Here is a 57,671-nt window from a genome sequence, read left to right on the forward strand (position 1 = left end):
GCAGGCTTCCAGAAAACAAAGAAACAGCCACTGCCGGGAGCAAAGCTCTTGGGAGAAGCACTGGTTAAACTACAAAATATGGTAGAAGGATGGAGGCTCTTTGAAACGCAACAAAATAATACAAACTTTTCCCTACAAGATTAGCCCTGGAGGGGGGGCAAAGGTGCTGGCGCTAAACAGGGCAGGGCTGCAAAGAGATGTCACTAGTTTGCCTTTTCTCATTATGGTGTCGTTGGTGATCGCCTGGAAAAGCAGCGAAGAAGCGTGTGGTTAAGTAGCGAAGGCGCAGCTTGTAGTGCCCTTCGCTACCTGATCATTATTTCATGGAGAATTTAACGGGTAGGGTATACTGTACCCGCACGGGCTCCCCATCCTGCTTCCCGGGCGTCCAGCTACCACTCGTGAGTTTCACTACCCGCGCAGCCTCCTGGTCTGTCTCTGTGCTCAGGCTCTTTATTGTTTGTACACTTGTAACAGAACCGTCTGTTTCGACCACAAAAGAAACCACCGTTAGCCCCTCGATACCCGCCTTCTGTGCCGCCTCAGGATAGCGGATGTGCTGGCCTAAAAAGCCAAGCAAAGCTGCCTCTCCGCCTTTAAAGGCAGGCATCTCCTCCACGTAGGCATAAGCCTGCGATGTGTTGAGCTCTCTCGTGGCTGTTGTTTCTTCTTCCTGTACTCTAACTAGGGGATCCTCATCCGTAGCGCAGGAGGCAAGCGTAAGGAAACAGGCGAATACAGTCCCGAAGATTGTGTTGGTACTTGTAAGTTTTTGCATAAGCTGTATGTTTAAAGGTTGATGTTCGTTTTGCGAAGACAACAAGAGCCCAGGCATGGCTTTTTAGCCGCACCAAACAGGGGTTTAAGGGTGTTAGCGTATTACTTTATGGCGAACCGGATAGGTAAAGTGTAGCGCACAGGTACGGGCCTGCCACCTTGGGTGCCGGGTTCCCAGTTTCCGTTCATTTGCTCTACCACATGCATGGCTTCCTCGTCGGTGCCCATCCCCAGGCTTTTGATAATCTGGATATTGCCTAAGCTGCCGTCGTCGTCCACGTCAAAGCTGACCACAACTAAGCCTTCAAGCCCGGCTTCCTGCGCCTCTTTCGGGTAACGTATGTTTTTTGCCAGAAACTTTAACATTTCCTGCTCCCCTCCCCTGAAACGAGGCATTTGCTCTACGTAGGCATATGGTTGGTCTGCCTTCCTATCTAAAAGGTCATGTACCAGGCCATCCGGCTTTTTTTCCTGGGCAGGCGCATCTACAGGGGGGGCTTCTCCAGGACCAGGTGTGGTCTTATGCTGCTCTGGTGCTGGAACAGCTTCTTCGGTAGCAGATGGCGCGGGTGCTCCTTTCTGCTGGGATGGGAGTTCCTGGCCGTCTTCCTGTACCTGTGTTGCCTCAGGCAAAGCCTTCCCTTGCCCTGGTGTTGCAAGTTGAGCGGCAACGTCGGCTGTTGCCTTTTGGGAGGTAAGGGAGAAAAGCAGTAGCATAAGTAGTGGTAGCGTCAGGAGAGGCTTTAACCAGTTTGGCTGCTTTCCGTGCTGCTTTAACATGTACAGGCGCTGCAGCACCTGCGGCTTCTGGAAATGGCTGCCTACAGGTAAGCCCATGTTGAAAAGAACTTCTTTCGACAAGAGCGAGCCGTACTCCTGTGGTTGGTGCTGTTCCAGTACCCGTGCATCGGCCTGAAACTCGTGCAAGTTGCGAAGCTCTTTCTTTAGGAGCCAGATAAGCGGGTTAAACCACAGAAGGATAGAAAGCAGCTCATAAAACAGTACATCATAGGTATGCCCCAAAGTGACGTGGGCCAGCTCATGGGCCAGCACCTGTTGCTTTTCGCGGGCATTCAGCTGCTCCTGTTTGCTCAGGAACACCTTGTTAAGGAAGGCAAAGGAAGAATAGTGCTGCGGTAGCTGTACTACCTGCACATCATCTGTGGTTTGTTCGATGCTTGTAGCCTTGGATCTTAGTTCGCGGATGTGCCACAGTTGCCTCAAAAGTTTGAATAGGAGAAAGAGGGCCACCAATAGGTAAAAGCCAACGGCGATGTTTGTTAGTGTCAAAAACTGCAGGACACCGGAGCTTGCGTCCGGCGCTCTGTAAGGCACCACCCTTACCTCCGTTAGCTGTATTGTCTGCAGCGTCTGTGCGATGGAAGTAGCAGGGTGGAGCAGCGAAGGCCATTTTACGAGTGGAAGTGCAAGCGCTACGGGCGGGGCTAGCAGCAAATAAAGTCTGTTAAACCTGAAGTTGGTTTCGTTACGCAGCAGCAGGTAGTAAAACAGGTAAAGCGCTAGCAGCCCAAGCCCGGACTTAAGTATGATGTTAAGTGTTGCTTCCATCTTTCGGATCCTCCTTGTCCGTGTCTATGTCTTGTTTTACCTGCTGCATCAGTTGGTCCAGCTCCTGTACATTCAGGTTGTTGTCCTTGGCAAAGAACGATACCAGCCGCTCGAATGAACCACCGAAGTAACCGCTCATGAAGTTCTTCAGGAAAAAGCTCTTGTACTTATCCTGCTCTACCAGCGGGTAGTACTGGTGCGACTTGCCGAAGGCCTCGTGCCCTACAAAGCCCTTGGTCTCCAGGATGCGCACTATCGTCGAAACCGTGTTGTAAGCCGGTTTTGGCTCCGGTAACTCGTTTAGGATGTCGCGCACAAAAGCTTTTTTTAGCTTCCAGAGCACCTGCATAATCTCCTCTTCGGCTTTTGTTAGTTCTTTCATTCAAGTATGTTTCAGTTTTCCTGAACTAATATACAACTAAATACTTAGTTTAGAACTAAAGGTTTAGTTTATTTTCGGGATTTCTTCTAAAGCTTGTCTAGTGTGGCTGTAGGCATAGGTCAAGCTCTCTCTATTCGTGATGCTCTGAAGCGGAGAAGCCTTCGTGTGCTGCTTTTTAAAAAAAACTGTTTGTTCTTGTTGGTAAGCATGAGCTGATTTGGTGCAAAACAGCAGAAAGCATAAGTTTTCTTCAACAAAGAGATGCGCTTGCATAAGGTAAGTGTCTTGGAGAAGCGGTAAATCGGCATTACGGCCTTAAAAAAGGCGCTGGGAGGGTGCGAAAATAAGGGGTAAAACTCATAACAGATGATACATTGGTACTGAGGACTATTTTTTTTTAGCCCATTGTTATGACATTGATAAAATTATTGCGAAGTTGTGAATTGAATTGTGCGCATAAGCTATTAGCTTTACGGATTGTAAAGTAGTTATACACAAGACAATTTTTGAAAGTCCTTTTCTCTTATTAGGAGGCGTAGCCCGAAAAGGGAGGAGAGCTTTAAACCCAACCCATATTTAGAAATATAACCGGACATGTTTTTCCTGTTAAAGCCTTTGTCAGGTGTGGGAGAAAACCAAAGCATGACAAGAGATAAGAAATACTCGCTTCAATACGCGTGCGCCTTATTGGTACACGCCATCCAGAGGAACTATCTGATGAGAGTCTAAGACCTGCTGTCCGGGACTAGCGAGCCCCGCCTTTTTCATTACCCATCTTTATTATCTTTTTAACTAAACCACTTTAATTACACAATCAATTTTAACATGAGGAAAATTCTATTATTGAGTTTTGCTCTGGTGCTGATCCTGATGCAGCAGGTGTATGCCCAGAACAAAGCGGTTTCTGGTAAGGTAACAGACCAGTCTACGGGCCAGGGGCTACCCGGCGTTTCGGTCGTAGTGAAAGGAACATCCGTAGGGACTGCCACTTCGGCAGATGGTACTTATACAATCAGTGTACCAGCTGAAGGGAGAACATTGGTGTTCCGCTTTATTGGCTATAAGACGATTGAGCAAGCGATTGGCAGCTCTGCTTCTATGAATGTGACCATGGGCATCGACCAGCAGCAGCTTTCTGAAGTCGTGGTGACGGGTTACACCACGCAAACACAGCGCGAGGTGGTTGGTTCTATTTCTACTGTAAAAGCAGATGAGATAAAGCAGACACCGATTGCATCTTTCGACCAGGCCCTGCAGGGTAGAGCGCCCGGTATCTTAGTGCAGGCCAATTCTGGCCAGCCAGGTGCAGCGGCAAACATCGTGATCCGCGGCAAGGGCTCCATTATGGGGAACAACTCTCCGCTGTACATCATGGATGGGGTTGAGATCTCCGCAGCTGATTTCGCTACCATTAACCCGGCGGACTTTGAGAGCATGACGGTTTTAAAAGATGCCTCTGCTACCTCTATCTACGGATCAAGAGGTGCCAACGGGGTGGTGGTGATCACGACCAGAAAAGGCCTTGCGGGTAAAACCCGTATCAATTACGACGTGCAGTATGGTTTTTCAAACGCGCCGGAAAACAAGCTGGAGCTCATGAACACGGAGCAGAAGCTGCAGTATGAGTTGCAAAGAGGCAACCCTTACGACTGGACTGATGAAGACCTGGCACGCCTGAGAAAAGTAGACACGAACTGGGAAGACGTTTTCTTTGAAACCGGTACAACAAAGAACCATACACTAAGCGCTTCCGGTGGTAGCGAAAAAACTACCTACTATCTCTCAGGCTCCATGTTCGACCAGACAGGTACCGTGCCAAACACAGGCTTAGAGCGTTACACGGGTAGAGCGAACGTGGAGTCAAACGCTGGTAATTTCAATTTCGGTCTGAATTCTACTTTCGGTTATTCCGAGTTTACGAACACGAGCGAGGCTAACTCCGGGATTGCTGCTCCGCTTAACGCCATTCGTTGGACAAACCCATACGAAACGCCTTATGACGAAGCCGGTAACTACACGCAAATGGCTTCTGGCCAGCCAAACGCCCTGCAGGAGCTTCTGGAGAATAAAAACCTGAGGCAGCAGTTAAAAGGGGTGGGTAACATTTACGTTGGTTACGAAGCCCCTTTCCTGAAAGGCCTTTCTTTCAGAACAACCTGGGGTGGTGACTTCACCTCCAATGAAACCTCTGTTTATGTGAGTCCTGACACCTATTCCGGCCAGTTCTCTACGGGTGGTTCCGGTAGCTATGGCCGTGGCTATAACCGTGCCTTCCGCTATACAGGGACAACGTCTGCTAGCTATAGCACTGCGTTTGGAGGAGAGCATACGCTGAGCGTGGCCTTGTACAATGAGATCGTGAACAGAAAGTACAGTGGCCTGAGCTTTACAGGTTATGGCCTGGGTGGCGCTTTCCAGAACGAGGCGGGTATCACACCTGGTAACGCGACGAACGGTTACATTCCTGCCGTTGGCGGTGGAGGTACAGAGAACGCCCTGCTGTCCTATTTCACCAACATCAACTACGGTTTCCGTGATAGGTACTACTTAACCATAGGTGCCCGTCGTGACGGTTCTTCCCGTTTCGGTGCCGACAGACGCTTTGCTAACTTCGGTTCTGTGGGCTTGAGCTGGATCGTATCGGATGAGCCGTTCATGGAAGGACTGACAGACGTGTTCAACGATGTGAAGTTCAAGGTTAGCTACGGTTCCGCCGGTAACCAGGCATTGGAAGACGATTTCGCATCGAGAGAACTCTTCGGCAGATCGGTGTACAATGGGGTGAGCGGCCTTGCGCAGCGCCAACTGGCAAACCCGCTTTTACAGTGGGAAAGAAAAACAACCTTCAACACTGGTGTGGAATTCTCTACACTTAACGGAAGACTGGCTGCTACTGTAGAGTATTATAACGCTATTACAAGCGACCTGTTCCTTGACAGACAGCTTTCCAGAACTACTGGTTATCCGGCACTGCTTTCAAACGTGGGTAAGCTGCAGAACAGAGGGGTTGAACTTGCCTTGAATGGTGACATCGTGGCAAGCCCGAACTTTACCTGGAGCGCCAATGTAAGCCTGACCTACAACAAAAACGAGGTAAAAGAGCTGGTAGGGGGCGAAGAGGAAATCGTGGATGGTCTGTACATCAACCGTGTTGGGGAGCCGATGAACTCACTCTATGTGGTGCGTTATGCCGGTGTTAACCCGCAGAACGGTAACCCACAGTACTTAACCAAGGACGGAGAGATCACAGAGACTTACAGCCCTAACGACCGGGTGATTGTAGGAACGGTAGAGACCCCGTTCTTCGGTGGCTTTGGTACATCTCTTAATTTCAAGGGCTTAGAGGTGAGTACTTTCTTCAGCTTTGTGACAGGCAACAAACTGTTCAACAACGACCGTGCGAACGTAGAGAACCCGCAGTACCTCTGGGACAACCTGTCTCTTGCGATGTTAGACGAATGGCAGAAGGAAGGCGACATAACCGATGTACCTCGTCCACGGGCTCCATTCAGAAGCGGCACAACCCGATTTGTGGAGAACGGAGACTTCCTGCGACTGCGAAACATCAACGTGTCATATGCACTGCCACAGGCACTGGTTAATTCTCTCGGAGGCTTGCGCAGCGTTAGAGTGTTCGCTCAGGGCCAGAACTTAGCAACCTGGACGGAGTTCCAGGGCTTTGACCCGGAAGTGACAGACGGATCATTGGTAGGGGCACAATACCCGGCCTTGCGTACCCTTACGTTCGGCTTAAATGTTGGATTCTAATAACAGAGATTACAGAAATGAAGATACAAAGAATAGTTTTGAGCATAGGCCTGTGCTGCGCGCTGGGGCTAACTGCCTGCGAAAAAGTAATTGAGGTGGAGCCAGAGTTTGCAAAGGATGGTTCCGAGATCTTTACCAGCCTAAACGACTATGAGTTTGCCTTAACAGGAGCTTATGCCAGTTTCCGCCAGGTAGGTTACCTCGGCAGCGGTGGCCAAACAACGGGTACCTGGTCGGCTTTGCCAGACATGATGTCGGATAACCTGGTACAGACAAGCGAAGACCTGGGTAACTGGAGCGATCAGACGAACTGGGTTTATACTTCTGACGATAGTGATCTGGCAGTGGCCTGGCTTGCGGCCTACTCTGTGGTGACGCAGGCAAACCTGGTGTTGCGCAACATCGAGCAATTTTCTGAAGCTAGTCCCGAAAGAGTGAACAGGCTGAAGGGACAGGCCCTGGCCATCCGGGCCATGGTGCACTTCGATCTGCTACGCTACTGGGGGGAGAGCCTGGATAGAAACTCAACTGCCCTTGGCGTACCGTATAAAACGATCGTGGACGCAGAGGACATGCCGAAGCGCTTGTCTGTAAAGGAAACGTATGATAATATCTTTAAAGACCTGAAAGAAGCGGAAACGCTTTTGGGGGACGTGGATACAGACATCAACGCTTCCAACAGAGCCTATATCGACCAGACCGTAACCAGAGCTATTCTGGCGCGCGTAAGCCTGTATGCGAAAGATTATGTCGCTGCAAAGGACTATGCGACATTGGTGATAGAGGAGATGCCTTTAGCGGGTAGGGAAGATTTTGCTAACATCTGGACCGATGCCTCCGAAGAGGAAGTGATCTGGTCGGTTGCCTTCAGTGCCGGTGAAGGCACTGCTGCCAGTGGCGTCCACAACGCTCCTTCTAACCGTAACCGCTTTAAGCCTTCTGCGGAGCTGATGGCTACCTACGATGCAGCGAAGGACGTGCGTTACGCTTCTTACTTCGGCACCCGTACCCTTTCGGATACAGAGAGAACAATCGTGAAGAAGTTCCTGAGCCGTGGCACAGCCATGGATAACCTGGTGAACTGGAAAGTGTTCAGAACAGGGGAAATGTACCTGATCCGTGCCGAGGCCAGGGCTTTGTCAGGAGATGCACTGGGTGCCCTGGCAGACCTGAACACCCTGCGTGCTGCCAGAATCGAGGGCTATCTGCCTGTTGTACTGGCAGGCCAGCCACTGCTGGATGCCATTGCACTGGAAAGACGCAAGGAGCTGTTCGCGGAAGGCCACAGGTGGTTTGACCTGAAGAGAACAACGCGCAACCTGCAGCGGGTTGACTGCGGCTCTACTGCCACAAACTGTACGTTGGCTTCTGGTGCCCGTGAGTGGGCATGGCCTGTTCCGCAAGCGGAGATTGACGCAAACGTGAACATCAGCAGCCAGCAAACAGCAGGTTATTAGTCTATACAGATAACAGCAGCGTCGACAGCCGACCTGTTAAAAGCAAAAAGCTCTCATTGCACCAGCAGTGAGGGCTTTTTTTATATCGGTTCCAATCTTTATTCTTGCCATGCAGTCGTGTAGGAAGAAAGGGGCGCCTTACCTACTCTCACTTCCGTCAGGCCTGGTGCTTCTCCAGAACGTTTACGCTTACAAAGCCACTGCCTCCTTTCACTGTTTGCAGCCAGCCCATTCTTTTCAACTCCCGTTTGATGAAGTTGTTTAGTAGGCCGTGGGCCACGAGCACTGTGGTGGTGTTGTGCCTTGCATCGCTGTCGAGTATTTCTGCTCCCCTGCGTGCTCTTTGCCGGGCCTCGCTGAACGACTCCACATCACGGTTGTTCAGCCCAAAGAACCAGAGGACACGCGCCGTTATTAGCCAAAACCTTATCGGGAGCCGCAACAGGGGCAGTGAAAAGATGCGGCGCTCAAACTCCCTGAACACTTTGTGTTCTTTTAGTTGTACGTCGTCTCCGAAGATAGCCCGGGCCGTAAGTCGGGAGCGGATAAGCGTGCTGCAGTATACCTGCTTTACCTCTTTGTAGGGGATGGCCTCATGCTCCAGCACAAACTCCTCTACCTGCGCCGCATCATAGTCAGAGATGTACTGGCGAGCTTCGGCTTCCCCAAAAAGTCCCTTCGTAGAGACCATCGGGCGAGCGTGCCGGATCAGGAAAATCCGCTGTTGCCGTATAGGTAAGGTACTGGTTACTTCCAATTGCTTTGTTTGTCGCTACCCTATGGTATACGCAAGTACCGCCCCCGTCTGGTTTCAAACCGGCCGTTGTGCAGACAAATCTCCGAAATACCTTTGCTTTACCTGTGCCCACTCAGGACGGAGAATGCTATAGTAAATCGTATCGCGCCGGCGTCCATCGTGCAGCTGCGTGTGGCTCCTGAGTACTCCTTCTTCTGTCGCCCCGATCTTCAACATGGCTTTCCGGGAGCGGGTGTTCAACACATCTGTCTTTAGTTCTACGCGCTCAAAGTCCAGCACCTCAAAGGCATATTGCAGCAGCAGGAACTTGCAGTGCCTGTTCAGGCCGCTTCCCCTGTAGGGCTTTGTCAGCCATGTCCACCCGATCTCCAGCCGCCTGTCCGGCAAAGAAACGTTGCCATAACTGGTGCTGCCAGCCAGTTGCCCCGTCGCCCTGTCTTCGATCATAAAGGTATAGCGCGTGCCCTGCGCCCGCCCCTTTTCTACGGCCTGTACCCAGGTCGCCAGTTCTTCCTGGTTGCTGATGCGGGTGGGCATGTAGCGCCAGATATCCTCGTCCTGTGTAATAAGAGCAAGTTGCGCAAGGTCAGTTGATGCATAGGGGCGCAACAGTACGCGTTCATCAGACAGGTTTAGCGCTTGGGTAAAGTCCATATGGCCGTCGTGTTTCTGGTGAGAAAAGGTATAATTCTTTAACTGCTCCAAAAGGTAGTACCCTTTATTTTATAGTGCAATGATATAACCCGGTTTTGAGCTCTCTTGCTCAGGTGAAAAGGCCAGAATAGCCCTTATAACTAAAATTAAAGCGTTTTTATATAGGCCAATTCCAGCATCTACAACCCTATTTGCTTCTGCTACGTTCTACCTACCAACTTAGGATTAGACTATAATTATATAGCAGGTATAAACTTATAAAGTGCAGTTTTTAAAAGGCAGAAAAGCAATTGTTAGTGGTGGAGGTTCCGGAATTGGTCGTGCCGTGGTGGAGAAGTTGGCGGCCGCAGATATGGAAACAGCCCTTGCCGACCTGCACATACCGTCCGGTCTCCCAGCCGGTACGCACCCTTTTACCTGCAACGTTTCGGCTGCAGAAGACATCGACCGCCTTTTTACAGGAGTACAGGAGAAGCTCGGCACACCCGATATACTCGTATGCAGCGCCGGCCGGGGCATACACGAGAAGCTGACAGAAGGGGACCCCGAGAAATGGCGGCAGGTGATCGATACCAACTTGTTGGGAGCGCTGCGCATGATACGTGCTTTTGTGCCGGGCATGCTGGCGAAAGGCCAGGGGGATGTCGTGCTTCTGTCATCGGTTTCAGCAGGGCAGGCCTATGCCTACGGGGGCGTGTATGCTGCAACGAAGTCAGCCCTGGAGGTAGTGGCAGAAACGTTGCGCCAGGAAGTGATGCCCAACGTCAGGGTAACCGTAGTGGCACCCGGCGTAACTGATACACCCTTTTTTAAAAACACGATTTCAGGATTTCATACGGTAGAGGATATCGGGTATGGAGCTATTTCAGCCGAGGCAGTGGCCGATGCCGTGCTTTATGCATTGGACAAGCCGCCAGGCCTATCCATTAACCAGATCGTCCTACGACCGACCAATCAACCATTTTAATAACATACAAGCAAACCGGAAAACTATGGAAAGCAAGATTTTAATAACAGGAGGAGCAGGCTTTATCGGCTCTCATTTGGCCGATGAACTGCTGCGTCACGGCTATAAGGTGAGGGCCCTGGACAACCTGTCGGAGCAGGTGCACGGCAAAGACTGCAAGCGCCCGGACTACCTGCACCCCGATGTGGAGTTGATGGTAGGGGATGTACGGAATCCTGATGACGTAGCGCGCGCGCTGGAAGGGGTAGACTACGTGTTTCACCTGGCCGCCATGGTTGGCGTGGGGCAGAGCATGTATGAGATCAGGGAGTACACGGATGTGAACAACATCGGGACTGCCGTGCTGCTGGAGGCACTGATCAAGAACCCTGTGAAAAAGCTGGTGGTGGCAAGCAGCATGAGTATTTACGGCGAAGGTCTCTATCAGAATCAGAAAGGAGAACTGGAGACGGTGCAGGAGCGTGGCCTGGACCAGTTAAAGGCTGGAGACTGGGAGCTGCGCGACGCAGGGGGGCAAGTTTTACAACCGGTGCCTACCTCAGAGTCCAAGGCACCCACTTTGTCCTCTGTGTATGCGCTGTCTAAATATGACCAGGAGCGGCTTTGCCTGATGGTAGGGCGCGCCTATAACATCCCAACCGTAGCTATGCGCTTCTTTAACGTGTATGGCACCCGCCAGGCGCTGTCTAACCCTTATACAGGCGTACTGGCAATCTTCGCCTCCAGGCTATTGAACAACAACTCTCCTATGATCTTTGAGGACGGGTACCAGCAGCGCGATTTTGTGCATGTGCGCGATGTGGCGCTGGCCTGCCGACTGGCCATGGAGAAGGAAGCCGCTGCAGGAAAAGTCTTTAACGTTGGCAGTGGCAACAATTACACAATACGGGAGATAGCGGAGCGACTGGCTTCGGTAATGGACAAAAAGCGTTTAACTCCCGAGATAACAGGCAAATACAGAGTAGGTGATATCCGGCACTGCTACGCCGACATTTCGCTGGCAAAGGAAGTGCTAGGCTTTTATCCGCAGGTAGCTTTCGACGATGGGCTGGAGGAACTCGCCTCCTGGCTGGAAGGGCAGATCGCCTACGACCGGGTAAACGAAGCGAGCTCCGAGCTGGCAGCCCGCGGACTTACCGTGTAGGCAGGCTCTTTATCTATTGTCTGATACTTAAAGGAACATCGCATTATGAAAATAAAAAACACTATGGAAAAGACACCGCTCCCCACCGTTGGACTAGTGGAGTGGTTCAGACCAGGAGAGTATGAGCAGGTAAAGCAAGTACTGGCCGACCTGAAGGAACTGGGCGTAACCCAGCTCCGAACGGGCGTATCCTGGGCTGACTACTATACACCGGAGGGGAAGGACTGGTATAACTGGCTGATCCCTACGCTAGCAAAAGAAGTAAACATACTTCCCTGCTTTCTTTATACGCCCCCCTCTATCGGCGAACGGCCCCGCACCTCATCCCCCCCTAAAGACAAAAAAGCTTATGCCGACTTCCTGGACGTGTTCATCTCCGACCTGGGAGAGCACTTTGAGTGGGTGGAGCTGTGGAATGAGCCGAATAACCAGGTAGAGTACGACTTTACCATGGACTACGGTTGGTACAAGTTTGCCGAGATGGTGGGCGGTGCGGCTTACTGGTGCCAACAGCGAGGCAAAAAGACACTGCTGGGGGGCATGAGCCCAATTGACCCGAACTGGCTACAAACGATGTTTGACCGCGGGGTGATGCAGTACATTGATGCCGTGGGGATTCACGGTTTCCCATACGTGTTCGATCAGGTGTGGGACGGCTGGGCCGAGAATGTAAAGACTGTGCGCGAAGTGCTGAAGCGAAACGATTGTCAGGCGCAGCTATGGATAACAGAAGCAGGCTTTTCTACCTGGCAGCATGACGAGTTTAAGCAGCTACAGGAGTTTAAGGAAGCGGTTCAGGCAGCAGTAGACAGGGTCTACTGGTACGGCATGAAGGACCTGGATGCGGAACTTCCAACCGTGGCGGGCTTTCACCTCGACGACCGCGAGTATCACTTCGGCCTGAAACGGGCAGACGGTACCACCAAACTGTTGTACAGGCTATGGGCGAAGCACGGTATTGAAAAGCTCAGCAAGCTGGCTTATGTAAAGCGTACTTTAAGCGAAGACGCCGCGCCTTATACCCTGATTACCGGCGGTGCTGGTTTCGTGGGGACTAACCTGGCCAAGCGACTGCTGGAGCAGGGCAAGCGGGTGATGGTGTTCGACAGTCTTTCGCGTGACGGCGTGGAGCAGAACCTGGAGTGGCTGAGCGAGAACTACCCGGAGAACCTGGAAGTGTACATCGGCGATATCCGGGATGTGCAGGCCGTGCGAAACGTCATAAAGCGGGCGGAGGCCGTCTATCACTTTGCCGCACAGGTGGCCGTTACGACTTCCCTTGACCTGCCGATCAACGATTTTGAGATCAATGCCCGGGGCATTATCAATGTGCTGGAGGCGATACGCGAGCAGGACAACCCGCCACCGCTGGTGTTTACCTCAACGAACAAAGTGTATGGGGGGCTCGATGACCTGAAGTTCATCTCCAACGGTTCCCGCTACTATCCGGCGGATAAAGCCATTAAGACTTACGGCATCAGCGAAGAGCGGCCGCTGGACTTCCACAGCCCCTATGGCTGCTCTAAAGGATCAGCAGACCAGTATGTGATTGACTATGCCCGTACCTATAACCTGCCACTGGCAGCCTTCCGCATGAGCTGCATTTATGGACCGCATCAGTACGGAAACGAGGATCAGGGGTGGGTGGCACACTTTGCCATCAGGGCCATTGAGGGAGAACCCGTTAATATCTACGGCGACGGCAAACAGGTGCGGGACATCCTCTTTGTGGAGGACCTGGTGGATGCTTTCCTGCTGGCCAAAGAGCACATGCACGAAATCAAAGGGCAGGCCTTTAACATAGGGGGCGGACCCGAGAACACGGTCAGTCTGCTGGAGCTGTTAAAGACGATTGGCAAATACCGCGGCAAGGACATCCCGCTCAAGTTCGGGGACTGGCGCCCGGGCGACCAGCACTACTATGTGTCGGATACGCGCAAATTCCAGAAAGCCACCGGCTGGTATCCGAAGCACAACGTGCAGGAGGGCGTGGCCAAACTGTACCAGTGGCTGTGCGAGAACCGGGGCTTGGAAGTGCCCATGCTGCTTTCCTCTGAAACGAATAATGAAGAATCTGTTAATAACGTAGCTGTAGCTTAACATGCAAGAAACGCTAACATCTCAAAACAAGGTTGTGGCCGACACCCTGCCTACAACTATGAAAGCCGCTGTGATCACAGCGCCACGGTCTGTTGAAGTGCAGGAAGCTGTCCTGCCAGAGCCGGAGGCAGGGCAGGTGCGCCTGCGCCTGGAGGGCTGCGGCCTGTGTGCCTCTAACATTCCGGTGTGGGAAGGCCGGGACTGGTTCAGCTATCCAGTTGCGGCAGGCAACCCGGGGCACGAAGGCTGGGGCATCGTGGACGCCGTAGGCAAAGGCGTGGAAAACGTACAGCCTGGCGACCGCGTTGCGGCTCTTTCCTACCACTCCTATGCGCAGTACGATGTGGCCGATGCCGATAAAGTCATCAAGCTGCCGGATTCCCTGGCAGGTATGCCTTTTCCGGGGGAGCCACTTGGTTGTGCCATGAACATCTTCCGGCGCAGCGACATAGCGGAAGGACAAACAGTGGCTATCCTGGGCGTGGGCTTCTTAGGCGCTCTGCTCGTGCAGCTGGCCAAAAACGCCGGCGCCAGGGTTATCGCCGTGTCGCAGCGGGACTTCTCGCTGGAGGTAGCCCAAGCGAGTGGGGCCGACGAGGTCATCAAGATGGATGATCACTATAAAATTATAGAAAAAGTTAAAGATTTGACCAACGGAAAGTTCTGTGAGCGCGTAGTAGAGTGCACCGGAAAAGAGTGGCCGCTGAACCTGGCTGGCGAGCTGACCGCCGAGCGGGGTAAGCTCATCATCGCAGGCTTCCATCAGGATGGCATGCGCCAGGTGAACATTCAGCTCTGGAACTGGCGCGGCCTGGACGTGATCAACGCCCACGAGCGCGACCCGCAGGAGTACATCAAAGGTATGAAAGAAGCGGTACAAGCCGTGGAGAAAGGAATCCTGGACCCGGAGCAGCTCTACACGCACACCTATACCTTAGACCAGATAGATAAAGCTTTCGATAACCTGACGAGCCGTCCTGACGGCTTTGTTAAAGCCCTTATTACCTATTAACCATGCAAGAAACGATACTGGACCAAAAGCAGGAAACGACTGCATCTTCTTCATCTTCTCAAGTTGCCAGGCCAAAGCTTGGCTTTCTGGGTGTAGGCTGGATTGGCCGTAACCGGATGGAAGCGATCGCGAAACATAAAGCCGGGGAGGTAGCTTACATTGCTGATACCGCCGTGCAGAACGCAGCGGAGGCCGTGAAAAGCGCGCCGGAAGCCAAGCAGGTCAACTCGCTGGAAGCGATCATTACCGAACCAACGGTAGACGGCGTCGTCATTGCCACGCCCAGTGCTTTCCACGCCGAGCAGAGCCAGTTGGCCCTGGAGGCCGGAAAGTCTGTTTTCTGCCAAAAGCCACTGGGCCGGAACGCCGAAGAGACAAAGCGCGTGGTGGAAGCTGCCCGCAAGAGCAACAAGCTGCTGGGCGTAGACCTCTCGTACCGCTACACCGCGGCCATGGAGCAGGTGTACAAAGTTGTGCAGAGTGGGGAGCTGGGGCATATCTACGCCATAGAGCTGGTGTTCCACAACGCCTATGGCCCGGACAAAGCCTGGTTCTACGAGCCAAAGCTATCGGGTGGCGGCTGCGTGATAGACCTGGGCGTGCACCTGGTGGACCTGGCGCTGTGGTCCATGAACTTCCCTAAGGTGAAGGAGGTGCACAGTCAGTTGTTCGCTAAAGGCAAGCCGATCGACGTCTGCGAAGGGAAGGTAGAGGACTATGCCACGGCAGGCATTGAGTTGGCCGGAAACACACACATGCAGCTTACCTGCTCCTGGAACCTGCCAGCCGGTCAGGAAGCGATCATCAGTGCGACCTTTTATGGCACCGAAGGCGGGGTTGCTCTTAAGAACGTGAATGGGTCATTTTACGATTTTGTAGCAGAGCGTTACTATGGTACCAAAACAGAGCGCCTGTGCTCCCCTCCCGACGAGTGGATGGGCCGTGCCGGCGTAGCCTGGGCTGAGCGGTTGGCCAAGGGGGAAGGCTTTGATGAAGCGGCAGAGGAGTTTGTGAAAGTAGCAGAAGTATTAGATAAAATTTACGGGAGATAAGAAATGGAAGCACATCATCCTTCAAAGATCTTGATGACGGCAGATACCGTGGGTGGTGTCTGGAACTACTCTCTGGAGTTAGTACGGGCGCTGGCCCCTTTTGGGACCCAGGTCGTGCTGGCCACCATGGGAGCACCCCTGCGCGAGGAGCAGCGGGAGCAGATCGAAGACATTAGTAACCTGACCGTGCACGAGAGCGATTACAAGCTGGAGTGGATGGACGACCCTTGGGCGGATTTGGAGAAGGCGGGGGAGTGGTTGCTAAAGTTAAAGGATGAAGTACAGCCGGATGTGGTGCATCTGAATGGCATGGTGCACGGCAACCTCGACTGGGGTATACCCGTGGTGGTGGTGGTCCATTCCTGCGTGATGTCGTGGTGGAGAGCCGTGAAAGGAGAAGACGCACCGAAAGAGTGGGACAGGTACAAGGAACGGGTAACCCGCGGCCTGCAGGCAGCCGACATGGTCGTAGCTCCAACGCAAGCCATGCTGCACCAGGCGCAGGAGTTATACGGGCCGTTTAAGTCAAGCACAGTGGTGTACAATGGCCGGGGCCAGTACAGTTTCCAGTTCGGAAAGAAAGAACCCTTTGTGTTTAGCATGGGCCGCGTGTGGGACGAAGCCAAAAACATCGCTACCCTGGCCCATATAGCTGCTGACTTACCCTGGCCTGTTTACATTGCCGGAGAAGACAAACACCCTGCTACGGGCAAGACCATGGAGCTGGAGAATGTGCACTTCCTGGGTCAGTTGAGCGAGAAAGAAGTATCTGACTGGTTATCCCGTGCCTCCATTTACGCTTTGCCTGCCAAGTACGAGCCCTTTGGGCTCACCATTCTGGAGGCGGCTATGTCAGGCTGTGCCCTGGTAGTTGGCAAGACCGAGAGCCTGGCTGAGGTCTGGGGCAACGCCGCGAAGTACGTGGACCCGAACAGCGCAGACGAGCTGCGCGATACGGTTGCAGACCTGATTGAGGATGAGTTTGCCCGTAACATAATGGCGATGCGGGCCATTAAGCGCTCGCACGGGTATACCTCTGACCCGATGGGGCAGGACTACGACCACGTGTACAGGCAATTAATGAAAGCCTCCATCACGGCTTAGGGCCCAACGCTCAGTCATACACTAATTCAGAACTTAACCATTTAAACTTAGCTAATGAATATTACCCTTTTCTATCACTCTATTCTTTCTGATTGGAACCACGGCAATGCGCACTTCCTACGGGGAATCGTGCGGGAGTTGGAGGAGAGGGGGCACCAGGTAAGCGTGTACGAGCCAAAAGATGGCTGGAGCCTGCAAAACCTGGTAGAGGGCTATGGCAAAGAAAAGCTGGACGAACTGTCTGCTTATTACCCCAACGTCAACACCAACTTTTACACGCTCGACACGCTAGACCTGGACACGGTACTGCAGGATGCGGACCTGGTGCTGGTGCATGAGTGGAACGAGCATGAACTGGTCAAGCGCGTCGGAGAGCACCGGGCGAAGGGCGGTGACTACAAGCTGATCTTCCACGACACGCACCACCGGGCGGTGACAGCGCGCGACAGCATGGCCCAGTACGACCTGACCCACTACGATGGGGTACTAGCCTTTGGGCAGAAGATCCGGGACCTGTACCTGCAGGAGGGGTGGACCGAAAAGGCCTGGACCTGGCACGAGGCAGCGGACACCTCGGTGTTCTACCCGCACGACCGCGAGGAACACGAGGGAGACCTGATCTGGATTGGTAACTGGGGTGATGAGGAGCGCACCGCCGAGTTGCACGAGTTTTTGATTAACCCGGTGAAGGAGCTAGGACTAAAGGCAAAGATTTACGGGGTGCGCTACCCGGATCACGCCCGCAAAGCCCTGGCAGACGCTGGGATTGAATACGGCGGGTGGTTACCCAACTACAAGGCACCGGAAGAGTTTGCCAAGTATAAGGTAACCGTGCATGTGCCGCGCAGACCTTATGTAGAGGCCTTGCCCGGCATCCCAACCATTCGGCCTTTTGAGGCGCTGGCCTGTGGCATTCCCCTAATTTCTTCGCCCTGGGATGATGCGGAGAACCTCTTCACGCCAGGCAAAGACTTTTTGGTCGCCCAAAATGGCGAGGAAATGAAAGAGCACTTACAGATAGTCCTCCAAAGCCCTGAGAAAGCCAAAAGCTTAGCTGCCCACGGCTTACAAACGATCCGCAACCGCCATACCTGTGCCCACCGGGTAGATGAGCTGGAGAAAGTATGCGAGGAGCTGGGGATCGCGACACAAAAGATTTATCTCACCCAAAAAGAACAAGTTCTGCATGAGCAATAGGAAACTGAACATAGCCTTCTTCGGCTCCAGCCTGGTATCTGCTTACTGGAATGGCGCCGCTACGTATTACCGTGGCATCGTACGTGCTTTGAGCGAGCGGGGCCATAACGTTACCTTTTACGAGCCGGATGCTTATGACCGGCAACAGAACCGCGACATGCCCGACCCGGACTGGGCCGAGGTGGTGGTGTATGAGGCTACAGAAGCCGCCGTGTACCAGTGCCTGGAGCAAGCCGCGGAGGCCGACATGGTGGTAAAAGCCAGCGGCGTAGGCGTGTTTGACGAGTTACTGGAGCGCGAAGTGCTGAAGTTGCAGACAGAGGAGCGCCTGGTGGTGTTCTGGGACGTAGATGCCCCTGCTACCCTCGATCGTGTGCACCACGACCCTAAAGACCCTTTCCTGGAGCTCATCCCGCAGTATGACCTCATTTTGACCTACGGAGGAGGCGAGCCTGTTGTGAACGCCTATGAAGCCCTGGGGGCGAAGAAGTGCGTGCCAATTTATAACGCTTTGGATACTGCCACGCACTTCCCTGTGGAGCCAGAGCCCCGTTTTGCCTGCGATCTTGCCTTTTTGGGTAACCGTCTGCCAGACCGGGAGGCACGGGTAGAGGAGTTCTTCCTGAAACCCGCTGCCCTGCAGCCGGAAAGTTCGTTCCTGATCGGAGGCAGTGGCTGGGGAGATAAACAGATGCCAGACAATGTAAAATACGTAGGACACGTATATACAAAAGACCACAATGCCTTTAACTGTACTCCCAAAGCAGTACTCAACATCAGCCGCGAGAGCATGGCCCGTTACGGGTTCTCACCGGCTACGCGGGTGTTTGAGGCGGCCGGGGCAGGTGCCTGCATTATAACGGACTATTGGGAGGGCATTGACTTCTTCTTCGAACCGGGGCAAGAGATTCTCGTAGCAAGAAGTGGCGCTGAAGTAGCCGCTATTCTGGCAGAACTTACCGAAGAAAAGGCAAAGGCCATTGGGGAGGCTGCGTATACAAAAGTACTGTCGGCACATACCTACAGCCATCGGGCAGAACAGCTGGAGACACTATTATATACTAAAATAAAACAAGGGAAGGAGGCATTGGTATGAATATCGTCATTCTGGGATTATCAATTACCTCGAGCTGGGGTAACGGGCATGCGACCACATTTCGGGGACTGGTGCGGGAGTTGAATAAGCAGGGGCATACGGTGCTGTTTCTGGAACGGGACGTACCTTGGTATGCTGGCAACCGGGACCTCCCGAACCCGAAGTATTGCCAGACGGAACTGTACGCATCGCTCACAGACCTGCAACAACGCTTTTCGGAGCAGGTACGGGAGGCTGACCTGGTCATCGTCGGATCTTATGTGCCAGAGGGGGTACAGGTCGGGAAATGGGTCATCAAGACGGCACAGGGCATCAAGGCCTTCTATGACATCGATACGCCGGTAACACTGGCAAAGCTGGAGCGCGGGGACTACGAATACCTGCACCCTGACCTGATTTCAAAATATGATCTGTACCTGTCCTTTACCGGCGGCCCTACGCTAGACCTGCTTGAGCGTCAGTATGGCTCCCCCATGGCGCGTCCTCTGTATTGTGCGGTCGATCCTACCCTGTATTATCCTGAGTTTCAGGAGACCTTGTGGGACTTAGGTTACCTGGGTACCTATTCAGAAGACCGACAACCGCCGTTGGAGAAGTTGATGCTGGACGCAGCCCGCCGATGGCCGGACGGACGTTTTGTCGTGGCAGGGCCCCAGTACTCCGAAGACATACAGTGGCCTGCCAACACACATTATATAAGCCATTTGCCCCCTTCAGAACACCGAAAGTTTTACAATAGCCAACGCTTCACACAGAACATCACGCGGGCCGACATGATCAAAGCGGGCTATTCGCCAAGCGTGCGCCTGTTTGAGGCAGCTGCCTGTGGAACGCCTATTATCTCGGACTACTGGGATGGCCTTGATTCTATTTTTAAAATAGGAAGCGAAATTTTAGTTGCCAGTTCGGCGGCAGATACCCTGCAATACTTACGGGAGATATGTAAATCGGAGCGTAAGCTGATCGGGGAACGGGCCCGTAAGAAAGTGCTCTCCGGGCATACAGCAGCACATCGCGCACAAGAGTTGGTTAGCTATGTCGAGGAACTGATGACTTTAGACGCAGCCACTGGCGCAGACTCTGCCGGCGACGTCGTACTGCAGGAGTAAAATATTTTAGAAGCCTGTTACAACAAGAAATTAAGCAAAACAAACACAAACAAGACATGACGGAGACAGAACAGCTGGGACCCTGGTTTCATAACCTGCACTTGCCAAACGGAGAACAAACAGCCCCCAATCATAAGCTCGGGGATTTCCCTGCTTTTAAGTGGAAGGAACTGGAGGCCTCTGTTCCTGCTGATTTAACCGGATGGAATGTGCTGGATGTTGGTTGTAATGCTGGTTTCTACTCCATTGAGCTCGCCAAGCGGGGCGCGAACGTGTTGGGGATTGACGTTGACCCCCATTACCTGCGGCAGGCTGCGTGGGCAGCCAAGCAGTTTGGCCTGGAGGATAAGATAGAGCTAAAGCAGATGCAGGTGTATGACGTAGCTCGCCTGGACGGGCAGTTTGACCTGATCTGGTACATGGGCGTGCTGTATCACCTGCGCTACCCGCTGCTCTCCTTGGATATCCTCTCTCAGAAGGCCCGCCGCATGATGGTGTTCCAGACACTGACAATGCCGGGAGGGCGGGGAAAGCCAACTCCTGACGACTTTGGCATCAACGAGCGAGACCAGATGCTGGAGGACAGCTGGCCCAAAATGGCCTTCATCGAAAAGCGCATGGCGGGTGACCTGACGAACTGGTGGGCTCCCAACGATGCGGCTGTAGAGGCAATGCTTCGTTCCTGCGGTTTCCGGGTAACAGAAAAACCGGGACACGAGATTTATGTGTTGGAGGTAGACGAAGCGTTACGGAAAGGGCAGCAATGGAACCGCTCTGAATATCTGTCTGCGACAGGGCAAGACTGGCAGGAGGCCGTGAAAGAAAAAGTAGCGGAAAAGAACACCTACATGGTGAATGACGGCCGTTAAGTATGCGGAGAAAAATCCTAGGACGTAAAAAATTGACAAGAAGTACAGTGATGCCTTACAGGTATTGAACAAGAAGCTAAAAACCGGGCTTGCAATAGGGCAGACCCGGTTTTTAGTTTAAGAGCGCAAACGCATAACTTGCATCCACAGAATAACAAGATGGAAGATAAAAAGCCTACACACGAGCCACAACCCTGGAAAGTACTTAAGTCGGAGTTAGTGTTTAATGAGAAGTGGTATACGCTACGCCGGGACGAGGTAGAACTACCCAACGGCTTAGTAATGGACGACTATTACGTGAGCGTTCGTCCGAATGTGGTGCTTATTTTTCCGCTTACCGAGGATAAGCACGTCATTTTTGTGCGCCAGTACAAACATGCGGCCGGGGATATTTTTATTGAACTGCCAGGCGGCGTAATTGACGAACATGAGGATGCCCCGCTGGAAGCCGCCAAACGGGAGTTACTGGAAGAGACAGGCTACACGTCCGATGAGGTGGAACTGCTACAGGAAGTAATTGATAACCCCACAAAAGACACGAACAAGATTTACTTCTTCCTGGCCAGGAATGTGCATAAAGTGGCCGAGCAGGACCTGGACGCATCCGAAAATATCGAAGTCCTTCGCGTGCCCTTACAGGAGGTGGAAGAGATGGTGTTAAACGGGAAAGTAAAAGTGTCCGGCTCCGTTGCGTTGTGCCTGCTTGCTTTAAGAAAACTAGGGGTGTAACAAAGCACCCTAATCAAAACTACTGTAGAAGAAGGACTGCTAAACAGGGCGACGAGCTCTCCTTCTTTAACGTCACATTTATTGCCCCTAGGGCCTTCTGGAGTAAGCAAGGGTCTCGTTAAAGATCGCCAGCCTTGGACCGTCCCTCTTATAGGGATGAGGCATGAAGCGTGCAGATGGCTGTAGTTACATGGCCGCTAATAGTCAGAAAACCTTCTAAAACTTTGTAATTGTATCGCGGGTTGTGTTGGTGTATATATTAATTATAATATTTATATATATGTAATCCTCTCCGTTGCTCTTATGTTCCCCGTTTCCGGGGTATGAAGGCAGTTATTGATTTTACAGGTCCCCTTTTGCGCCAAAGCTGTCTTTTTTTTAAGTTTTTGACTCGTATATGATTTAACAAGTATAGCTATTTGGCTGGCTTAAAGCGTCTTAGTATTATAATAACTGATATTTGTAAAAAAAGTATAAAATATATAAAAACTATATGTAACAATAATTCTATGTTTGGGTATAAGGTCAGTGTGATTCATATAAAACCTTTAAAAAATTAAAACATTATGAAAAAAAGAGTAATGTATGCAGCCGCGGTAGCCATGCTATTCGCTACAAGCACATCTTTCGCCCAAACAAATAACACTGCTTCTTCTTCTCAAGAAGGTGACAGAAACGCATCAGCCATTACACAAAAGAATGGCCAAAGGAATACAGCTGCTGTTTCACAGACAGGGGCTGAGAATGGCTCGGTTGTAGCACAGTATGGTGGCAGCGAGAACGGAGTAGTGGTAGGACAGTACGGCACCTTCCATGACGTCAGCGCACTGCAGACGAAGGGACAGTTCCTGGACGCAACCGTTTTGCAGGACGGGGTAAACCAGACTGCTGTAACGATACAGGAACATGGCTTAGATAATGACCTGAACGTTGTACAGTACGGTGAAAGCAACGAAGCATGGGTGGAGCAACTTGCTGGTGAAGGAAACGAGGCATCAGTTTCTCAGAGCGGGATGCTAAACGAAGCTGACATGGGACAGTACAATGGTGTCGCCAACAGTGGTTCTATTAGCCAGGATGGGGAAGCCAATATTGGGTATGTAGAGCAGCAAAGCGGTGCAGGAAATGCTGGTTCTATTGTTCAGGTAGGCTTTAGCGGCGATGCCTATGTTGGCCAGCATGGAGGTGTAGGCAACACAGGTGCCGTTAGTCAGGACGGAGCGAACAACTGGGGCTACATGGAGCAGCGTGAAGGTGAGGGTAACGCAGCGTCTGTAGGACAGGCAGGGGATTATAATGAGGCTTATGTGGGGCAGTTTAACGGAATGAGCAATAGCGCGGATGTCCGGCAGCAAGGTGATATGCATGATGCTACTATCGAACAGCATAGTGGCGATGCAAACGAAGCTTCGATCGCACAATACGGATCAGAGAACGGCTCAACCATTGCACAATACGGTGGTCGTGAAAACGATGCGACCGTTGCGCAATACGGTAGATTTCATGATGCCACCATCCTGCAGTCTGGCGGTGAGGACCACGACGCTGTTATCCTACAGAACGGCGTAAACCAAACTGCTCATATCACACAAGAAGAAGGGGTAGACAACGATGCTTACGTAACGCAGTACGGTGAAAGCAACGATGCATATGTAGAGCAGTTGTACGGGGAAGGCAATGACGCCGACGTGCTTCAGAGAGGAACTATGAATGATGGCCGTGTGGGTCAGTACAATGGCGAAGATAACGATGCGGATATCGACCAGCATGGTGAGGAGAACATTGCTTACGTAGAGCAGCAAAGCGGCGAAGACAACGATGCAGACATCGATCAGGATGGCATGCGCAATGATGCTTACATTGGGCAGATGGCTGGCTTGGACAACGACGCTGACGTGGACCAGAGAGGTAATGATAACTGGGCCTATGTGGTGCAGTATGGCGCACGCAACGACGCTGAAATTTACCAGGACGGTGATGATAACAAGGCCGTGATTGGGCAAGTAGGTGTGTTCAACCAAGCAGACATTGAGCAGGGTGGTGACGGCAACCTTGCCGGTATCGGTCAGGTAGGCGTGGGTAACTGGGCTGTTATAGACCAGGACGGTGATTACAGCTTAGCAGGTATAGTGCAGTCTGGTTCTGCTAACGTAGCGGTGATTAGCCAAGATGCTCAGTGGAGTGCAGCCGGAATTTTACAGCAAGGCTTAGGCAACGAGGCTACGATCGATCAGTCTGGCCTGTATAACCTCTCTGGAATCCTTCAGTCTGGGGAGTCCAACACCGCTACTATTAACCAGGGCGGTACAGGCAACGCTGCCGGTATCTTTCAGTTCGGATCTTACAACACTGCAACAATTAATCAATAGTTGATTTTGTCAAATCTCCTGAGGGGTAAATACCTCTCAGGAGATTTTTTAATTTGTAGGGGGTACTTTAAACATAGGTGAGATGAAAAGAGCATTTGCGCTTCTGTTCGCTTGTATTTTATTGCAGACAGGGGCTTACAGCCAGAGCATCGGGAGTGAAGCACAGTTGATGAAGTCCGTTAACGCTGCCAGAATCTCGGAGTTGGCACAGGGGCAGGCAACAAAGCAGGACGTACGTGTGATACAGGATGGCGACCGCAACCATGCAGCTGTATTTCAAAGGAACAGCGCTGCTGTGCCTAACGCCGCGTTCATTACCCAGGTAGGTGATTTTAACACAATCGTCCTACAGCAAAGCGGGCAAAGAAACCAGGTAAACGCGACACAACTTGGTGTTAGCAACTCCTATAGAGGGGAGATAGACGGGGTAAGCAATACATCCACTGTCTATCAGCAAGGAACCGCGAATGAAATAAACCAGCAGGTACAGGGCATGGACCTGGAGTATACGTTGATCCAACAGGGGAACAATAACTCCATCAACCAGATAGAAACCTCTCCGCAGTCACGCCCTTATACAGTTATCCAACAGGGGAATAACATGAATATTACCATTGAGCAGAGTTCCTGGGCAGTACCTGTAAAGATAAAATAGCTTTAGAGCTACTTTACGCGCACCCTTATTTCCATTATAAATGAATCTGTTTACCATAATAACTTTGATTATGATGATCCTGAGTGGGCAAACGAGTGGCGTTCCGCTAAATGCGGGATTATATGAGGCCCATATAAAAGCCGAGCTAGACGGAAGGACTCTCAGGATAAAAAACGTTTTTGAAAACAACAGCAGTAAGCCGGTTGATTTTCGCTATAAGTTTAAACTGGAACGCACAGGCAAATCAGGTTCAGCCATCAGTAGCCAATCAGGCACACTAAGGGCAGCACCGGGAGAAGAGGTTAACCTCTCTGCCACGCGTGTTTCTATCCATGTGGGTGATACCTGTACGCTGGTGCTGCACGTGTACGACGGCAGCACACCGATAGCCCATGATACGGTTACAGTTCCTGCGAACTAGCACCTCTGCAGCTAAAACACTTGTTGCACCTTCCGTCCTTTCTTCATTCCTTCCCGCTCTCCCTTTTGCATGAGCGAAGCTGTATGCTACATTGTTATATAGCTATAACCCTATTTAGTTTTATCCGTATAGGATAAAACATTAACGGAATTTAACAGAGGCGATAGCGCTTGATGTTAAACAAGCAATCTCAGGCCCGCCTGTGCTTGCTCTAGCCGTACACGCAGCTAATATATCTACCCAAATTAAAGTGCACAGATGCTAAAAACAGCTACCACCCTTAGGCTTGTTTATTTTATGGCGTTGCTGATCGGCTTCGCTTCCTGTAACGAAGACACCATAGAACCAGAAGGAGGAGGGTCTATCAGAGGTGTCGTGTTAGATGCTGAAACGAACTCTCCTGTTCAGGCTGTGAGCATCACCACCAATCCTGCTACTTCAGCGGTAGTAACCGATGAGAATGGCACTTTTGCCATCGCAGATATCCAGGGTGGTGATTACAGCATCATGGCCCAAAAGCTGGGTTATAAGATGAAGACAGTTACAGTGGCTGTCAAAAACTTGAAGCAGAGTAATGTAACGATGGTGTTGGAGGATGCCACTGGCGGAGGCCTGGCACCGGGTAAAGCAAGTAACCCCTCCCCAGCCGAAAACGCCACAGCGCAGCCCATTGATGTAACACTTAAATGGAAGGCCCCGACCGCCGGCAGCGGAGATACCATAAGCTATGATGTTTACTTGTATGAATCGGGCAACACAGAAAAAAAGAGAATAGCGGAAGCAGTATCAGACACGAGTATAGTTGCCCGCAACCTGAAATACAATACGACTTACTTTTGGCAGGTTGTGGTTAAGGACGAAAGTGGCAGGGTGACGAACAGCGACGTATGGAGCTTTAACACGGTGCCAGTGCCTGCTAACCGCTATCTTTTTGCCCGTGCTGCTACCGACGGCGACTATAACGTGTACAGCTCGGATGGCACAGAGGCCAACACCTTTCGTCTGACTTCCAGCTTTAGCCGCGAGTGGTGGCCTGTGCTTAACCCGAAGCGCGATATCATCGCCTATTCCTCCAATGTGGGGGTGGAGCCGCAGATCTATGTGATGAACCGCGACGGCTCTGACAAAAAGCAGGTGACCAGTATCCCGGTAGTGGGGTACCACAACCAAGGCATTGGCTTTGCATGGGCGCCGGATGGGGGACAGTTGCTGTATGCCAATTATGATAACCTGTACCGGATTGAGCGGGATGGTTCCGGTCTGACCTTGATCGCCAAAGCACCTGCTAACCGCCACTTTAGGATGGTGGACTGGACAGATCGGGGAGATAAAATCGTGGCACAAACCATTGGCTCAAACATTAACGACGCTGAGATTTACATTATGAATGCCGATGGCTCTGACATGCAACTCCTCGTGGAGAACGTGCCAGGCCGTGTGGAGAGCCCCTCATTCTCGATTGATGGATCGGAGGTTTTATACACCCGGGATGTGGCGGGTTTCGAGAATGCCGAGGGCCGCCAGCTGAACTCCCATATTTTTAGAAGAAAGGTAGATGGATCAGGTTTGGTGGACTTATCCGAGAACAAGCCTGCCGGGACCAACGACCTGCTCCCTCGCTACTCCCCAAATGGGGCGAAAGTAATTTTTGTAAACACCCCGAACGATGGCCTTGGCCCTTACGACGTGTACATGATGGACGCAACAGACGGGAAAAACCGGGTGAAGCTGTTCTCGAACGCTACTATGCCAGACTGGAAGTAGTGATCTAACTTTGTATAAACTGACAGAAGAGGTGTGGCTTGTAGTCATACCTCTTCTGCTTTAAGGGCTAGAGTTAGCTCTTAAAGCAGAAAACAAGGCTGCTGTCAAAAGCTCTCAAAGAAGGGTAAGCAACTAGACGAAATTTCAAACTCTCAGCTCCCTACTGTTGTTCTATAGAGGGTATAAAGAGTAAAAGGGGATGGTGAAAAGCAAGGAAGAACTAGTATGCGAGCTGTGTGGCAGAGAGGTGCAGAGCCTCTCGCGGCATCACTTGGTTCCACGAGAGGAGGGAGGACGCTACGGTGCTACTGCCGACCTTTGCCAGCCTTGCCACAGCACCTTACACCTTACATTTTCTAACCGGGACCTGGCTACCCAATACAACTCCATTCCTGCCTTGCAAGAAGCAGAGCCGCTTCAAAAATACCTGAAGTGGGTACGTGGCAAACGTATCGAGCGAATCTCCAACCGCAGAGGAAGGGGAAAAAGAAAGTAAGCGCCGAATGATCAGAATCAAGTGGAGCGATGCAGGATTATTCATTTCGTAGCTTCAGAATAAGCGCTGTTTTATAGTGGTGCAGGCTTTCCTCCAGACCCGCAGGATAGCTGTGCGGGTTCAGGTAACGGCGGATACTTTCGTGCAGCTTACTCAGCTCTTCTTTGGCCGTGGCCTGTATGCTCTGCAGGTCTGGCAGCGTGTACGTTAACTTTCCTTGCTCGAACACTGGCACGAGTAACTCCTTGTATTTAGTGTCGGGTGCAATGCTCTTGCGGCGCGTGCTGTCCAATGGGTCCACGATCCGGAGGTGATCCGGCAGGCTTTCCAGTTGGTTATAGATCATGTCAGCCATATAGCCGGAGTCATCCATATAACGGCGCACCTGCAGTTTTCCGGGGTTAGAGGTTTTTACCAGTTGCTCCGATAGCTTTATCTTATATTCCCAGTCCCCTTGCTCTGTACGGAGTGCTGCCAGCTTGTACACGCCTCCCAATGCCGGTTGGTCGTAGGCGGTTACCATTTTGGTGCCGATGCCCCATACGTTGATTTTTGCCCCTTCCTGCTTTAAGTGGGTGATCAGGCGTTCGTCCAGGTCGTTGCTGGCCACAATGTTCGTGTCTGTGAAGCCTGCTGCATCCAGCAGCTTGCGTGCCTCCACGCTCAGGTAGGTAAGGTCTCCGGAGTCAAGGCGAATGCCACCGAGTTTAAAACCTTTCGGCCCCAGCTTCTGAGCCGTAGAAATCGCTTTCTTGACACCCTCCAACGTGTCATAAGTATCCACTAAAAAGACGGTGTCCTGCGGGAAGGCGTCTCCGTAGGCTTCGAACGCCTCTTCCTCTGAGTCGAAGGCCTGTACCCAGCTATGGGCATGTGTGCCGCGCACGGGAATATTATAGTGCTGCCCGGCAAGGAGGTCAGACGTCGCACTCACACCCCCAATATAAGCGGCCCGTGCGGCAGACAGCGCCCCGTCTATTCCCTGTGCCCGGCGCATCCCAAACTCAATTACCTGGTCGCCTTTGGCTGCGTCCACAATACGCGCTGCCTTGGTGGCGATGAGGGTCTGAAAGTTAAGGATGGTAAGCAAGGGAGTCTCGATGAGCTGTGCCTGCAGGAGTGGCCCTGTTACCCGAATCAGTGGCTCGCTCGGGAACACCACAGTCCCTTCCGGAACGGCATCTACACTACAGGAAAACTCCATGTTACGCAGGTAATCCAGGAAGCCCTGTTCAAACAAAGGCTGTCCCTGGCTTCCTTTCAGGCTGGCCAGGTAGGCCAGGTCCTCGTCCCGGAAACGCAGGTCCTGTAAGTACTGCACCACGTGTTCCAGGCCAGCGGCAATGGTGTAGCCTCCCGTAAAAGGGTTTTTGCGGAAGTACAGGTGAAAAACGGCCTCCTGTTCTGCCTTCCCGCTTTTCCAGTAGCCATAGGCCATCGTGAGTTGGTACAGGTCTGTCAGCAGTGAAAGGGAGGTTGCGTAGATGTCTTTTAGAGCCATGGCGGCAAATTATGAATTATGCATAAGAAATTAAACAGCGAAAGGGCCGCCACTAGTAGGCTGTGCTTCCTCTGTTAGCGAATTAGCTGCCCTGCTTTACGGTAATTGGGGCTAACAAAGACAAAAAGCCTTGCGTCTTAAGCCTTAGGTACGCAACTTTAGGCATGCAGAAAAGACAGTTTATACCTTTCTCAGAGGTCAAGAAAAAGAAAGCCATTGTGGTAGACAGCACGCACCCGAACGGGGTGATGCTATCACACTGGAAGGGGGCGCCAACTCCTGCTGAAATACGGGATGACACGAGTGCAGCAATTGTCCTGAACGCTTTACGACAGGGCCTGCCCTCGCTCGACTTACCTTATGTAACAGCCAACCATTTCGATATAGACGGTTTTGTGGGGGTGTGGGCCTTGCTGAACCCGGCACTGGCTTTGGAAAACGAGGAACTGTTACGGCAGATGGCCCTAATCGGAGATTTCCGGGAGCTGGACCTGAACCATCCGCTGGCAGGGGAGGCCCTGAAATTGGTGTGCTGGATTAATGCCAAAGAGCGGGAGCTATTCTACAAACCCTTTGCCGCGGATGAGATGGAGGAGAAGGAAGCCGCCCAGTGCGCCCAGAAGTTCCGGTACTTTTTACGGGAGTTTAACGCTGTGTTGAAGGACCCGGATTGGGAGAAAGGCGCCTGGGAGGATGAGGTGGCAAGTGTGCTCCTCGGCTATCGGGACATGTACAAGCCGGACACTAAAATCGAACGTTACCCAGACGTTGGCTTGGTGATCGTTCAAACACCACATCCGCTGCATTATTACGCGCTGTTCAGTCGTACCCAGGGCTTTGATATGGTACTGACCTGCTATGAGCAAAACCGCTATGAACTAGAGTACAAGTACACCACGTGGGTCGACATCGCCACGCGCCCAACTTTGCCCCGCCTGAGCATGGCCCCACTGGCAGAGCGCCTGAATGCCCTGGAAACCTCTGGTCGCTTGTGGACACATGATGCTGTTACTGAAACAGGGCCCCTCTTGCGTTTAGAGGGGTCAGGGCTGAGCCGGTCTGAAGCATACGATAACCCGACAGAGCGGGAAATCTATTCTTCTTCCATCCCTGTAGGGCAGTTCAAGGCAGAAGTCCTGCACTTTTACCGCGAGGCCTACGCAGGCATCTCCCCGAAGCAGCATTGGACCTGGAAAGAGGTGAAGGAGTTAAGTTAGCGTTCTCGACACGTACAGGGACAAAGCCCCGGCAGACCTTTAAAAGGCTTGCCGGGGCTTTTACTTTTAATACCATTTCTTCACGAAAGATGCAGGCAGAAGCGTTCCCTTTATCTTACAAATGCACCTCTTGTAACTGTAGCGCCTGTAGTCCTACTCAAGAGCTCTTTCCTTTTTGAATGATTGTGGTACTTGTACAAACCTTCGGTTTAGTAACCCCTTAAAATTAGCAATAGAGGCTGTTGTTGTTAATTCTCTAAAAAAAATTATTAGTATTTTTTATAAAATTACGTATACATAGTAAAATAGTGATATACTTGTGAAGTAGATCAGACAACACAACAACCGTATGAGAAAGATACTATGTCCCACTGACTTCTCTGCTACCTCGGGAAAGGCGATTGATTATGCTGTGTACATTGCACAGCATGCGGGGGCGCACCTGTCGTTAGTGCATGTGATACACCTGCCAATCGTTGATACGTCCGAAACAGCTATGGTGGCTAGCGAACTGCTGGGGGAGCAGATGCGCGATGCCGCCGAGCAGTTACAGGCTATATGCCGTCACCTGGAAGAGAAGTATGGGGCAAACCGGGACGGTGAGTTTACCTGCGACTACATCCTGAAAGAGGCGCTTCTTACGGACATCACAGAGCAGTTAACCGCAGAGGAAGGGTATGACCTGATCGTGATGGGGACCACGGGGCGCGACAATACGCTTGAGGAACTCTTGATTGGCAGTAACACGGAGACGATCATAGAAGAAGTGGAGTGCCCGGTGCTTTCTATTCCTGCAACCGGCACGTCTCCAAAGATAGAAAAGATCATTTATGCCTCAGACTACAGCAAGGAGGACCAGGTGGCCCTGGGAAAAGTAGTGGAGTTAGGGAGTTATTTCAGTGCGGAGATAGAAGTGGTACACGTGGTAAAGTCGGAGGAAGATCATGAGAAGGCGGAGGCTTTCTGGAAAGAGCTGCAGCATCAGTTTCCGGGGGTGCCCCTTACGTTCCACGAAGTGCATAACAGGCATCGCGCCGAGGGGCTGAAGGCATACTATAAAGAGACTGGGGGCGACGTGTTGGCTATTGTGCGAAAGAAAAAGGGCTTTCTGAGAGAGCTGTTTACACAGAGCCTTGCCGAAAAGATGACGTACCAGGCGGAAGTGCCCTTGCTGGTGCTGCATGGCAAGAAGGCTTAATAAAAAAGTGGACCTGGTTTTCACCAAAGCCCACTTTTTGCTGGACGGTCTTACTGATTGTTACATGTCCCGCACGGCATCTTCATCAAAGATATGGCCCAGGTCTTCACTGCATACCAGGCAATTGTAACGGCCATAAGTTTCAATGGCCTTGATCAGGGGCAGGTTACGGAAAGAGCCCTTGCCTTTGCACTCCAGTAGTACCGGGCAATCGTGCTGCACATGGAAGATATCCGCAACGCCATCTTCACAGATCCACACGCGCTTCTCCATCATTTCCTGTGGCACATAAAAGAAATCCGGCGCAGGCCTTGGCTCCACAGCGGCGACAGCCGCTTCTGCAGGGGCTTCTGTGCCAGCAGCAGCACTTGTTGCCTCTTCTGTTTTTGGCTGGCAGGAGAAGAGGGTGCTACAGGTAAAAAGAAGCAGGGAATATTTAAACGTTTTACTAACAGTAGAAGGTAGGGTGAAATGCATCTGTCTTTAAATCTTGGGTAAAACCAAAGATAAGGACTTTAGGGCTTACTTTCCGCACGTTTTGTCCGGGCGGCGGCCATACTCGCGAATAGCAACGGCCTCGCTTACTGCAATCACTTCGGCTTTACAGCGCTTCAGTGAATAGCAGTCCCTATTGTAATAGTAGACGTTAGAGCCAGAGCTGTTACAGATGTAGACGGTGCGTTTGGTGGCTCCAGTTGGTATGGGAGCCTGTGCCGATGCTGTTTCGGTTTTGGGATCCGTGCTTCCGCCGCTTCGCTTCTCCTTCCGATAATCCCAAGGAGCCACCGGGTTGGCGTCCTGCCAGAGCCCGCGCTTGAATCGACGGGCGTCTGCCTCCAGGTTTGCCAGGTTTTTGTCCTTTGAGTAGGCTTTGTAGTGCCAGGCGTAGCCGTTACGGACGAGTTCCTCGTTCAGGCTTCGGCCATCCGGTAAAATGATTGTGCCCACGGTGCGGCCATAGCGATCTGTGTTATGAGCGATCAGGCGTACGTTCTTGCCGAAGGCCAGGTCGGAAGTGTACTGGCGGGCCCGCTGCCCAAAAGCCTGTGTTTTCTCTGGCGTGTCTACGCCATACAAGCGGACTGTTACAGCTTGCCCATTACGGAGTAGTTCAATCGTATCGCCATCCTTTATCCCAATCACCTTGTCTCCTGCCACTGTGGAAGGTCTTTCCTCCCTCGGGTCTTCCTGTTGCGGAGGCACTGGCTCTGTTGGAATGGCTGCTGAGCCTGGTTCTGGCTGCTCTATCTCCTCTGTCTCTTTTTCCAGAATGGCCTGCTGCCGTTCGCGGAACTGCTCCTTTGCCTCTCCTTTGTCCTGTTGGCAGGAGCCCGCCATGATAAGGACAACAAGTAATAAATGGGTGTACTTCTTCATTTATAAGATTACTGTAAGTACAAAAGTACACAGGCTCTGGAGGAAAAACAGAGGCTGCCAGCTCTTTTTGTATGGCCTTAAAAGAAAAACCCCTTGCTGTTAAACAGGGGCTTCGAACATAGCAGCTGGTGTTCTTAAAACTGTTTATTCCATAACAGGCGCTTCTTCTCCCTCTCTTACCTCCAGGGAGTCCTGCACATCAGGGTCCATGTCCGTATCGGGTCGGGTAGGGGCTACGGTGGGGGCACGCGGGTGCTCCGCTGAAACAGGAATATCGGGGCCTTCTGCCTCGTCGGCTTCCTCCACTTCCTGCTGGCCGCAGGAGACGCTAGCCAGGGAAAGTGCAATCAGAAAGAATAAGGTATAAACGAGTCTTTTCATAGTCTGTAGCTTGTGATTCATTACTGAATACGGAGGTTGCCTAACATATTGTTTGCCTGATGCTGTTTGTTTTAAGAAAGGGCAAAAGAAAAATCCCCACCAGGTGGCGGGGATTTTCTGTTGACTGTTATCTGTGTTGTTACTCCTGAATACCAGGAACACCTACCGGTGTGGCGCTGTGCCACTCAAAAGCCGGCGCTTTGCGCTTGGTTGGTGCCAGTTCATCCAGTGTGTTCGCGTCGTACAGACGGCCGTTGCGCATCACGTATTTGATGGTGTTGGAGTTGCGGATGTTCTCCAGCGGGTTCTCGTCCATGATCACCAGGTCAGCCAACTTGCCATTCTCAATGGAACCTAAGTCACCGTCCAGGCCTAAAGATTTCGCACCTAAAATTGTCGCTACTTTCAGGGCATCAAGGTTTTCCATGCCACCAGACTGAATAGACCACAGCTCCCAGTGGTAACCCAGCCCTTGTAGCTGTCCGTGAGACCCAACGCCTGCCAGACCACCTGCTTTTACCAGGTCATTCACAAACTCTGCGTGACGCGGGAAGATGTGCTCTTCTTTCATGAACCAGCCTGGTCTGCGTCGTGATTTGGCATCTAGCTCAAACTTTGGCGTGAAGTAGTTCAGCTTCTTATCTCCGTTCACGTTCTCCGTGGCATAATAGTAGTTCTCCGCCCAAGGACCGCCATAGGCTACCAGCAGGGTAGGGGTGTAGGCCATCTGCGTTTTTGTTACAAACTCTACCACATCCTTGTAAAGTGGGTAGATCGGGAAGGAGTGCTCATGACCTGGGTAACCGTCGATGGCTTGCGTCATGTTCAGTTTAAAGTCCAGGCCGCCTTCGGTAGTCGGCAACAAGCCTTGTTCTTTCGCCGCCATGATGATCCACTGACGGTGCTGGCGGTTACCCACCAGGTACATCTTGATGGTCTTCGTGTTGTAGTACTCGGAGTACTGCTTCAGCACCTGCTTGGTGTGCTCCAGGCTCTTCAGGTTATAAGACCAATAGCCAACGCCTGGGCCAGTAGAGTACACACGCGGTCCGATCATCTTACCGGCATCCACCATGTCACCATACGTCAAAACGTCGGTGGTCGCAGTCTGTGGGTCGCGGGTGGTGGTCACGCCGTAAGCCAGGTTAGCAGCATAAATCCATACCTGATTCGTATGTACGCCCCAACGCGGCCACATGTGTGCATGTGTATCTATAAAGCCAGGGGTGATGGTCTTGCCTTTTACGTCCACTACACTCACTCCTTTTGGAGCATTCAGAGTTCCTGTTGGGCCAACTGCTTTGATGCGGTTGTTCTCGATCAGGATATCGCCCTGCTCAATCACCTCATCCCCATTCATAGTGATCACACGCGCTCCCTGTAGCAGGATCGTGCCTTGCGGGATGTCGCGTGGCACCTTGATCGCAATCTTCGTCTCGACAGGTTTATAGCCTTCCAGCTTCACAGCTTCTGTTCCAGTGCTGTCTGCCTTGGCTGCTTCGCCATTCTCAGTCTTAGCTGCTTTCTTGGCTTCTTCTTTGGCTTTTTTCTTCTCGTCCAGTTCTGCCTGCTTCGCGATAGCTTCGTTCAGGTTATAGGCGAAAAAGCCATTCCCGATAGACCAGTATATGGTTTTGCCATCTGCAGACCAGCTTGGGAACTGTCCGCCAATTTCAGTTAGCTTCCAGCTTGGGAACTGCGATTTCGCTACGTCAGCTACAGAGATAGTGGGTGTCTCACCACCGATCACCGGGATCGTCACCACGTAAATCTCGTTGTTGATAAGCGCCAGGGCCTTATCTCCAACAGGGGCTTTGATAACCGTGGCAGCCACAGAGGCTTTCTCTTCCGGAGCGCGCTCTGTTAAGTGCATGTTCAGGTGCATCTCCTCTTCCACAATGTCAGCGAAAGAGCCGAAAGTCGTGATGCCTTTTACCTTTACATAAGACTTCTTGTCGGTGCCGTCCCAACGCAGGGAGATCAGGCCGTCTTTTGAGTTGTAGAGGTAAATACGGTCATCGCCTTTTACAAAGTGCGGGTTGGCACCTGCATCGGCAGTGGTTACAAAAGTGCTTTGTCCGCCTTTGGCCGGTATCCAGTTAATGCTCTGGCGGGAGGCGAAAGCACCTGGGCCGGTCGCTTCGCGGTAGGCCTGGGCTGAGCCCTTGGCAAATACGATCCTGTCGCCGTTTGGTGACCACACCGGCTCCTGGAAAATACCCTTCTCTTCTGTCAGTTTAGTTGGTTTGCCTTTGCCATTGGCATTCAGCTTGTAAATAGCCCCGCCTTCCTGCTCACTCCAGGTCACATAGGCCAGGTACTTCCCGTCTGGTGACCAGGCAGGCTGTGCCTCTGTATAATCTGCATCTGTCAGGCGCTTAGGTGTACCATTCGGGTAATCCATCACGTACAAGCGATCCAGTGCTGTAAAGGCAACCTGCTTCCCGTCTGGCGACACAGCCGCATCGCGAATCTGCGTCACGGTCATCATCTTGTCGTCCTTGATCGGGAATTTGAAGTCCAGTTTCGGACCTACCTCTATCTCGGTGTTTACCTCAAAAGGAATTTCTTTGGCAGGGCCACCTGCTACAGGCAGGCGATAGATTTTACCACCATAAGAAGCAATAAGCTCTTTGCTATCCGGAGTGAATGACATGGCCGGCAACACCCCTAGTGGGGCGATCGACTCCTGCTCATCACGCTGTACCGGGTAAGCCAGCCACTTTTCCTCGCCTGTCTTCAGGTTCTGTGCAATAAGGCCTGTGTTATCGTTATGGCGGGTACCGTACACCAGCCAGTTGCCGTCCGGCGACAGGGTAGGAGTGAAGGCAGAGCCATAACGGGAGGTGCGGGTGTCTACTTCGCCTGTTTCACGGTCGAATGTTGCCAGCTGGTACTGTGGCAGCTGTGCGTTATAATTCCAGGCGCTGTTACGCTGCGAGAACCACACATAGCGGCTGTCCTTCCCGAAGGCAGGCTCTACGGTCTTCAGGTTCTCGGGCTTGCTGATAAGCTGGGCGCCACTTCCCCCGTCTTTATGGTAGAGGTGCAGTTTCAAGTTACGGCGTCCTTTGGAGGCGATCAGATATTCCCCGTCCGGCGTCCACTCCGCTGACTGGTAGTTTTCGTTGGTGCTCTTGCTGATCTGCTTTGGCTTTTTCGTAGCCAGGTCCATGGTCCAGACATTGTCAGAACCACTGCGGTCAGAGATAAACACGATAGACTTGCCATCCGGGCTGAATTTGGCCTGTGTGTCGAAGGCCATACCCGAGGTAAGTTGCTCGGCCTTGCCACCTTTGATTGGCAGCAGGTACAGGTCGCCCAGCATATCGAAGATGATCTTGCTACCATCCGGACTTATGTCCAGGGCCAGCCAGGATCCCTCTGTGGTGTTGATCTTTACTTTGCGACCAGCCTCCAAAGGCAGGTCTTTTTTCTCTTTCTTGTCTTTGTCTTTCTCGGCTTTGGCACCATCCTGCGCTATAGCAGGACCTGACAGTAGCCCGAGTGTGCAAAGTACAAGCAACGACTTTTTCCATCGCCCTTTCGTGCGGTAGAGTGTCTGACTCATAAGCGGGTTAGATTTGATTAGGTTAGTTTGATCAGCTAAAATAAGGCTTTTTCCAATAACACAGCTTAACTATTGGATGAATAGCACCTTTGTAAAGGGAAAATGCCCTGATTTTGTTCCTTTCATTAGGGAAATATGATAATGCTAACTTGTAGAGCTAGCGGTTGTAGCATATTAACTTTTAGTGGAAGTCTTTTGTGCAATTCTTTTAGAGTAAGAGAAGTTTGAGATATTCAATGCTCTCTGTCTGAGCTGGCGTCATTAAGGCTGATCCCTAGCCTTATCCTTTTTCATAGTGTTTGTCTTTGTGCTCCACGCCTGGGGTAGGGACTCTCGATTCTCACTAAGGAGAAATTAAGGCCCCGCTGGCGAGGTGAAAATTTGCAGAGAATCAAAACTGCTGAAGTTACTGTAAAGCCTGTTTGAGCCGCAATTACAATACTTTAATCAATAAAGGGCCAGTTAGCTATAAGTTGTACATGATCCTTTTTACCACCCGACAACCTCAACCTTACTCACACCTCCCGCTTGTTTCTGCACCCGTATCTGCGCGCTAATCCTTTCTTTTAGAGCTTCTACGTGCGAGATAATGCCGATCATCTTGCCGCTGGCCTGCAGGTTCTCTAATGTTGAAATGGCAGCGTCCAAAGTATCCGCATCCAGGGTACCGAAGCCTTCGTCGATGAACAGGGAGTTGATCTGCGTGCGGCGGCCCGCCAGGTCGGAAAGGCCGAGTGCCAATGCCAGGCTCACCAAAAAACTTTCGCCCCCGGACAGGGTGTTCATAGGGCGAATGGCTTCGGCCTGGTAGGTATCCACGATCAGCAACTCCAGGTCTTCTTCTGATGATTTCTGAATGCGGTAGCGGTCGTTGAGCTTCTGCAGGTGGCGGTTAGCCAATTCTACGAGTCGGGCAAGGGTAAGTCCCTGTGCGAAGCGGCTGAACTTGTTTCCGTCTGAAGAACCAATGAGATCTGACAGTTGGCTCCAACGGTTACACACCTGCTGTTGCGTCTGGAGTTGCTCGGCTAGTTCTTTGTTTTTCTCGCGTTGTTGCGCATCCTGTTCCAGCAGCTGTTGTTGCCGGGCACGTTGTTCGATTAGCTCTCGTTGTTCCCTTGTTTTCGCTGCATGTACTTCCTGCAACTCATCAGCACTCGCCTTCGTTAATTGCTTTGCCTGTGTCGTCTCTAATTCCTGTCGCACATCGCTCAGGCTCTTGCGTAGCTCGGTCAGGTGCTTTTCCACCTGTGCCTTTTTATTCGCCAGGCGGTCTGCCTCATCGCGGTCGAGCAGCATCTGGCTAAGGGTCTCGATGGTCGCTATGCCTTTCTGCTGCAGTACCTGTAGCAGGCCATCGCGCAATTCATCCAGAGCTGTTTTGTTTTTTTTATGAGCAAGGGAGCACTCTTTTTGCCGTTCCCGCGCCTCTTTTAGCTGCTGTTGTTTTTGCTGCAGATGGGCACGTGCCTCTTCGGCCTGCTTTGCGCGTGCCCGTAACTCCTGCTGGGCCAGCTGTCGCTCTTTCTGTGGATCTTTGTCGCCAAACAGCTGTATGCGTTCTGCCTTTAGGGTATTTAACTTCTCGTGTGTCTGCTTTAGCACTTCCTGTAGCCCTGTAAGCTCTTTCCCTTTCTCCCCAACCTTATCTTTTTGGTGCTTCACCTGCTCTTTTAGCGCGACATACCTATCACGCATGTCTGCCAACGCCTGCTGCTTTTGTGCATAGGCCTTTGCTGCATGCTCTAGTGTTTGCAGTAGCTCCTGCTTGGCTTCTGTGGTAAATTTTAACGCATAGGTAGCGGCGAACGACTCCGCCATTTCCGTGTGTGCCTGGCGTTGCTCCTGCTCATCCTGCAAGGCTGCCTCTAACCGCTGCAGCTGAGTTTGAAGCAGCTTTCCTGACTGGTCCAGATGCCCCGCCTGCACCTGTGCTTTTACCTGCTCTTCGCGTAATGCCTGTAGCTGTTGGTTAAGTGCATCTAGTTCCCGGCTAATGTTGCGCCCTTGTAATAGCTGCTGCTGTAAGAGGCTCGCTTTCTGTTGCTGTGCATTTAATAAGGCGGCAAGTTGGTCTGTATCCTCCAGGTTGACGGTTTCTGTGATACCTGCTGCGACTTGCTCAAAGGTATTTTGCAGGCGCTTTACTTCGTTTTCCGCTTCGGTTTGGGCACTTAAGCTTACTTCCTGTTTTTGCTGTAGAGTGTTTAGGTGCAGTTGTGTGTCCTGTATGGTTTGCTCCAGTTCTTTCACGAGAAGCTGTTGCTTATCCCGCTTCTGCACTTCTGCGGGTAGATTCACGGCAAGGCCTTTCTCTACGAAAGGGTGGTGCTCCGACCCGCAAAGGGGGCAGGGCTCCTCCGGCTGCAGGGCGTGGCGCGCTGCCTCAAACTGCTGTATCTGCTCCTGTAGCTGCACTACTTTCTGCAGGGCTTCTAAATGGGCTGCACCCTCTTTCTGTTTTTGCCGGGTGGTTTCCAGCAGCTTTGTCTGGCCTTCTATTTGGTCTTTGTACGCTTTAAGTTGCTCTTGCAGGCCCTTAAGCTTTCGTTGCTGTACCGCATACTGTTGAGCCAACTCCTGCATGCGCTCTAAACGGGCGACAAGGGCTGGCTGGGCCTGTGCTGCCTGCTCCAACTCTTCCATGCTTTTAGAGGTTAGCAGGGCCTGCAGTTGCTGCAGCTTATCCTGGCGTTGTTGCTGTAAGGTATCCTGTCGGGCAGTCTGTTCTTGCTGGCTTTGCTGCAGCTTTTTGGCCTGTTCAGCTTCCTGTTGCTGTTGCTTTAGTAGCTCCTGTTGCTCCTGTTTGTTTTTAGCGATGCGCTGTTCGGCTTCCTGAAGGTCTTTTAGTGTTTGCCGGAACTCCGGCAGGTGCTCTTTCAGATCCGTCAGGCGGGCATTTTCCTCCAGCCAGGTTTTGATGTTGCCAGCCTCTCCTGTCAGCTTTTCCAGTTCCTGTTCCTTTTCCTGTAGCAGCGCCTGGTCCTGCTTCAGGCTCGCCTCAAAGTTGAGGTAATTGGCCTTGTCCTGCTGATAGTTTTCCCGCAGGGTATGCAGTTGATGGTCGCGTCTGACGACCTGTTCCAGCAGGGGCTCCAGTTTGTGCAGGGCCTCCTCCTGTTGCTGGTGCCCTTTCCCTGCCTCTGTCGCCACTTTGCCAGCATACTCCAGTTCGGTTTCGAGGGCAGGGATTTGTTTCTCCAGTGTCAGGAGCTGTTCCTGCACTTCGCTTAGTTTCCCGTTGGCACTCCGGATCTCAGCCAGTTCGCCTACAAACTGATGCGCCTGCTCATGTTGCTGTAATTTCTGGAACTCGGGTTTTAGCTGCTCCAGTGTTTGCTCTTGTTTTTGCAGGGCCTCCTGGTGCTGCTGTTTTTTTGCCTGTAACTGCTGTAATTGCTGTAGCCATTGCAATTTTAGCTGCAAATCATCCGCCTCTTTCTGAAGCCCTTTCTCCTGTTCTAATAGCTTCGCGACACTTTGTTCATAAGCCTGTCGTTGCGCTTCGGGCAGTAGCTTGCTGTCCTGCAGGCGTCGCTCCAAGTCCTCCCGCTTCAGGCGTTCTGCTTTCGCTTTTTCAAAGGCAAACTTTGAAATCTCGGAATAAATGCCTGTATCTGTGATGCGTTCTAAAAGCCCACTTCGCTCGTTAGGACTAGCCTTTAGGAAGCGCGCAAAATCCCCTTGGGAGAGCATTACCGAGCGCAGGAACTGGTTATAGTCCAGTCCGCAAATCTCCGCTACTTTGTCCGGTACCTGGCTCGGCTTAAGATCGAAAAGGGAATCCTCCTCAAAGCTATATAGCTCCATGTGCACCGGCTGTATGTTGCCGTTCACCTTGCCGCGGCTACGGCGCAGGTGCCACTTAGAGCGGTAGCGTTTGCCATTCGCCTCGAACTCCACCTCTGAGAAAGACTCTGCTGTGTGGCGTGTCATTAGCTCCAGCGGCTTATCGTTGCTGTGGCGGTGCACCAGCCCGTACAAACCGACCGTGATCGCATCCAGAATAGTGGTTTTGCCAGCACCTGTAGGGCCGGTAATGGCAAATAAACCAGCGTCTGCTAAAGGGCTTTGATCAAAGCGTATCTCATGCTCGCCTTTCAGCGAGTTCAGGTTTTGGAAGCGAACGGAAAGGATCTTCACAGTAGCGTGTTTTGTAAGGGTAATGAAAAGCCTGTTTTAATGGACTTCTTTTGTATGAAAGCCTTTGCTGCTAACGGAGCATGGCATCTATGTCTTGCGGCGTATAGGCGGGGTTAGCCCCTTCTTTGGAAGCGACGAAGGCCCCTACGGCACAGGCGTACTGCAGGCATTGCTGTGGGGGAGCGCTCTCCAGGAGTTGCTTTAAAAGCGCTGCCAGGAAGGCATCGCCGGCCCCGATCGTGTCTTTTACCTGTACTTTAAAGGCAGGCTGAAAATATACCTGGCCCTCCTGTAGCAGCCAGGCCCCTTCGGAACCGGCTGTAACGCAAATCATCGGGTTCTCCAGTGCTGTGCTGATTTTTTTCAGGGCTTCTTCCGCACTTACATCCTTTGCGCCGTACCATGCTTTCAGTAGCGCAAACTCCTCGCCGTTCATCTTGAGCAGGTCTGCTTTCCGGCCCAGTGTCTCGATCAGTTCCTGGTCATAAAATGGAGGCCTTAGATTAAGATCGAAAGCACGGAAAGAGGTGCGGGGGAGGAGGTGGAGCAAAGTATTACGGCTCGTCTCGTTGCGGGAGGCCAGGCTGCTGTACACGATCATGTTTTGCTCTACGGCTTGTAGGGCAGCCTCTTCTGCAATAAAGTCCCAGGCTACTGGCTGCACGATGTCGTAGGCCGCATCGCCATTTTCTGCCAGGGTAACGGCAACCGTGCCGGTAGGATGTATCGGGTCCGTTTGCAGGAAATCGAGGTGGAGGCTGTGTTGCCTTAAGTAGTCTGCCAGTTCCTGCCCGAGCGCATCCTCGCCAATGCGGCTGATCAGGCGGACAGGAGCACCCAAGCGGTGCAGGTGCAGGGCAATGTTCATTGGAGCGCCCCCGGGCTGCCTGCCATCGGGCAGGCAGTCCCACAGCGATTCGCCGAAGCTGAAAATAAGTTTTTCGGTTAGGTTAGCCATATATGTGCCTCTACAGCCAATCCTATAAGATCAGCTTTGTTTTCTTTGAATGGTTAAGCCCGGTCAGGCTGTCAGGTCAGCGTCCTCCTGGCCCATCAGTTCCAGTAGTTCTGCAAAGGTAGTCAACAGTTCGGAGTGGTCACTCTCAGGGAAGGCGCTTTCGCAGCGCTTCAGGAACACCTCTTTTTCGCGCAGGGTGTGCAAGTCCGCTTCTTCCTGTACCTGTTGCTCCAAAGCTTGGCGCGTGGCCTTTATGCTGGGTGGCCGGTGGATAAGCAGTTGCAGCTCGGGTTTGTGGGAAAGCACTTCCTCTATTTGTTGGTTCAGGTCGGGGAGGGCAGCTTCCAGTTCTACTTGTAGCTCTGCCCATGCCGTGAGGGCGAAGGCACTGTTATCGAAAGTAGCCAGGTCTTGTTTTACTTTCTCCAGGGAGCCTTTAAAACGGATGAGCTTACGGCAGCAGGGAACTTCTATTTCCCGCAGGTCTGCCAGCTTTCCTGCCTCAAAATCCAGGACATACACGACCTTTTTATCCGCCACCTCACTAAAGCTAAGGGGAATAGGAGAGCCAGAGTAGCGGATATGGTGGCTGCCATTTACTTTCTGCGGTCGGTGCAGGTGCCCTAGCGCCACATAGTCAAACTCTTTGGGGAACTGGTCGGCCCCAATTTGGCCCAGGTTGCCCACGTGTATCTCTTTCTCACTGTCAGAGGCCGAACCGCCTGCCGCAAACAAGTGCCCCATTGCTACGACTGGTACTGCTGCTCGCTTATAGGAAGCCAGGTGCGGCACAAAAGCGGCATAGTGGGCGGCAATACCTTGCTTGATACGGGCTTCCCGTTCCTCAAAACTCTCGCCGGGCACGGACAGGCGTACATCACGATCACGTAGAAAAGGCACGGCGCAAACAACAAGTTGTACCTGGCCTTGCTCATCCTTCACTTCAATTAACTCGTCTAGCGGTTCGGGGCTAGCCCCTCCGATGACATGGATGTTAAAGCACTCCAGTAATTCCTTCGGGGCATTGAGCGTAGAGATGGAGTCGTGGTTGCCGCCTGTAACAATGATATGCTTGCAGCAGGTAGCGCAGACTTTTGTCAGGAAGTTGTAGTACTGCCGGAGGGCGGTGTTGGAGGGAGAGCCGTTGTCGAACACGTCGCCGGACATGAGTAATACCTCTACCTGCTCTTGTTCTATTGTCTGTAGCAACCAGTCTAAAAAATGTTGGTGCTCTTCTGTGCGCTCGAGGTTAACGAGCCGCTGGCCCAGATGCCAGTCTGATGTGTGTAATACGCGCATGTCCCAGTCTTTTTCTCCAATACTGCCCTAAGTTACATCAGGATATAGGGATATTGCAAGGAGAAAAGGACGGAAAACAGACACAAGCTCCGGTCGGCGAAACCGAAGAGGCTTGCCTTAGGGAAAACAAAAAGTCCCGATCTTTTTAGAAAAGATCGGGACCGGGTAAAAAAGCTTCAACGAACGTTACCGGAAAGGCTATGGCGCAATCGAGCCTTCTTCAGTCGGTACGCCTGCCTCTTTCAGAGCCGGATAGCCGCCTATATTATAAATATGCTTAAAACCTGCCTGTCGCATCATTTCAGCGGCTTTGCCGCTGCGGTTGCCAGAGGCGCAATAGAGGTAATACTTTTTGTCTTTGTCCCAGTCTTTCATCTCTTCCGCAAACGCTCCGCCCCGAAAGTCAGAATTCTCCGCCCCGTCCAGGTGCCCTGTGGCATACTCTTCTGGGGTGCGCACATCCAGCAACACTGTTTTACGGCTCATGCGCTCCTGAATAAACTCGGCTGGAGTAAGTTGCTGTACAGCTACAGGGGGCTGTTGTTGCGGACCAGCGCAGGCCCAGGCTGCTCCGGCCAGCATTACGGCAATGAGTGTCTTTTTCATGGGGGCTCTTAATCGACTGTTCTTTTAAGTAAAAGCTCAAAGCTTTACGGATTGTTAATTTACAGGATTAGACGCGGTTTTCATACAAAATACGATGGCTGTTATAAAACCTGTGAGCCATTGATCACATCTATAATGTTGGTGATGCTGGTGTCGGTCAGGAAGTAATGGACGTTCTTCCCCTGGCGTTGCGTATCCACCAGTCCTTTATCACGCATATTGGTGAGGTGGTGGGACAGCAGCGACTGCTCTATTTGTAGCACCTCCTGTATCTGGCTTACAGTCAGGCGCTCGCGTTGTTCTAAAAGGTCAATGATACTAATGCGTACAGGGTGTGCTACACATTTCAGTACATAAGCGGCCCTTTCCAACTTCTTCTGGTCAACCCGTACTTTTAAGGAACTCATGTAATTTAAATATTAGCTATATAATAGGTATGAACATGTCTTCATGTTTCAGAGAGTAGTACAATTAATCTCAGGCTGTAGTTCCGTATCTTTCTATAAAAGGACGCAGGGTTTATACACTGGCACAAAAAAAGCAGCGCCGGAATACTCCGGCGCTGCTTAGGGTATAAAAAACAGGAAAAGGAAAACAGGATTATACGCTGGGCTGCATAGACCCTCCGGTATGTGCGGTTACGTCTACCCCCAGTCCTTGTGCGACACCTAGCCCAAGGCTGATATCGGCGCGGAAGAAGTGGCATAGCTGACGGTTAATGATCAGGTCGCGCTTCGGTCCGCCGATGCCTTTCATGGCCCCCACGATGTTCTTGATCGTGTTTTGCTTCTCTTCTGCTGTCATCAGTCGGAACAGGTCACCTGGCTGTGTGTAGTGGTCGTTTTCGCCTTCCGCATTACGGTCGAAAGAGTCTGCCACTACGTTCTGGCCCAGGTGCTCTGCTGGCTGCTTGTACTTTTCATCCGCATAGCTGTCATCGAAGCTGTTCGGGAAGTAGTTGGGCTTGCTGCCGCCGTTTCCATCCACACGCATGGCACCATCACGCTGGTAGTTGTTTACGGCGAACGGGCAGCGGTTTACCGGGATCTGCTCATAATTCGCACCTAAACGGTAACGCTGGGCATCCGGGTAACCCAGGATGCGGCCCTGCAGCATTTTGTCCGGCGAAAAGCCGATGCCGTCTACAATGTGGGCCGGGGCAAAAGCCGACTGCTCTACGTGCGCAAAGTAGTTATCCGGATTCTCATTCAGTTCCAGCACCCCCACATCCATCAGTGGGAAATCTTTCTGCGACCACACTTTCGTCACGTCGAATGGATTCCACTTATAGGTAGCGGCCTCTGCTTCGGTCATAATCTGCACTTTAACCGCCCAGCGGGGGAAGTCACCTCTGTCAATCGCCTCTACCAAGTCGCGCTGCGCCTGGTCCGGGTCTATGCCTTTCATGCGGGTTGCCTCCTCGTCGGTAAAGTTCTGAATGCCCTGGAGGGTCTTGAAGTGGAACTTCACGAATACCCGCTCATTCTCTGCGTTGATGAAAGAGAAGGTGTGGCTGCCAAAACCATGCATATGGCGGTAAGAGAGGGGGGTGCCACGGTCACTCATCAGGATCATCACCTGGTGTAGGCTCTCGGGATTCAGGCTCCAGAAGTCCCACACCATCGTAGCGCTCTTACAGTTGGTATACGGGTCACGCTTTTGTGTATGGATAAAGTCCGGGAACTTCTTCGGGTCTTTGATAAAGAAAACAGGCGTGTTGTTTCCTACCAGGTCCCAGTTGCCGTCCTCGGTATAAAACTTCAGGGCAAAGCCACGTGGGTCGCGCTCGCTGTCTGCACTGCCTTTCTCGCCACCTACTGTTGAAAAGCGCAGGAACACGCGGGTTTCTTTCCCGACCTCGCTGAATACTTTAGCGCGGGTGTACTTCGTGATGTCATGTGTTACCTTGAAGGTGCCGTAAGCGCCGGAACCTTTGGCATGCACCACGCGCTCGGGAATACGCTCACGGTTAAAGTGAGCCAGTTTCTCGTGCAGGAAGAAGTCCTGCAGTAACAGTGGGCCACGCGGACCAGCAGACTGGCTGTCTTCATAATCATACACAGGCTTGCCGGAGGCAGTGGTTAGGCGGGTATTTCTTTCTTTATCACTCATGGTTAAAAGCGTTGAGATTATCTGTTGTTGATGTCTCAAAAGTATTTCTAACCACTATATATATCAAATCGATTGATTTTATGATGTTATAGGGTGTGTCTATAATTAGGTAAAAGCAACAGTAGGATTCAAGTAAGAGCCAGCAGGGGACAGGTTGACAAGTAAGGGACCCGATGACAAAGCTTGGTTTAACAGCCTGCTCTTAAAAGGCCTCGCCGATTACTACATAGAAGTTACTACCCTCGCGCCCGTAGCCTAAATCGATTCGTATGTTCAGTTTCTCCTCCTGGCTTAAGGCATAGCGTAGCCCAGAGCCAACAGAATATTTAAGGGTAGAGAAACGCACATCCGACGGCTGGTCAAACACGTCCCCCAAGCCGGCAAAGGCAGCCAGGCCGAAGCGACGGTACAAGGGGAAACGGTACTCGACCTGGGTACCGACAAAGTTGTCGTCTAAAAAACGGTTGCGGGCATAACCGCGCAGGATTTTATCGCCGCCCGCAGGGGCCAGACGCATGACCGGCACCTCTCCCTTGTTCAGGTTTAACACCGTGTTGAAAGCCAGCACCCGGCCGGGCTTCAGTTCCAGGTATTTGCTAAAGTTCAGGTTTACGTTCCGGTAGTCGAAGTCTCCGCCCAGCATGTTGCCAAAGTTGTACAAAGAGACTTCGAAGAGCGTGCCCTTGCTGGCAAAAGCGGTGTTATCACGGGTGTCGAACAGAAGAACCAAACCTGCCCCACTGTTCAGGCCGCCTTTGTAGCCCGTAATCTGCTGTGCCAGCAAAAGGCTTTCCCGGCCCTCACTTAGGGAGTCAGCGCTTAGGTTATAGTAATTGGTTAACAGAAAGTCCAGCCCCAGAAAAACATGATGTCCCAGGTTCTTCAACCCACCAAGCCTGGCGCTTACATAAGAGTATTTGTACCTGCCCTCGTCTTCCAAGGGGGTACTGTTCCCGATCCCATAAAACCTGTCGGTATATACCCGGTGGCGTAACTCGCCGCGCAGCAGGTACTTTTCCTCCCGGGTAAATACGCTCCATTCCAGTTGCTGGTCCATTTGCTTGTTTAGGGTATAGTCGGCTAACAGGCGGGCAGTGGAAAGGCGGGTATAACTGGAATCCGTGTGGCTCCTCAGGCGCATGATACCAATAACAGCGGCTCCCAGGCCAAGGCGGGTGTCAGGGGTGTAGTATACCACTGGTATTGGGATAAGGCTTTTCACGCTACTTTCGCTGCCTTTCATAGCAGTCGTGGTGTCGGCTGGGAACGACGGTGCCATCGCACTGGTCTTGTAACAGGAAATTCCGCCGCAGAATAGCAGCAGGAGGTACAGGTATTTTTTCATAGTTCTACTGCTGCTAAAGGATGTGATTGGTGCTTTTACCTTCCTGGCTTTCAGCTAGTAAGTACACACCTTAAAGAAACTAAATATAGCATATAGCGGTCACAGTAACTACAGATGCTGCAAAGGCAAGAAAAATAAAGTTATGGTTGGATTCTATGTTAGGACATCACTACATTTGGATATCTAACTTTATACCAATCACCTTAATAACACCTGATGAAAAAAATCTTTACCATTGCAGCCTGCCTGGCCCTCAGTGCGGGCAGTGTAATGGCGCAGGAGACTTTTCCGCGCAACGGAGTGTATGATGAGCGCTCCGGGCTGGTGGCGCTCACCAACGCCACCATTCACACTGATTACAAAACCACCCTGCCCAACGCAACACTGCTTATCCGTAACGGAAAGGTAGTAGAAGTTGGCGCTGGCGTAAAAGTGCCGGCAGGGGCTGTGGTGGTAGATGCCAAAGGCAAGCATATTTACCCGGGCCTGGTGGACATGTTCACCGACTACGGCCTGCCAGAGGTGAAAGAAGAGCGCAGAGGCTACGGCTCGCCTCCTCAACCCGAGTCGGAGAAGCAGGGTGCTTATAACTGGAACCAGGCAATTCGTCCGGAAACGAATGCCGTAGAGCTTTTTACGGTAGATAAGAAGAAGGCCGAAGAGCTGCGCAAGCTCGGTTTCGGGACTGTGCTTGCGGTGCACCGTGATGGGATTGCCCGTGGTACAGCTGCCCTCGTAACACTAGCCGACAAGCGTGAGAACGAAGTTGTGTTGCTGGACAAGGCTGCAGGTGCGCTTTCGTTTGACAGGGGCTCTTCGAAGCAGGACTACCCTAACTCTTTGATGGGGGCCGTTGCCCTGTTGCGCCAGACCTACCTGGATGCCCAGTGGAATGCCCAGAACCCGGGGAAAGAGCAGAACATCTCCCTAAAGGCTTTTGCTGAGGCTAACAAGTATCCGCAGATTTTTGAAGTAGACAACAAGCTGAACGTACTACGTGCCGATAAAGTAGGTGACGAGTTCGGAAAGCAGTACATCATTAAAGGCGCCGGTGATGAGTACCAGGCCCTACAGCAGGTAAAGGCGACTAAGGCCCCGATCATCCTGTCGCTTAATTTCCCGGATGCCTATAACGTGGAAGATCCGTTTGATGCCCGTCGTGTATCCTTAGAGGACATGAAGCACTGGGAAATGGCCCCTGCCAATGCGGCTATGCTGCAAAAAGCAGGAGTGACCATCGCCTTTACCGCTTCTGATCTGAAAGACAAGAAAGATTTCCTGCCTAACCTGCGCAAAGCGGTGCAGTACGGCCTGTCCGAAGAGGAAGCCTTGAAAGCTCTCACAGCTACGCCTGCGCAATTGCTTCACGTGGAAAACAAGGTGGGTAGCCTGAACAAAGGCATGCTGGCCAACTTTATCATTACCAGCGACAACCTGTTTGCGAAGGATAACATCATCCTGGAGAACTGGGTGCAGGGCAACCAATATAAGATTACGGAGGTGCCGGCTGACTACCGCGGGGTGTACACCCTGAAAATGGACGGGCAGCCAGCACGTAGGCTTCTGGTGTCTGGCTCGTTGGAAAAGCCAGAGCTGAAGGTGATCGCGCAGGACACCGTGAAAGGCAAGATATCTTTCAACGGTAACCTGGTGACGATCTCTTTTGAGAAGGACAAGAAAAGTAACGAGACGATCCGCCTGAGCGGTTGGGCTGCTGGGAAGAACCTGCAGGGCGAAGGCCAGCTACCGGATGCTTCTACTGTGAAATGGGAGGCTGCTTTTGCGGAGGCGACAACAGAGAAGCAGAAGAAAGAAGAGGCGAAAGAGGCTGTAGCGCTTGGAAACATGATCTATCCTTTTCAGGCCTTTGGGCAGGCAGAACTGCCAAAACAGGAAACAGTGCTGATCAAGAATGCTACTGTCTGGACGAACGAGAAAGAAGGCAAGCTGGAGAACGCAGACGTGTTGCTGAAGAATGGCAAAATCGCTAAAGTAGGCAAGAACCTGAGCGAGTCGGGTGCCCGCGTGATTGACGGAACCGGCAAGCACGTAACGCCAGGCATCATCGACGAGCACTCCCACATTGCCCTGGACGGCGTGAACGAAGGCACGCAGTCCGTTACCGCTGAGGTGCGTATGTCTGACGTCGTTGACCCGGAGGATATCAATATCTATCGCCAGTTAGCAGGCGGTGTTACCACCTCACAGCTATTGCATGGCTCTGCCAACCCGGTGGGTGGGCAGTCGGCTGTGGTAAAGCTCCGTTGGGGCAAGAGCGCCGATGAGATGCTGATCAAAGACGCGAAGTTCATCAAGTTTGCCCTGGGCGAGAACGTGAAGCACTCCAACCGCAGCCGCGAGCACAGCATCCGTTTCCCACAGTCCAGAATGGGAGTGGAGCAGGTGTATGTAGATGCCTTTACGCGTGCCAAAGAGTATGAGCAAAACTGGAAAGCCTATAATAAGCTGAGCAAGCGTGAGAAGGCCAAAACGCCGGCCCCACGTCGTGACCTGGAGTTGGAGGCGCTGGTAGAGATCCTGAACGACGAGCGCTTTATCACCTGCCACTCTTACGTGCAGTCAGAGATCAACATGATGATGAAAGTGGCCGAAGAGATGGGCTTTAAAGTAAACACCTTCACGCACATCCTGGAAGGTTATAAGGTAGCCGATAAGATGAAGGAGCACGGCGTGGGCGGCTCTACGTTCGCTGACTGGTGGGCCTACAAGATGGAGGTGAAAGATGCCATCCCGTACAACGCAGGCATTATGAACCAGGTAGGCGTGGTAACAGCCATCAACTCGGATGATGCGGAAATGGCCCGTCGTCTGAACCAGGAAGCAGCCAAGTCCGTGAAGTATACGGGCATGAGCGAGGAAGAAGCCCTGAAAATGGTGACCCTGAACCCGGCCAAGCTCCTGCACCTGGACGACAGAATGGGTAGCCTTAAAGAAGGCAAAGACGCTGACGTGGTGCTATGGAATGAGAACCCGCTTTCGATCTATGCCAAACCGCTGAAGACTTTCGTGGACGGTGTTGCTTACTACGACCTGGAGCGCGACGAGCAGCTGCGCGAAGAACTGGAGAAGGAGCGTGTGCGCCTGGTGCAGAAGATGCTTCATGCCAAAGAGGGCGGTGCTAAAACACAGGCTCCGGTGAGCAAGAAAGTGCGCGTGCTGCACTGCGAGGAAGTGGAGCAGGATGCGGAAGAAAGCTACTTTGCTTATTAATTTATGGAAGGAGAAAGAGCTTAACAGTTAATAGTCCTTTGCAAGCGGTTAAGCATTCAGCAATTCAACAATCAACATCATGAAGATCAATAGAAAATATATTTCAGCTTTCGTGGCACTGCTGCTAAGTGTACCTGTATTGGCACAGGTCCCTGCACCGGCGCCTAAGCAAAGCAAGCCCGTGCTACTGAAAGGGGCCACCCTGCACGTAGGCAACGGTACAGTGGTAGAGAATGCCGCGGTAGGATTTGACAAGGGCAAGATTACCTATGCCGGGCCGCAGAACGGGGCAAACCTGAGTGGCTATGAAGTAGTGGACGTAACAGGACAGCATATTTACCCTGGCCTGATTCAGCCCAATTCTGCCCTTGGTCTGAACGAGGTGGAAAGCGTGCGCGCCACCATCGACTGGAACGAGGTAGGGGAGTTTAACCCGAACGTGCGCTCCCTTATCGCCTATAACACGGATTCGGACATTATCCCTACCATACGTGCCAATGGCGTACTGATGACGCAGGTAACACCGGTGGGGGGCACTATCTCCGGGTCCTCTTCCATTGTGCAACTGGACGCCTGGAACTGGGAGGATGCCGTGCTGAAAGCGGATGAAGGCATTCACCTGAACTGGCCTTACATGTTGGTGGAAACTGGCAACAGCCGCAATGACGCCAGGCTCAAGAGAATGGCAGAGCAGCGCGAGCAGACGCTAACGGAACTAGGTGCCTTGCTGCGCGATGCCGCCGTATACAAGGCCGGGAAGCAGGATAACGAGAACCTGAAGCTCGCCTCGATGACTGGTCTGTTCGACGGCTCAAAAAAGCTGTACATCCACGCCAACTATGGTAAGGAGATCGTGGAGGGGGTAACTTTCGCGAAAAAGTACGGGGTGAAGGATATTGTGGTGGTAGGTGCCCGTGATGCTGTCGTGGTGGCGGATTTCCTGAAAGCCAATAACGTATCAGTGATTTACTCCGGCGTACATGCCCTGCCTTCCCGTGCCGAGGAGGACGTGGACATGCCGTATAAAACGCCTTACCTGCTGTATAAAGCCGGTGTGCCTTTCGCGCTGGACTATGACCTAGCGATCCATGGTATCCGTAACCTGCCCTTTATTGCCGGTACGGCCGCTGCCTATGGACTGGACAAAGAGCAGGCATTGGCTGCTGTATCGCTGAACACGGCCAGGATCCTAGGCATCGACAAGCAGACAGGCTCTGTAGAGGTGGGTAAAGATGCGACGTTAGTGGTATCTACTGGCGACTTGCTGGACATGCGCACGAACGATGTAACCCAGGCCTTTATTCAGGGGCGTAAGATTGATCTGAACAATAAGCAGAAGTACCTGTACGAGAAGTTCGAGAACAAGTACAAAGCACAGGAGAAGGTTGACGGAACTGTTCCTACGACCATGAGTAACTAATATTTTTCGAAGGAGTCTAACAAAAAAGGGAGCTGCCAGAATCTGGCAGCTCCCTTTTTTATGCTTTCAACTCAATCTCTCTTCATTGCCCTCAGCTCTTTTGAGCAGGGAAATGGTTACTGCATGGCACTAACCGCTTGCTCCTTCTTCTCATAAATCACCTGCTTTTCCAGTAGCACTTTGTTGCCTTTCCCTCTGATCTGCATGGTAATGGCTGTGTTATCTTTTCCCCAACTGATATCCAGCACACCAAAGTTTAGCGTTCCTACCTGCTCTCCAATGCGGTAAGGATTACCTTTGCTGCTGGCTTTCCGATGATGCGTCATGCCACTGGAGGTGATTTCGTAGAGAGGGTATTTGTAGCCTTCTAAGCTAATTTTACCTAGCTCGCCTACGTGCCTGTCACCTGACAGGATGATGGGGATGGCAGGCTTTGTTTTCTCTAACAATGCGAGCAAACGCTTGCGGGTATTGGGGTAGGCTGACAGGTTGGTATAGGCATGGCCGGTTGGTAGCACCTGCATGCCACTTACAATGAGGTGTACGCTGGCGTCGCTGTTGGTTAGCTCTTGTTCCAGCCATTGCCATTGTGCTTCATGCAGTACTTTGCCCTTCCAGTTCGGCAAATAAAGCCCAAACATCTTGTTAAAGCTATCGCGGTGATAGCGTTCGTCTAACAGCAGTACCTTTACTTTCTGCTCGCCTTCCCCTATCGTATAGCTGCGGTAAATGCCCTCCTGCTTTCGTACAGGGGCGTCTTTCGGTACTCCCATAAAGTCCAGGAAGAGTTGCTGGCTTTGCGCTTTCCAGGCAAACTCGCCGCCCGCATCATTGTAACCGAAATCGTGGTCATCCCAGGTACCGGTAACAGGTGTATGTTTCAGCAGTTCCTGATAGCCGGGCTGTTGTAGCTGTCTGTTGTACTTGCTTGCCAGGGTGTCCATGCTGTGGGTGTCGGCGTAGATATTATCCCCTAACCAAACCCACAGGTCTGGCTGTGTAGCATTAATGCTGGGCCAGAGTGGCTGTGGCTCATCCTGGCTGTTGCAGGACCCAAAGGCAATGCGCGTAGTGCCTTGCGACTGTGCAGGGCTGGAAATAAAAGCGGCGGTAAGTAAGAGCACAAGGGCTAACACAGGAGCCAGGGGCGATTTCTTTAGCATAAGGTTTGCAAATGTGCCACAGTAACGACAACGAGCAACTGCTTGTTCCATTGCCCTAAAAAAGAAAACCCCTGCACCAGAGAGTACAGGGGGCTCAATAAGAAGTATAAACAAACAACAAACTCTACTTACATGTTTTTCATCCAGCTGTTCCGCAAGGCTACTTGTTGCGGCGTTGCCTGCTGGTCCAGCTCAAACAGGTGCTTTAGTACTTCTTCTTTCTCCTGTACCTTGCAAATGACCTCCTGCTTTTTCCCGTCGCGCTCTATCGTTAAGGTATAGCGATCGCCGGGCTGGAGGTTATGCAGCTGGCCCAGCACCTGGGTCGCGTTCTGCAAGGTAAGGGTGGTCCCGTTCAGGGCCAGGAGGGCATCCATGTCACGAAGGCCAGCTTCCTGCATTTCGGCTTCTACCTTGGCTATGCGAAGCCTGCCATCCGGCACCGATAAACCATAGCCCAGGCCTTTTATCTTGTTGCCAGTGCTCTTCGCAGCAGTGTACTGGATGCCTAGCTTACTGTAGTATTCTGCTACAGGTAGCGGTTCTGCGTTTTTGATGTAGCGGTTGAAGAAATCCCCTATCTCGGGATAGGTCTTAGCTGTGAATATTTCGAAGAAATCCTTCTCAGGGAAGGCCTTGCTAGGGCCATACTCTTTCGATAGTTCGTTAACCACCTCACGCAATCCGCGCTTGCCACCAGACAATTCCAGCAGGCGGATGTCGAGGAGAGCGGCAGTTAAAGCGCCACGGTTGTAGATGTTGCCGTATTGCTTTTGCCCTTCAGGGGTGTAAGAAGTGAGGGCGAGTTTTAGCAGGCTATAGTTCTTGTCCATCTGGTCGTCATAGGCCAGCTTGCGGCTCAAGTCCTTCAGGTAAGCGGGCAAGTCCATCAGGCCTCCGCGCAGCTGCATCATGTCCGAAGCCCACTCGGTGGTGCCCTCGTACAGCCACAGGTGTTGCGAAGGCGTCGGCTTCACGAAGTTGAACTGCTCGATGACCTCACTGTGGATGTTGAGCGGCGTGATCACATGGAAAAACTCATGGGCGGCGATATCTGTCACATGCTGCGCATAGGCAGGTGTCAGGTCCTGTTCCTTCATCACGTACTCGGAGCTGTAAGAGTGCTCCCAGGCACCCCACGACTCGTCCTCGAAGTGGTACAGGAACGTGTAACGGTCCACCGGAAAGTCTACCACAAACTTGTTTGCCGCCTCCAACATGGAGGTCATGTTCTGCAGCAGGTCTTCGGACTGAATTTTGCCTGTTTTAGAGTAGGTGTAAATGTCGATGGTGGTTCCGTTATAATCTGTTGCAGCCTTCGTCAGGGTGCCAGCCAGAATGGGGGAGTCAACGGCATGATCGTAGTTGTTGGCCGTGTAGTATCCTTTTGCGTCTTTGCTAAGCGCGGTGCCTACCAACCATTCCTGTGGATAGGCCAGCTGAATGCGGAAGGGCTGTGCCTGTAAGCCTTGGATATAGCCGAACACGCCCTGTCCGTTAATGAGTGCATGGTCCGGCTCCAGGGAAGTACCGCACATCGCATACACCCGATTCTCCTCTACCGGTGTATCCCACGTTTCGGCTATCTGGTAAGTGATTTTGCGCACCTTTTTAGGTTGGCTCAGCTGCCATTGGTTCGTGCTGATCTGCTTTACTTCCAGCTCACGGCCTTTTTTGTCATAGGCCTTGAAGTCATGCACAAAGCGACCAATGTCCATGGTCTGGTAAGTGCCTGGTGCTGTGGCGGCAAACTGAAAAACGTTGTTTTCATTTTTCAGGCCCTTCACCTCCAGGCGCACCTTGAAGCGGTCATCGGCGCGGTCGTTCAGGTTTACATAATAGGTAAGTTCTGGCGCCTTTGCTGCTTCGGCATGAGGGGAGAGTGCAAGCAGCGCGAAAAGTCCCAGCGCAGTAGTTAATTTCTTCATAGATTGGAAATGGCCTTATAGGTAGTGTTTTGTGAAACACTTTATAAGCGAAATGTATTAAACCCTTTCTTTATCACCTAATGAAATAGATAAACGGCTTCTTTATCTCGACGAGCGTGTCGTTGCTCCAGCTCATAAAGAGTAGTTCTGAATTGCTACAGCGGAGCAAGCATCTTGTGCTGAATTCAAAGAGCTGGTTTAGGTGGTTAGGAAGCTTTGGTTTTTAAGGGCAGGACAAACGTTGACGGCTCAGGTCCGTTAATACAGGTAACGAAACGAATTTAAACCTAAAACCAATAACTATGGAAAGAGACAGCAGATATTACGACCGCGACTACCGGAACAGAGACTACAGCGACGAATTTAATGAGCAGCTGTACAACAACGATAACCGCTATAACAATTACAATAGTACGAACGACTACAGTAGAAGCAACAGCTATAACAACAGTAGCCGCGGCGGCGATTTGGATACCTACCGAAGCCGCTACAGCAGCGGTGGCAATTACTATGGCATGCGCGATGAGAACGCAGCGTACAGGAACGTGCGGAGCACTGGTAGAACAGACTTTGGCAGTAGCGGGCCAGCCGTAGGTGGCGCTGGTGGCAGAGGTGGCTACAGCGGAAGTAACAGAAACGAGAACGAAGACCATTATCGCTATGGCGATCCGAACCCTTACATGGGCTACGACCGCAATGGCGGCTATGAGCGCACGAGAGGCACAGGCTGGCGCAGTTCAGACGACAGTGCAAGCAGTGACAGAGACGGCTTTACCCGGGAGGACAGTAACTACGAAAATGGCAGACGGGGTAGGCGCTTTGAGTCCTTGGGCCGAAGCAGAAGCTCGTATGACTCAGATCAGGGGAAGAGAACGTGGCATCCCAATGACCGCAGAAGTTACAACATCGGTACCGAAGATCAGTACTTTGACCGCTCTGCCTGGGACCACACCCGTTGGGACAATAACTTTGACCCAAGTGACTCCAACCGATATTCGGGCCGCTATCAAAGCGATGATGATACAGACAGGGAAGACTACCGCTACAGTGGGCGTATACAGGACGTGGACCGGGAGGATAACTATGCTACTGGGCTCTACAGCAACAACCGCTCTTACTTAAGCGATCAGGAAAACAGTGACGGAGACCGTTACAGCCGCCGCGAAAGACGCGATGACAGGTCTGGACCGGACTACTCGTACAGGTCCCCAATCAGGAGTTATGGTCGTGGTGAGTACCGCGGATAAATAACGACCGAAATAATTGAAAAAAAGCCTGCCGTCAGAACGGCAGGCTTTTTTTGTGCTGTACCCTAACCCATAGGCCTTCGTAAAGCAAAGGGCAGGGGCAAAGCAACCTGCTTCTGCACAAGCACGAAAACAACAACCATGAAACAGTTAAGCTATATACTTACCGCCTTTCTGTTAACAGTATTATTAGGCAGTTCCTGTACCGTGAAAAACCAGAACCTGGCATCGGAGGTCTACACCATAAGAGATGCCTATTGGATGCTTATGTCCCTGGAGGGCTTGGAGGTGCCCACCAACTTAGGTACACGTACGGCTTATATCCGGTTTCAGGAAAACGAGAACGATGTGCACGGTTTTACAGGCTGCAACAAGTTCTCGGGTAGTTATACCGAGAATCCGGAGGCACAGACCCTGGAGCTGGCGGACCTGAGCGCTACAGAAGTGGCTTGTCCTGATATGGAGATGGAAAACAAGCTGATGCGCGTGTTGGAAAGGGTGGATGCTTACCGGCTTTCCGACAACATCCTGACCCTGTACGATAATGATAAGGCTGTTGCGACTTTTATTACCGGCACCCGGCGTAGCCTTGACCTGGAAGTGCAGGACGAACTGATTGCGGACTAGCTTTATGCATTTAGCGTCAGTTGCCCGTGCCTTCTGTGTAAGCCCAACTGTAACAGCACTGTGAAAAGAAAAGCCATGGGCGTAAAGAGCAGCCCATGGCTGTAACGGGAAACAGCATTTGCGCTGTCTCCTATTGGGCTGTTTTCAGCAACAGGTCGTTAAACTTTTCCAACAGGGTAATGTATTTGCGCTGTAGCGTAACCAGCTCCTGCTCGTATTCCTTCGTGTTGTTAGGCCTGTAGGCTGTCTCCTGTGGCTCTCCGTCGAAGGGGAGCAGCAAGTTACTGCTAGAGCTAGAAGGTGCCTTGGGCAACTCTTTCTTTACAGTTTTACTCAGATGCGGGAATTCCTGTGAAAAGTCGTGGTGGATAACTTCTCCCAGCTTTAGAATAAAGCTGTAGGGAATGCTGGACTCCTTAAACTTATTGTAAAGTGTTTTACGGCTGATGCCCAATTTCTCTGCCACTATACCCACTGCAACACCACTCGCCTTAATGGCATCCCGAATGATTTCTCCTCGGTGTGTACTTGATTTAATGTCCGTCTTTTTCACGTTACCTGCTTTTAAGGGTGATAGGATGTTTACAAAAATAGGTAATTAACATACTCGGAATACGGGTGTGGACAAATATTACACGTTTGTAATACTTGTGCATAAGTCTTTTAATTAAAACTTATTAGTTAACAGGTGTTTATGTGAGCGTAGGCACAGGGAGGCAGGAGAAAGCTTGTTGCATATACACACTTTATCCACATTCTTCATAGGAAAAACAGGGGTGTACTGTAACCGCTGCAGGATAGGCAGGAGCGGCCCTGACATGTCAAAGGTCTTCGGAACGACAGGTTCCGAAGACCTTTGACGCTACGGCTTATGTTTTTTCTGATTCCGGCGATCCTCG

General features: G+C 51.9%; 44 protein-coding genes. 24 read left to right on the plus strand and 20 right to left on the minus strand.

The features are described from left to right. Positions 1–316: 316 nt before the first annotated feature. The 3 genes from CHB92_RS21750 to CHB92_RS21760 all read right to left on the minus strand — a co-directional run bounded on the left by CHB92_RS21750 (position 317) and on the right by CHB92_RS21760 (position 2,728). Positions 317–778, minus strand: coding sequence for an energy transducer TonB (locus CHB92_RS21750; protein ID WP_179223129.1), 462 nt, complete (start codon positions 776–778; stop codon positions 317–319). A gap of 101 nt (positions 779–879) precedes the next feature. After that, positions 880–2,346: a M56 family metallopeptidase gene (locus tag CHB92_RS21755; protein ID WP_089321357.1), complete on the minus strand. Its 1,467-nt coding sequence runs from the start codon at positions 2,344–2,346 to the stop codon at positions 880–882. Next, positions 2,330–2,728, minus strand: coding sequence for a BlaI/MecI/CopY family transcriptional regulator (locus CHB92_RS21760; protein ID WP_089321358.1), 399 nt, complete (start codon positions 2,726–2,728; stop codon positions 2,330–2,332). The genes CHB92_RS21755 and CHB92_RS21760 overlap by 17 nt, the downstream gene beginning before the upstream one ends. 825 nt (positions 2,729–3,553) lie before the next feature. Between CHB92_RS21760 and CHB92_RS21765 the strand changes: the two genes are divergently transcribed. Both CHB92_RS21765 and CHB92_RS21770 read left to right on the plus strand, forming a co-directional pair. Further along, positions 3,554–6,496: a SusC/RagA family TonB-linked outer membrane protein gene (locus CHB92_RS21765; protein WP_089321359.1), complete on the plus strand. Its 2,943-nt coding sequence runs from the start codon at positions 3,554–3,556 to the stop codon at positions 6,494–6,496. Positions 6,497–6,513: 17 nt separating this feature from the next. After that, positions 6,514–7,953, plus strand: a complete 1,440-nt coding sequence (locus CHB92_RS21770; protein WP_245842798.1) for a RagB/SusD family nutrient uptake outer membrane protein — start codon at positions 6,514–6,516, stop codon at positions 7,951–7,953. Between the two features lie 157 nt (positions 7,954–8,110). Here the strand turns inward: CHB92_RS21770 and CHB92_RS21775 are convergent, their stop codons facing one another. Beyond that, positions 8,111–8,710, minus strand: coding sequence for a phosphoglycerate mutase family protein (locus CHB92_RS21775; RefSeq protein WP_089321360.1), 600 nt, complete (start codon positions 8,708–8,710; stop codon positions 8,111–8,113). Between the two features lie 54 nt (positions 8,711–8,764). After that, the gene (locus CHB92_RS21780; RefSeq protein ID WP_245842800.1) at positions 8,765–9,415 is read right to left on the minus strand and encodes a GNAT family N-acetyltransferase; all 651 of its coding nucleotides are present in this window, start codon (positions 9,413–9,415) and stop codon (positions 8,765–8,767) included. Positions 9,416–9,626: 211 nt separating this feature from the next. Here CHB92_RS21780 and CHB92_RS21785 point away from each other — a divergent pair, with 211 nt between their 5' ends. The 16 genes from CHB92_RS21785 to CHB92_RS21860 all read left to right on the plus strand — a co-directional run bounded on the left by CHB92_RS21785 (position 9,627) and on the right by CHB92_RS21860 (position 27,448). Beyond that, on the plus strand, positions 9,627–10,331 hold the full coding sequence (locus CHB92_RS21785; RefSeq protein WP_089321361.1) for an SDR family oxidoreductase: 705 nt from the start codon (positions 9,627–9,629) through the stop codon (positions 10,329–10,331). Positions 10,332–10,356: 25 nt separating this feature from the next. Continuing rightward, positions 10,357–11,475 (plus strand): NAD-dependent epimerase/dehydratase family protein, encoded by a 1,119-nt coding sequence (locus tag CHB92_RS21790; protein WP_089321362.1) that lies wholly within the window; start codon positions 10,357–10,359, stop codon positions 11,473–11,475. Positions 11,476–11,538: 63 nt separating this feature from the next. Continuing rightward, positions 11,539–13,575, plus strand: coding sequence for a GDP-mannose 4,6-dehydratase (locus CHB92_RS21795; protein ID WP_245842801.1), 2,037 nt, complete (start codon positions 11,539–11,541; stop codon positions 13,573–13,575). 1 nt (position 13,576) lies between these two features. Then, positions 13,577–14,587 (plus strand): MDR/zinc-dependent alcohol dehydrogenase-like family protein, encoded by a 1,011-nt coding sequence (locus tag CHB92_RS21800; RefSeq protein WP_218824294.1) that lies wholly within the window; start codon positions 13,577–13,579, stop codon positions 14,585–14,587. Positions 14,588–14,589: 2 nt separating this feature from the next. Further along, complete coding sequence (locus tag CHB92_RS21805; RefSeq protein WP_089321364.1) at positions 14,590–15,639, plus strand: Gfo/Idh/MocA family protein; 1,050 nt, start codon at positions 14,590–14,592, stop codon at positions 15,637–15,639. A 3-nt stretch (positions 15,640–15,642) separates the two neighbouring features. Then, the gene (locus tag CHB92_RS21810; protein WP_245842803.1) at positions 15,643–16,743 is read left to right on the plus strand and encodes a glycosyltransferase family 4 protein; all 1,101 of its coding nucleotides are present in this window, start codon (positions 15,643–15,645) and stop codon (positions 16,741–16,743) included. Positions 16,744–16,797: 54 nt separating this feature from the next. Continuing rightward, positions 16,798–17,940: a CgeB family protein gene (locus tag CHB92_RS21815; RefSeq protein WP_089321366.1), complete on the plus strand. Its 1,143-nt coding sequence runs from the start codon at positions 16,798–16,800 to the stop codon at positions 17,938–17,940. Beyond that, a complete protein-coding gene (locus CHB92_RS21820) occupies positions 17,930–19,036 on the plus strand; it encodes a CgeB family protein (RefSeq protein ID WP_089321367.1) in 1,107 nt (368 codons plus the stop codon). The genes CHB92_RS21815 and CHB92_RS21820 overlap by 11 nt, the downstream gene beginning before the upstream one ends. Further along, positions 19,033–20,145: a CgeB family protein gene (locus CHB92_RS21825; RefSeq protein WP_089321368.1), complete on the plus strand. Its 1,113-nt coding sequence runs from the start codon at positions 19,033–19,035 to the stop codon at positions 20,143–20,145. The genes CHB92_RS21820 and CHB92_RS21825 overlap by 4 nt, the downstream gene beginning before the upstream one ends. A gap of 56 nt (positions 20,146–20,201) precedes the next feature. Continuing rightward, positions 20,202–21,014: a TIGR04290 family methyltransferase gene (locus tag CHB92_RS21830; protein WP_089321369.1), complete on the plus strand. Its 813-nt coding sequence runs from the start codon at positions 20,202–20,204 to the stop codon at positions 21,012–21,014. A 159-nt stretch (positions 21,015–21,173) separates the two neighbouring features. Continuing rightward, entirely contained in the window at positions 21,174–21,743 is a 570-nt protein-coding gene (locus CHB92_RS21835; protein ID WP_089321370.1) for an NUDIX hydrolase, read from the plus strand. 566 nt (positions 21,744–22,309) lie between these two features. Beyond that, positions 22,310–24,112, plus strand: coding sequence for a hypothetical protein (locus CHB92_RS21840; RefSeq protein ID WP_089321371.1), 1,803 nt, complete (start codon positions 22,310–22,312; stop codon positions 24,110–24,112). A gap of 82 nt (positions 24,113–24,194) precedes the next feature. Then, on the plus strand, positions 24,195–24,767 hold the full coding sequence (locus CHB92_RS21845; protein ID WP_089321372.1) for a hypothetical protein: 573 nt from the start codon (positions 24,195–24,197) through the stop codon (positions 24,765–24,767). Between the two features lie 70 nt (positions 24,768–24,837). Then, positions 24,838–25,188, plus strand: a complete 351-nt coding sequence (gene csgH, locus CHB92_RS21850) for a curli-like amyloid fiber formation chaperone CsgH (protein ID WP_144266364.1) — start codon at positions 24,838–24,840, stop codon at positions 25,186–25,188. Between the two features lie 258 nt (positions 25,189–25,446). Continuing rightward, on the plus strand, positions 25,447–26,952 hold the full coding sequence (locus tag CHB92_RS21855; protein ID WP_089321374.1) for a carboxypeptidase-like regulatory domain-containing protein: 1,506 nt from the start codon (positions 25,447–25,449) through the stop codon (positions 26,950–26,952). A 199-nt stretch (positions 26,953–27,151) separates the two neighbouring features. Further along, complete coding sequence (locus CHB92_RS21860; RefSeq protein WP_089321375.1) at positions 27,152–27,448, plus strand: HNH endonuclease family protein; 297 nt, start codon at positions 27,152–27,154, stop codon at positions 27,446–27,448. Positions 27,449–27,485: 37 nt separating this feature from the next. Here CHB92_RS21860 and CHB92_RS21865 read toward each other — a convergent pair whose 3' ends face one another. Next, positions 27,486–28,949 (minus strand): nicotinate phosphoribosyltransferase, encoded by a 1,464-nt coding sequence (locus CHB92_RS21865; RefSeq protein ID WP_089321376.1) that lies wholly within the window; start codon positions 28,947–28,949, stop codon positions 27,486–27,488. 164 nt (positions 28,950–29,113) lie between these two features. Between CHB92_RS21865 and CHB92_RS21870 the strand changes: the two genes are divergently transcribed. Both CHB92_RS21870 and CHB92_RS21875 read left to right on the plus strand, forming a co-directional pair. Continuing rightward, positions 29,114–30,166 carry a DUF6687 family protein gene (locus CHB92_RS21870; RefSeq protein WP_089321377.1) on the plus strand — a complete coding sequence of 351 codons (1,053 nt, stop codon included), beginning with the start codon at positions 29,114–29,116 and terminating at the stop codon, positions 30,164–30,166. A 349-nt stretch (positions 30,167–30,515) separates the two neighbouring features. Continuing rightward, entirely contained in the window at positions 30,516–31,364 is an 849-nt protein-coding gene (locus tag CHB92_RS21875; protein WP_089321378.1) for a universal stress protein, read from the plus strand. Positions 31,365–31,424: 60 nt separating this feature from the next. On the opposite strand, the gene CHB92_RS21880 is transcribed toward CHB92_RS21875, so the two are convergent. The 11 genes from CHB92_RS21880 to CHB92_RS21930 all read right to left on the minus strand — a co-directional run bounded on the left by CHB92_RS21880 (position 31,425) and on the right by CHB92_RS21930 (position 47,156). After that, a complete protein-coding gene (locus tag CHB92_RS21880) occupies positions 31,425–31,841 on the minus strand; it encodes a hypothetical protein (protein WP_089321379.1) in 417 nt (138 codons plus the stop codon). A 45-nt stretch (positions 31,842–31,886) separates the two neighbouring features. Then, positions 31,887–32,741 (minus strand): thermonuclease family protein, encoded by an 855-nt coding sequence (locus tag CHB92_RS21885; protein WP_089321380.1) that lies wholly within the window; start codon positions 32,739–32,741, stop codon positions 31,887–31,889. A gap of 144 nt (positions 32,742–32,885) precedes the next feature. Continuing rightward, positions 32,886–33,122, minus strand: a complete 237-nt coding sequence (locus CHB92_RS21890; RefSeq protein ID WP_089321381.1) for a hypothetical protein — start codon at positions 33,120–33,122, stop codon at positions 32,886–32,888. 139 nt (positions 33,123–33,261) lie between these two features. Next, positions 33,262–36,693: an amidohydrolase family protein gene (locus CHB92_RS21895; RefSeq protein ID WP_089321382.1), complete on the minus strand. Its 3,432-nt coding sequence runs from the start codon at positions 36,691–36,693 to the stop codon at positions 33,262–33,264. A gap of 489 nt (positions 36,694–37,182) precedes the next feature. After that, positions 37,183–40,836: an AAA family ATPase gene (locus CHB92_RS21900; protein WP_089321383.1), complete on the minus strand. Its 3,654-nt coding sequence runs from the start codon at positions 40,834–40,836 to the stop codon at positions 37,183–37,185. A 70-nt stretch (positions 40,837–40,906) separates the two neighbouring features. Beyond that, the gene (locus CHB92_RS21905; protein ID WP_089321384.1) at positions 40,907–41,794 is read right to left on the minus strand and encodes a carbohydrate kinase family protein; all 888 of its coding nucleotides are present in this window, start codon (positions 41,792–41,794) and stop codon (positions 40,907–40,909) included. Positions 41,795–41,857: 63 nt separating this feature from the next. Further along, positions 41,858–43,093, minus strand: coding sequence for an exonuclease SbcCD subunit D C-terminal domain-containing protein (locus CHB92_RS21910; protein WP_089321385.1), 1,236 nt, complete (start codon positions 43,091–43,093; stop codon positions 41,858–41,860). Between the two features lie 198 nt (positions 43,094–43,291). Next, on the minus strand, positions 43,292–43,699 hold the full coding sequence (locus CHB92_RS21915) for a rhodanese-like domain-containing protein (protein ID WP_245842805.1): 408 nt from the start codon (positions 43,697–43,699) through the stop codon (positions 43,292–43,294). A 101-nt stretch (positions 43,700–43,800) separates the two neighbouring features. After that, positions 43,801–44,106, minus strand: a complete 306-nt coding sequence (locus CHB92_RS21920) for an ArsR/SmtB family transcription factor (protein ID WP_089321386.1) — start codon at positions 44,104–44,106, stop codon at positions 43,801–43,803. Positions 44,107–44,299: 193 nt separating this feature from the next. After that, positions 44,300–45,811: a catalase gene (locus CHB92_RS21925; RefSeq protein ID WP_089321387.1), complete on the minus strand. Its 1,512-nt coding sequence runs from the start codon at positions 45,809–45,811 to the stop codon at positions 44,300–44,302. 202 nt (positions 45,812–46,013) lie between these two features. After that, the gene (locus CHB92_RS21930; protein ID WP_245842807.1) at positions 46,014–47,156 is read right to left on the minus strand and encodes a BamA/TamA family outer membrane protein; all 1,143 of its coding nucleotides are present in this window, start codon (positions 47,154–47,156) and stop codon (positions 46,014–46,016) included. Between the two features lie 216 nt (positions 47,157–47,372). Here CHB92_RS21930 and CHB92_RS21935 point away from each other — a divergent pair, with 216 nt between their 5' ends. Beyond that, positions 47,373–50,387, plus strand: a complete 3,015-nt coding sequence (locus tag CHB92_RS21935; RefSeq protein ID WP_089321388.1) for an amidohydrolase family protein — start codon at positions 47,373–47,375, stop codon at positions 50,385–50,387. A 79-nt stretch (positions 50,388–50,466) separates the two neighbouring features. Continuing rightward, on the plus strand, positions 50,467–51,807 hold the full coding sequence (locus CHB92_RS21940) for an amidohydrolase family protein (RefSeq protein WP_089321389.1): 1,341 nt from the start codon (positions 50,467–50,469) through the stop codon (positions 51,805–51,807). A 116-nt stretch (positions 51,808–51,923) separates the two neighbouring features. On the opposite strand, the gene CHB92_RS21945 is transcribed toward CHB92_RS21940, so the two are convergent. Both CHB92_RS21945 and CHB92_RS21950 read right to left on the minus strand, forming a co-directional pair. Beyond that, complete coding sequence (locus CHB92_RS21945; protein ID WP_179223130.1) at positions 51,924–52,970, minus strand: alkaline phosphatase D family protein; 1,047 nt, start codon at positions 52,968–52,970, stop codon at positions 51,924–51,926. 128 nt (positions 52,971–53,098) lie between these two features. Then, positions 53,099–54,898, minus strand: a complete 1,800-nt coding sequence (locus CHB92_RS21950; RefSeq protein WP_089321391.1) for a M61 family metallopeptidase — start codon at positions 54,896–54,898, stop codon at positions 53,099–53,101. Between the two features lie 302 nt (positions 54,899–55,200). On the opposite strand from CHB92_RS21950, the gene CHB92_RS21955 reads away from it, so the two are divergent. After that, complete coding sequence (locus CHB92_RS21955) at positions 55,201–56,145, plus strand: hypothetical protein (protein WP_089321392.1); 945 nt, start codon at positions 55,201–55,203, stop codon at positions 56,143–56,145. 141 nt (positions 56,146–56,286) lie between these two features. Continuing rightward, entirely contained in the window at positions 56,287–56,772 is a 486-nt protein-coding gene (locus CHB92_RS21960) for an META domain-containing protein (RefSeq protein WP_089321393.1), read from the plus strand. A gap of 130 nt (positions 56,773–56,902) precedes the next feature. Here CHB92_RS21960 and CHB92_RS21965 read toward each other — a convergent pair whose 3' ends face one another. Continuing rightward, positions 56,903–57,325, minus strand: a complete 423-nt coding sequence (locus tag CHB92_RS21965; RefSeq protein WP_179223131.1) for a helix-turn-helix domain-containing protein — start codon at positions 57,323–57,325, stop codon at positions 56,903–56,905. Positions 57,326–57,671: the final 346 nt, after the last annotated feature.

The sequence above is a fragment of the Pontibacter ummariensis genome (assembly GCF_900188175.1).
Taxonomy (GTDB): Bacteria; Bacteroidota; Bacteroidia; order Cytophagales; family Hymenobacteraceae; genus Pontibacter; species Pontibacter ummariensis.

Excerpts from the sequence above, each read along its gene's own strand:
- CHB92_RS21750 (WP_179223129.1), bottom strand. The coding sequence starts at position 778 with ATGCAAAAACTTACAAGTACCAACACAATCTTCGGGACTGTATTCGCC.
- CHB92_RS21755 (WP_089321357.1), bottom strand. The coding sequence starts at position 2,346 with ATGGAAGCAACACTTAACATCATACTTAAGTCCGGGCTTGGGCTGCTA.
- CHB92_RS21760 (WP_089321358.1), bottom strand. The coding sequence starts at position 2,728 with ATGAAAGAACTAACAAAAGCCGAAGAGGAGATTATGCAGGTGCTCTGG.
- CHB92_RS21765 (WP_089321359.1), top strand. The coding sequence starts at position 3,554 with ATGAGGAAAATTCTATTATTGAGTTTTGCTCTGGTGCTGATCCTGATG.
- CHB92_RS21770 (WP_245842798.1), top strand. The coding sequence starts at position 6,514 with ATGAAGATACAAAGAATAGTTTTGAGCATAGGCCTGTGCTGCGCGCTG.
- CHB92_RS21790 (WP_089321362.1), top strand. The coding sequence starts at position 10,357 with ATGGAAAGCAAGATTTTAATAACAGGAGGAGCAGGCTTTATCGGCTCT.
- CHB92_RS21795 (WP_245842801.1), top strand. The coding sequence starts at position 11,539 with ATGGAAAAGACACCGCTCCCCACCGTTGGACTAGTGGAGTGGTTCAGA.
- CHB92_RS21800 (WP_218824294.1), top strand. The coding sequence starts at position 13,577 with ATGCAAGAAACGCTAACATCTCAAAACAAGGTTGTGGCCGACACCCTG.
- CHB92_RS21805 (WP_089321364.1), top strand. The coding sequence starts at position 14,590 with ATGCAAGAAACGATACTGGACCAAAAGCAGGAAACGACTGCATCTTCT.
- CHB92_RS21810 (WP_245842803.1), top strand. The coding sequence starts at position 15,643 with ATGGAAGCACATCATCCTTCAAAGATCTTGATGACGGCAGATACCGTG.
- CHB92_RS21815 (WP_089321366.1), top strand. The coding sequence starts at position 16,798 with ATGAATATTACCCTTTTCTATCACTCTATTCTTTCTGATTGGAACCAC.
- CHB92_RS21820 (WP_089321367.1), top strand. The coding sequence starts at position 17,930 with ATGAGCAATAGGAAACTGAACATAGCCTTCTTCGGCTCCAGCCTGGTA.
- CHB92_RS21825 (WP_089321368.1), top strand. The coding sequence starts at position 19,033 with ATGAATATCGTCATTCTGGGATTATCAATTACCTCGAGCTGGGGTAAC.
- CHB92_RS21830 (WP_089321369.1), top strand. The coding sequence starts at position 20,202 with ATGACGGAGACAGAACAGCTGGGACCCTGGTTTCATAACCTGCACTTG.
- CHB92_RS21835 (WP_089321370.1), top strand. The coding sequence starts at position 21,174 with ATGGAAGATAAAAAGCCTACACACGAGCCACAACCCTGGAAAGTACTT.
- CHB92_RS21840 (WP_089321371.1), top strand. The coding sequence starts at position 22,310 with ATGAAAAAAAGAGTAATGTATGCAGCCGCGGTAGCCATGCTATTCGCT.
- CHB92_RS21845 (WP_089321372.1), top strand. The coding sequence starts at position 24,195 with ATGAAAAGAGCATTTGCGCTTCTGTTCGCTTGTATTTTATTGCAGACA.
- csgH (WP_144266364.1), top strand. The coding sequence starts at position 24,838 with ATGATGATCCTGAGTGGGCAAACGAGTGGCGTTCCGCTAAATGCGGGA.
- CHB92_RS21855 (WP_089321374.1), top strand. The coding sequence starts at position 25,447 with ATGCTAAAAACAGCTACCACCCTTAGGCTTGTTTATTTTATGGCGTTG.
- CHB92_RS21860 (WP_089321375.1), top strand. The coding sequence starts at position 27,152 with ATGGTGAAAAGCAAGGAAGAACTAGTATGCGAGCTGTGTGGCAGAGAG.
- CHB92_RS21865 (WP_089321376.1), bottom strand. The coding sequence starts at position 28,949 with ATGGCTCTAAAAGACATCTACGCAACCTCCCTTTCACTGCTGACAGAC.
- CHB92_RS21870 (WP_089321377.1), top strand. The coding sequence starts at position 29,114 with ATGCAGAAAAGACAGTTTATACCTTTCTCAGAGGTCAAGAAAAAGAAA.
- CHB92_RS21875 (WP_089321378.1), top strand. The coding sequence starts at position 30,516 with ATGAGAAAGATACTATGTCCCACTGACTTCTCTGCTACCTCGGGAAAG.
- CHB92_RS21880 (WP_089321379.1), bottom strand. The coding sequence starts at position 31,841 with ATGCATTTCACCCTACCTTCTACTGTTAGTAAAACGTTTAAATATTCC.
- CHB92_RS21885 (WP_089321380.1), bottom strand. The coding sequence starts at position 32,741 with ATGAAGAAGTACACCCATTTATTACTTGTTGTCCTTATCATGGCGGGC.
- CHB92_RS21890 (WP_089321381.1), bottom strand. The coding sequence starts at position 33,122 with ATGAAAAGACTCGTTTATACCTTATTCTTTCTGATTGCACTTTCCCTG.
- CHB92_RS21895 (WP_089321382.1), bottom strand. The coding sequence starts at position 36,693 with ATGAGTCAGACACTCTACCGCACGAAAGGGCGATGGAAAAAGTCGTTG.
- CHB92_RS21905 (WP_089321384.1), bottom strand. The coding sequence starts at position 41,794 with ATGGCTAACCTAACCGAAAAACTTATTTTCAGCTTCGGCGAATCGCTG.
- CHB92_RS21910 (WP_089321385.1), bottom strand. The coding sequence starts at position 43,093 with ATGCGCGTATTACACACATCAGACTGGCATCTGGGCCAGCGGCTCGTT.
- CHB92_RS21915 (WP_245842805.1), bottom strand. The coding sequence starts at position 43,699 with ATGAAAAAGACACTCATTGCCGTAATGCTGGCCGGAGCAGCCTGGGCC.
- CHB92_RS21920 (WP_089321386.1), bottom strand. The coding sequence starts at position 44,106 with ATGAGTTCCTTAAAAGTACGGGTTGACCAGAAGAAGTTGGAAAGGGCC.
- CHB92_RS21925 (WP_089321387.1), bottom strand. The coding sequence starts at position 45,811 with ATGAGTGATAAAGAAAGAAATACCCGCCTAACCACTGCCTCCGGCAAG.
- CHB92_RS21930 (WP_245842807.1), bottom strand. The coding sequence starts at position 47,156 with ATGAAAAAATACCTGTACCTCCTGCTGCTATTCTGCGGCGGAATTTCC.
- CHB92_RS21935 (WP_089321388.1), top strand. The coding sequence starts at position 47,373 with ATGAAAAAAATCTTTACCATTGCAGCCTGCCTGGCCCTCAGTGCGGGC.
- CHB92_RS21940 (WP_089321389.1), top strand. The coding sequence starts at position 50,467 with ATGAAGATCAATAGAAAATATATTTCAGCTTTCGTGGCACTGCTGCTA.
- CHB92_RS21945 (WP_179223130.1), bottom strand. The coding sequence starts at position 52,970 with ATGCTAAAGAAATCGCCCCTGGCTCCTGTGTTAGCCCTTGTGCTCTTA.
- CHB92_RS21950 (WP_089321391.1), bottom strand. The coding sequence starts at position 54,898 with ATGAAGAAATTAACTACTGCGCTGGGACTTTTCGCGCTGCTTGCACTC.
- CHB92_RS21955 (WP_089321392.1), top strand. The coding sequence starts at position 55,201 with ATGGAAAGAGACAGCAGATATTACGACCGCGACTACCGGAACAGAGAC.
- CHB92_RS21960 (WP_089321393.1), top strand. The coding sequence starts at position 56,287 with ATGAAACAGTTAAGCTATATACTTACCGCCTTTCTGTTAACAGTATTA.